Below are 57167 nucleotides of genomic sequence, written 5' to 3' on the forward strand. Positions count from 1 at the left end.
TAATAAAAAGAAGCAAGCCACATCAAATGGTTTACTTTTCAATTGTTTTTAAAGAACTAAAGAAAATGTAATAATACTTAGGATAGTTGGATAGCTATCAGAATTATTGGAGATGCTCATTGAGGGAGCATCTTTTTTTATGCTGTTCTTCAAAATCGAAATCTGGTTCAAATTCATTTTGAAAGAAATCTATTAATACATTCTGTATCTCTATACATTCAGCGATACCCTTGAATATCAATACAGAATTAGTAGTTATTAATAGATAATCTTTCTGTTCGTAATTATCGATCAATAATTTTGCATCATACTGATCAGTTCCAAATTCAGTTTGATTACTGGTTTTTAGACTACCAAGAATCACTTTGCCAGGTCGGTTTTCACAAATAACAACTGGTACATCTTCACTGAAAGGACCCTGTTTACCATTCTTAACACCGGTAATAGTAACTCGATCATTCCAAACACGTTCAATCACACCGTTCATCTTTTTGAATACTGATTTCACCGTTGGATTCTCCTTAAACTATTTAATTGAGCAATGAAATTATCGGTAATTGGATTGACTGATTGAAGTGTGGAATATACTTCTGCAGGTGTCTTGAATGATACAGAAACATCCCCTTCGGATAGTGAAGTGACACCATCATTTCTATCTTCAACGGGAACTAGAAATTCATGAGTATCAATTACCTGCGCACACATAGAAGCAATTGTCATATCAAGTTCTTCAGGTGTCGAATCAATAGGGATATGAATGTAATTACTAACATCACTAACCACTTTATCAACCACAAAATCAATAATGCTTGAATAATCTTTATTACCATTGTCAGGAACCAGAATAGCCAGTTTGGCTATAATATTATCCTTTCTTGGAAAATCAATCATTTAATCATCCCCTATTCATTAGGAATCAAAGCCAACAAATCAGCTTTGGCAGTCTTACCAGTGTGATCAATACTATGAGCATCTAACCATGCTGTAATTTCTGCCACCGTATTTGAACTGGTTGGCTTTGAGTCTTCAGGGGTTACGCTTTTGGGGCTTTATTAGCAACTACAAATTCAATACCCTTTGTCTTAGTCTTCAAAAGAAGTACATCATCATATGAATCTTCATAGTATAAGTAGTTGCCACTATTTTGAGCAGATGGTGCATCAAAACCGGCAAAAGCATATTTTTCAGGTGCAACTTGAACACCATTATAAATTAAGAACATTTCAATTTGCTTGGCATCGTCCTCAAGCTTTGATCCTACTGTGAAATCAAATGCAGTTTGCATTAAATCAGAAGGAACAACATTAATAGTTACATCGTCAAGACTATAAACCGAACGTTTAATGTTTGCTTGATCACTCAAAATAATTGAACGATTGATAGCATCTGCACTCTTCAAAATCTTATTAATTTGAGGAGTGACATACAAAATACGTCCAGATTGTGGAATACGTTGTTCATCAAAGTTAGCCATCATATTATCAAAAGCACCTAGAATGTTCTTTTCATCTAACGTGTCAGTTGAAATGCCACCATCATCTGCAGTTACTTTTTCTTGATACAGTTTACTGAACATGTAGCGATCTTTCTCAGGCAACTTCTCATCAAGGTTAAATTGTTTAGTAACATTTGCTAGAGAAGTAACCATATTGGATTCGTCAACATCAGATGGATCAACCAGTGTTGACCAGTAACGTTCATTCTTTAGTTCATATGAATCCCAGTCATTTGAATAATTAGAAACAATTTCTGTAATCGTTCTACGTTTTCTATCCTTACGACCAGAATCAATTGTTAGACGTGGTAACTTAATATGTTTTGCTCCATCAAATTTAATCAATGAATTAGATGGTGAATTCCACAATGAAGCTGAAAATAGATGACCATCATAAAAAGCTTGTTGAATTGCTTGTTGATATGCATCAGCATAGTTAATTGTCATTATTTATTACTCTCCTTTAAATATATTAGTTAGTGTTTGAACATCATTCTTGTCATTTGAACCATTGCCACCAGCTGGGTTATAGCCTTGCTTTTGACCTTCATCAAATAGATAGCCATCAGACTTCTTGAGTGATTCTAGTTGATCATTAACACCAACCAGCTCACCTTTTTCATTAAGCTTGATATCATCCATATTTAATAAACCTTCAATAGCCTTAGGGTTACGTACCTTTGCAGCTATCAAAGTTTCCGTAAGAGCACTATTCAGTTTATTTTTATTGAGTTGGTCCTGAAGCGATTCGGTATCAGTCTTGTATTTACCTTGCAAGTCACTAAGTTGGCTGGATAAATCATCATTATCCTTAACTTGTTTCGAAAGTTTCTTGATATCTTTATCTCTTTCAGCAATTTGAGCCTTGTATGACTCATTCTCTTGCTTGATAGACTCAACATCACCAAATGACTTCTTTGTATTCTCAATATCAACACCATTTTGTGACATGATCTGATCAATAACTGAATCTTCTAAGTTCAAACCTTTTAAAAATTCTCGTTTCATAATTAAAAATCCTCTCTCGCTAGATTTACGTGGGGCGACCACAATCAAGGCATAAAAAATAAGCATTTTTACGACTTGCTCAGGTCAAAAGGGTATAAAAATAGCACTCAGTATATTTACCAAGTGCTAAGCTCCAGGAATCATTCCCTTAATATCTTTTAATGTATTTTTCACTCGCTCCATCATTGAGTTACTAAATAAATATTCAATCCCTGCTGGAGTAATTTGAACATTATCAGCAAATGAAATACTTGAACCACCGAATGTTTTAACTTGAGTGATTCCGGTAATATATCCACTATCTGTTAAATTCAGTAAAATATAATCCCAATACTTTTGATTATACTGAGACCCTAACTCTTTTAATTCCTGTTCCGAAATGACTTTCCCCTCTTTTAATAAAGAATAAAGTCGTTTCAATAACATATACATAATTACAAAGTAATCATCCTTTGCCATATCATCACCTCATAAAATAGCACTCAACTCAATTGTTGGGTGCTAAAAATCTATATTATTATCTTCTTCATATTTAAGAAAGTCTAGATAATCTTGATAAGATTTCTTGGCTTCTTCAGGAGCATTATCAATCAAAGATAATTTATCAGTATCTTTTGACCAAATGTACCACTCTGGATGATTCACAAAATCTGGAACAAACATTATCTATTCACCTTCCTTAGATATTTCTTCATTACCTGATTCCATCTATTCGATTCATAACCAATCTGTGACTCAGTAAATAACTCAGCAAAGAGTTCATTATTATTTACTATTGAATATTTGGACGGTAACTTAGACGGCGTCACTTTAGTACCATAGTCCTTCTCATATATATTATAAATGCTTTCTATCTGATCAGCAACGTATTCATTCTTACTTAAATTTGAATCGGGATTATCCAATATATATTTATTCCAAAGCTCATTGTGTAAAACGTGACCTAATTCATGAACAACTGGATACGAATCCATTTGACTAGCTTTAACGCTAACGAATTGTCCATCATTTCGTTTCACATAGTTGTTAATAATTTCTTTAGATTTATGAATTGCAGGGTTCAATTTAATTGTTCCATCCAAGTCAGGGGGTGTAACTCCAGCTGCATTAGGATGTTGAACAAATGGAGATTCATCAAAATAGATATTTAGTTTTTGATTACTGAATCTTGATTTCAAGAATTTATTATTCTCAATCACTTCTTCAGCCTTTTGCATGGTACGACGCTTTATATTATTTGGAACTTTCACATCACTTCTAACCTCAGCATTATTAATATACGGTCTTGATTTGAGGTAGTCATTGTTAATATAATCCTTCCATTCATCAAAGGATATATTATTAATAAGTTTCCCTTTACTAGTCTCTGGATCACGTACCCAACGTTCCTTAATATCAGAAAGCCCTTCAATGTGCGGAACGGTTGTACATCGACAATGTGGATGAATCAAAGGATAGTTAATACCTTCCTTTTTTTCAGACATCTTAAATATTTCACCATCTAAATGACTACACACATCGCAAGTATGCGATTCCAAGGTAGCCATATATTGATACTCTTCAATACCTGATTCTTCATAAGCTTTGGCAGTGGCTTGCTCAGCAATATGCCCCATCTCAGTAATAACTAATCGATGTATCTGATGTCTTCTAATGCCTTCAAATCTTTGCTGAAACATCTTGGCGATACGTTGAGGACTGTAACCCATGAACGTTCCACGTAACATTACGTCGACTAACTGATTAGGCAACTCATCACGATAATTTCTCCAAACACGTTTCGAAAAGTCATCCTTATGCCAAGGTTGATTAACAATATATTTAATCTGATCTTCATTGAACCTTGCAAAATCACTACTTAACTTAGCTTGCTGAACCTGAATATTAAAAATAGTCGTCATGTAAGTTTCCTGGAACTGATCAGTCAATTTATTAGATAAACTATCAGTTTCATCACTTGCAAAACGACTACTAATTTCTTTGAGCTGCAACTCTAAATCTTGCAACCTAGCTATTCTACTTTTGAAATATTCTGAATCAAGTTCTTTAGTGTAACCACCTTTGATTGCCTTACGCCTAAATTCCTCAAGGGTCATGGTCCAATTAGTACTACCGACTGTCTTTAATAACCTTTTAGCTGTATCAGAATCAACATCATGATTGTTTGCGTACTTTGAATACCAAACATTAGCTTCTTGTTCTAATTCGTACTCCAAACTGGACAATCTCGATTTTAAATTGCTCTCATAATCAGCGGTATTCTGAAGTTCTTGAGCCTTGATTCTAAGATAACGTTTATCCCAGTAACTGAGCCTAGTCATCTTCATCACCGTTTAGATTATTGAGGTCATCTGGATTAGAATAACCATCCCTATTAACTTCATCATCACGACGATTCTTAATTTCTTCCTGCCAATCATCAACAATTGGATTAGCTTTGGCAATAGATTCATCAGATGAATAGTTTGCCACCTGAGAAATAACCTGAGCATCTTCCAAACTGTTATGAATGGCCGTTCGAGTCCATTTTTGGTTGATTTTTCGGCCTTCATAGTCGGATACATTCAACCATTGCATAATTGCTCTAACCAATTCATTTAAGCTATCTCTGAAGTATGATTCCGTCATTGAGGCCTTGAGTTCCAAGTGACTGTATAACATTTTAATTGCCGTACCAGTGGCATTATTTGTAGCAAAATCAGTTGGATCAATACCTTGAGCTTCAACAAATAAATCAGACTTAGTTATATCAAGTAATGAGTTTCTTGCCTCAGTAGGGATATCAATTGTAAGTTTATCTAATCCTGATTTATCACCGGTACCGACATTATCTAACTTGATTGCTTTGTACTCTTTTATAGTGTCCATCAAGTCACTTATCTCTTCACCACCGTAATTGGTTAGAACAAGAATTACTTGTTGCACATCATCAACATCATTAACAAAACCGTTATAAACATTATCATAAACATCAATCAGGCCTTTGTACTTATACAAATCTGGACGTTCATATTTATTCTTAGGAAATGATATGAATGGAATCCTACCAAAATGATGTTCAAGAACATTGCTGCTTCCCAATTCATCCCCTGTACTAGCATCAAAAATAGGAAAACGGTCATTCATTTGCAATAGATTATCATAGTTAGAAGTTTCTGATTTAAATACCGTTACTGTCTTATCATTCCAATACTCATGCACACTATAATTCCTGCCGGTATCCGGATTGAGTTCATGATATGTTCTACGAACAGCTAACAATTTCTTATCCAAATCATTTGAATAAATCGGTGTAACTTGACCCGGGGGAACAATGCCATATCTAAATTGCTTATGCTCATCAATCCAATAGTGAACCCACGCAACACCAGCATTGGCAGCATCTACAACTAATTGGTTCAATCTAAGATTAAAGTTATCACCCAAAGTAGATTTAATTTTCTCATTCAAAGCATCATCTTCAACATCAATTGCCGGTGGAATAGTAGCAAGATAACCAGCTTCCTGATCAACAAGCAACTGATGATAATTGGAACTAACACGATTATCAGCTTTTCTCAGTGGCTCATCTTTTCCATTATCATTCGTTTTAGACTCTCCATTGTTGCGATTCGTAATGTCATTCTTATTGAAGTAATAATTCAATGACTTTTGAAATCTATTAATAAATTTAATTCTTCGTGGATCAGTCAATTGAAGTAATTTTTTCATTTCTTTGATTTCCAAGGTTTAAATCCTCCTTTCCTAATAGTTGATTCAAGCGAATATCTTGTGGCATCCATCGCATGATCATTACCATCGGGATAACCAGCTTTGAAGTTTCCATTTGAATCTCTTTCTAATTCGTATGTACTAAATTCTCTTGCGGTATTGGGACACTTTTTAGGATCTATGACAATCTCACGTAAATCCTGTAACCATTTATAACCCTGGTCTCGGCTACCTGGTCCCTTGATGGCACCATAGACATTCAATCCCATATCTCTATATTCGGCAATCGTTCCAGGTGATGCTGAATCACCGATGACCTGCTTATTTTCAGGATCTAACTTCTTAATCAGAACAACAGCGTTTCTATTCTTCAATCCAACCTGGTAAATTTCATTAAAAATATATAATCGGTGTCTTGCGACATCAAAAAAGGTCTCGACGTATGCTAATGGATCATGAGCAAAACCGAAATCGAGGCCTCTTTTTATGTTATCGAATAGTTGATATTCTTCCTTAGTAATTTTACGTAACGTAATGTTGTCGAATACCTCAGCACCAGTACCAGTTATTTCACCCAAATATTCATGATTGAATGCTTTGGGATTATCCTTCTTCAATTGCTCCGCATCAGCCAAGAATTCTTTTCCTAGCCATTCTTTAGGAACTGATAAGTAATCCGATGAATGCACCAAAGTGTCATCACGAGCAACCTCTTTAGCCGTAGTTTGATTAACCCAACTATTAAGACTTGCAGGAGGATTGTACGAATAAAAAGTAATGATATTACTACCACCACGATTCAACGATTGATTCATTGAACGTATCTCAGCCCAATTTTTGAACTCATCGGCTTCTTCGTAATGCTTAAATTTAGTAAATCCATGACGGAATTTCTGAGATTTAATCTTCCTTGGCTTGTCCGCACCCTTAAAGCGAATCTGTTGACCTGTAGGTTTATAAGTCAATGTCATTGGACTAACTGATTCTTTCCAGTAATCTTGTACACCCAGTGCATCAATTGCCCAAAGGTATTGATCGTATACAGAATCACGTAAAGTATTTGCAACCTTTCTGAGTACAACTGCATTAGCTTCGGAATCACGCATAATTCCAAGAACGACTTCAATGGATACAAAACTGGATTTGGTTGAACCACGTCCACCTTTCAGCCAATAGTTTGAATGTCTATGGTGTTTGATATCAATGTGGAGTTGTCTGAAAGATGGTGCAATCTTATTCTTGAGTCTCACTTGTTGTACCATCTTCATCATCACCTTCAATATCATCTAAAATTTGTACGCCATTAGTTTCTTCTTGTTGGCTGGTATATATATCAGCATATTTCATTAGGCTATCCAGAGCTTTCTGCTTATCATACATTTCAACGACCGCTTCACCTTTATCAATTCGAATAGACTTGATATTTGAAGTGTCAATTTCGTCGCTGTCATGCAACTTAACTCTGTTCTCAAAATAGAATGCTTGTTTACCAGTATCAGGGTCAATCTTTGGATCAAGCCGATAACTCCCATAGCTATCTTCGTATGGCCCACTCTCATCCCTAATCTTCGTCCAAGCCATGTGCTTAACCGTTTGAAAATCAACTACATCACGTATGTCAGACTTAGACTGCTGACGAAACTCACGAACAATATCATTGATATCGAAATAGAGATCAGTTGATTGTTGTTTCTTCAAGCTATTCAATTGATCTCGTATGCCTTGATTTGCCATAAGCGACCATGAATTTTTCTGAGCTGTTGAATAATTACACTTATAGGCTTTCTGATATGCCCAAGTCGCATTAAATCTTTGCAAATAAAAAAGGCAAAATAGTTTTTGCTTATCATTAAGCTCACTGTTTGCCTCTAACTCATCTATTATTTTGGGTGCAACCTTTTTGGATTTTGTATGCACACTCTTCTTAGTGGATGCACCCCTTTGCCAACCATGTCTGCTCTTCCACGATTTAACTGTATTGATTGATACTTCATACTTACTGGCAATATCCTTGTACTTCATTCCAAGTAAGTAATCCTTCTCTGCCTCTTTCCATTTATCCATTACATATCACCTAACCTCCTTAGCCTATTAAAAAACAAAAAAGTTATAGGCATAAACTAAATACCCATAACTCAACATATTTAATTATATTTTCGTACTACCTTTTTCAATCGGTTCGCTTCCAAAAATCATTGCTATTGATAGCAGAGACGTTTGCAAAGCATAGGCTATAAATACGCCTACTAAAAAAGACCAAATATAATAAACACCAATGATATATTTATTACTATATGCGACAAGAACTTGCATAAATATTGTAATAATTAACGTTAAGAAAGAAACCAATAAAGAAATCACCAAAAGTTTAGGGAGATCCTGTCTGTATTTAGATCCATTTAATTCCTTCATAAAACTTGATTTTAAAACTGAGATAATCATTCCATAAAATGCAGAATAAAATCCAATCACTATTGACAAAAAATTAACCATAGATTCAAGAACATTATTGAAATTCTTTATATTGGAATAATTCAATTTATATCTGACATTTATAAAATACAGTAATGAAAATAAGCCTAATCCAAACAATACTGGGAAAATTTTAAACAAAAGATTTTTTACTTCATGATAAATTTGATTATATCTCGATTTTGTAAACACTATTAACATTATAAAAACTATTACGACAACAAAACAAATCAAAACTTTTTTCATTTTCAATCCTCCCTCGTAATAAAATTATAAATTTTTTCTTACTCTGAGTCTGAAGGCATCCTTGTTTGCTCCATCAACTCTAAAATAAATTAGCTTCATAGTATCTTCAACTGAACTAGGGCTCAAATGCATTTTTTTAGTTTTACCATCTTCATCTTTTACTGAGGAGAATTTATATCTAGTTGATAGCTTTGCTCTCAATAAATCATAGATTTCTATTGGTGCGTCACCAGCTTTTCCTTTAATCATCGCTGATGACAAAATGGTTTTTCCATCACTTATATCTTTAATAAGCTTCTGAGTTTGATTCTTATTCAAAGATTTCTTATCGCTCCCCATAGAAATAACAAGTTCCATATTATTTCCTCCAACGGAATTAAGAACATCACCCATATTGCCTAATATCCTAGTGAATGTCTTTGATAATGCATTCTGGTTTTTGCTTGCATACTTCAATCGGATTTCTCTGACATTATCTGACTTTAAGGCATTTTTAACTTCATCTTTGTTTTTAACTGGTTTAAATATTAACGATAAATCTTCATCATCTTTTTCCAAATCATGAACTTTACGATACTCTTTAACAAGATATACATTTAATCCTGAAATTGATAAACTTCGAAAGTTTCTTTGAAGAAAAACCGTTTTCAGTTCAACATCAAAGAAACCGTTTATATCCTCTGCAATATATTCATTTGAATCCAATTCCAAATCTGTCAATTGCTCCGTATCACGTCCAGTTGTTGCAATTCCCTCATCTCTCAATTTGGTCATATGAAAATATATTATTCTCTCTTTAATTGGAGTATCAGTGAATGGTATAACGTCATGTATATTATCCATTCTAACAATTTCTCCAAAATAATTTATTTCTCTATCCTCTAAGTCCTGATTTTTTATACTATCAAGTAAATCAGAAATATCACAAAATTCTTCATTACCATTTTTATTGGTAAACGCAGAATATGCTTCAAATTTTACTGTTTGTGTTTTAGATACCATTTTAATAACCCCGTATAACAATTTATTATTTAATTAAACATCATAAATAATATAATATCAACTTGACTATTTTACACACAATGAACGCTGATGGATTCGAACCATCGAACCAAAATGGAACAGGGTTACAACCTGTCGCGTTTAACCACTTCGCTAAGCGTTCATTAATAGCTCACCGTTCATGATCAGATGACGGGCTATTAATTGTTTCTATAACTTCTAAACTCGAAACAATGGTTGATGTCTATTGGCTAGCCTAACAACCGTTTTATTTAGCTTTATGCTGAAGGACAACGTGGATACTAGGATTCGAACCTAGTGACTGCTACCGGAAACTTATTATTCGAAAAAGGGGATTATACAAAAGTTGGTATTAACTTACTAAGTAATTAGCAATCATTGAGCCTCTCTCAATCCACAAAAAAAGTGACCCTTTCCAAAGGTCACTCCAAAAATCATAGCTGAGGTGCTATAAGGAACTATCTGACTAATTCCACGATATCATTATAAATCTTTAAATCTGACATTTGGATACGACTTTTTGACATCATTTTGACATGTCATCAATACTGTCGGCTCCAAACATCATGACTGACAACTGTTTGATGGCTTTTCGTTCATCACGCCTAATTGTATTATCATCGACACTATATTTTTTGGATAATGCTGCATAGGTCAACTGTTGTGGAGCTATGTACAATCTATAGATCACATCATATCGTCTGCTACCCTCGTCATGAGCATCCTCACAAATACGTTTGTATTTTGATAAGATTGTATTAACAAAGGTCATTAACTCCTTAGAACGTGCCCTGTACCCTAACAATGAATACAAACTCAGCTCATAATTTGAAAGTTTAACATCATCCTCTAATTTGGGTAATTCAACATTCAAATGATTCTCAAGATACTTGTAATTGATCAACAATACTTTTACATTACGCAATTTCTTTTCCGACTCAAGCAATTTAAATGAGTCGGATTTTTTGACTAAACTACTGGCAAGTTTATCAATTGTTTCATCACTTAATTCTATTGCTCCCATCTATTTACCTCCCTTTCCCAATCCTAAAGTTCTTTTTTCGAATGTAATTCATGAACTGGTAAATTACTTATAACCTTTTCTAATTCCTCACGCGCTTGATCTCGCGTCATTTCTTCCATTTTAATAATCAATCTCCTCGGCTAAATCATAGACATCCCCTAAATTCTTAGGTGGAACTTCACTCAGGTATTGATAACCCAATTGTTCTGCAGCCACTTGTAATGCCCATGCTGATACATCGTCATTCATAGTTAAACCTCCATATAATTATTAAGTTCTTTATTTTCACTTACTCCATTAGTTTTTAAAACGGCAAATCGGCATCACTAACTTCTACTTCGCCAGAATTATTTTGATACGGATCATTGGAACTATTGTTAGATCTATTTGATTGATTGTTACCATACTGATTTTGATTATTTGAATTTCTCGAATTGTTATAGTTATTAGAACCTTGATTGTAATTATTTTGGGTATTCTGATTATTAAATCCATTTCCATTACGGCGTTTATTTTCCGCTTTGGATTCCAACAGTGAAAAGTTATCAACTACCACATCTGTTCTAAAGACGCGTTGACCTTGTTGGTTGTCATAAGAACTTGTCTGAATACGTCCATCGATACCTACGAGTGATCCTTTATTAGTGAAATTAGCAAAATTCTCTGCAGCTTTTCTCCAAATGACACAATTAATAAAATCAGCTTCTCTATCACCATTAGAATTAGTAAATTGTCTATTTACCGCAACAGTAAAACTTGCAACTGCAGCACCATTCGACGTATATCTTAGTTCTAGATCTTTAGTTAATCTTCCAACCAAAACTACTCGGTTAATCATCCTTATCACCTCTAAATTCATCTAAGCTAATTCTCAATGCATCAGCTATTTTAATCATCAATCCGATGGTTGGATTTTTTATCTGGCCATTAATAATAGCCACTATATTTGTTCGAGGAACATCAGCCATTCTTGACAATTCACTTTGATTAATATCCTTGGATTTAAGTATTTCTTTTAAATTATTTTTATACATTTTACACTCCATCTTGTATGGGAACTTTTGTTCTGCACAATATATTGACACAGCTATATTTCTTTTATAAAATATTATTATTGAATTACACATAATTTTATCCCCCCTGGACAAATGAATGTGCTATTCAAAATAATTTTTAAGGAGACAGTTTATGTCTGGAAAAAATCAATGGGTATCACCTGATGTTAATGGATGGAAAGTTAAGGGAGAGGGAAATGTTAAAGCCACAAAGTTATTTGATAACAAATCTGATGCCATAAATTTTGCAAAAGATATTGCTAAAAACCAGCATTCAGAATTGATTAGTCAAAAGAAAAATGGTCAGATCAATTTAAAGAACACTTATGGTAAAGATAACTTTCCGCCTAAGGGTTAATTAACCTTTGGATACATTTTAATAAGGTATCCTTCAGCAGTGGCAACATCAGATGATGAAACCTCTGCTATTTTTTTCCTTCTTTTGTGATTACCTCCAGCTTTTCCCATTCATTTGACTGCAAATAATCATAAATTTCCTTTGATTCATTAAATCTGCTTTCAACTATTATAGAATTTATATTTTTCATTATTATTCTCCAACTCCACTATTCAGAATTCCTAAAGTCTGCTTGTCATCCCTTAAAAAATCACTAGCATCACTACTATTTAAATTAATGGTGGCCAATATCTCTAAAACATCTTTATTACCTCGATAAGCTTGGTTATATTCTTTAATCTCACGCATTAATTCATATGCTTTGGCAGATTCAGTATGATTATGATCAATTAGATTACTAACGGTGGTTACGTCACGTCTAGCCATATCAAATCCATTCGGTTCAAAACCAAGCTCATTTTTATTTACTGCCATAACTTCGCCTATTCTTTTCATATGTTCCTCATATCCTCACTATCGAATCTAATTGCATTACTTGCTTTTTTAGCAATTAAACGACTGTATATTTTAGGGTTATAAATTGATTGCAATTCCTTACTAGAATTATTTGTCGTAACAATATTTACTTTGCTCTTGCGATAGTCTGCCAATCTAAAAAGTAATGATTGGGTATAATTACTGGCTTCATCAGTAACGGACTTCATTGCACTTTCAGAACCAAGATCATCAAGTACTAAAACATCACATACCTTGATACAGTCTTCAACATCCCAAGCTTTTTGTTTCATACTAAAATCCTTGATCCCTACCAATGTCATATTCAATAACATGGAGAAACTTACAAAATAACAAGATAAAGTGGTTTTGGAATTCATGATCTGATTCAAGATACTAACTGCCAGCATCGTTTTACCCGACCCAGCTCTACCAGCAAATGTGAAATTGCCAGTCTCTCCAGATATAATTCTGTCAGCAATTTCTTTAGCTTTATTGAATTCAAGCGATTGTGCATCATCATTAATTTCAAAAGAATCGAAAGATTGATGTAAGTCTTCAACATCACTGATCAATGAGCTATTGAAGAGCCTATTTCTTTTAATTCGATTATTCATAGCTGTAAATTTAATAGCCTCCAACTCTTCTCTTCGACTACGTTCTTTCAGAACTTTGTCAATATCAATTTTATTAACATCAATCCCATGTTTGGCAGCAATTCTTCTCATTGGTCCATCTAAATTTAATGGCTCCACATTTAGCACCTCCTAAAATATCTCCGGATAGGCAGTCCCACCTGCGGAACTAAAACTATTTCGCTTTCGCCGCTTATTAAATTGAACAAACATCTGATCATACTTCATTCTCAATTTATCCGCCGACAGGATTACTCCAGACCAAAAATCATGTTGCTGACACCAATCAATCATCGTTTTGATCTGCTGGTACGATCTGTTGTCACGTTCATGCATCAATCTAATTGTGTTAGCCCATTTTTGAAGATTAGGCTCCTTAAAGTTAGGGTTGTTATCTTTGATTCTCATTGCTAAGTAACTAGCAGCTTTAAAATTTAAATCATCTGGTCCATAAGTCTTTTTAGACTTTGGACTATTACTTTTATTATTAGTATTTTGTTTATTAGTGATTAGTTCATTAGTACTTTGTAGTGTAGGATTATCCGATATCGGTTTAGCCGACGTCGGGTTATCCGTCGACGGGAAATCCGTCTGCGGTGAAATTCGCGTTAGATTAGGTTCATCAAACACTTGCCAATCTTTTTGACCAAATTTACCTCTCTCTGCTCTTGTCTGAAGTCTAACTAGATAACCCAATTTTTCTAACTCTTTGAGCCCTGATCTTACAGAATCTCTTTTGTCTGTACTGTGTTCCATTAACTCCGTTTCATAAAACTTCCAATCATCTGGAAGGCTCAACATATAAGCCAATAAACCTTTTGCCTTTAACGACAAACGTTTATCTTTGAGCCCAGTGTTTCCAATAATAGTAAAATTAGTTTTTCTTTTAGCACGTACAATTGCCATGATTACCCTCCAATCCTCAACTTCTTACGATCTTCATCGTCTAATTTGATTGGCTTAATATGATACTTTTGAAGAAATGACATGATACCCATCTTGTGTTGTTCGATATGATGGACCCTACATAGTGCCATAAAGTGAAATTCAGAATGATTTATTTTTCTTCTGTTTCTACCTGATCCAACAGCTTCAACATGAGCTACATCGGCGTGTCTACCACAGATACAACATTTACGATGTTCTAAACATCTAAGCTGCATTGCATAATCATTTGGCAACATGTCCCAAGTCTTAGTACTGAACGGAACATTATTATCAAAGCAGAAATCAAGCAACCAACTAAGATATGAATTGGCCTGTGTCATTGTGCAATCGGATAAACTAAATTCATCCCTGCCAGTTTCAATCAAGTATTTCCACTTCATAATTCCTGGAGCTTCCTTTTCAACCATGTAACCCGACCAATCACTTATCTCACCAATCAAGGCATAAATCTTAATGCGTTGATCAATTGAAATATGTCGATTATCTGAAATCTCCATTTCAACTAATGGTTGCTTTCCATTGGCTAACTTTGCAACTCGTAAATTGTTAATCTCATCATTCATTTCTAAAGTAATATTATTGCCTTGAATGCTTTTGATTCGTGCAAGGAATTTCATTATTAAATTGCACCGATTTGTTTCAAGGTAGCCTTAGTTGTATCAATTTGTTTGCCCAAGAAAGAGATCATATTATCAGCACTAGAATCAGGAAGATTTTCGAAGTCAACATTTGGAAAGTGAGATTTTAATGCCGTCAATGATTTACCGAAATCCGTTTGATTCAATTCAGACAAAGTAGATAATTGTTCGTTAATTACTTTCTTCTTAGAATCATTAGCAAGCCTTGGTTGCGGTTTTGAAAAGTTACCATATGAATTGCCTTGTTGATTGTTGTATTGATTTTGTGGTTGATATCCTCCGAAGGCATCTTGACCATAGTTATTAAATTGTGATTGTTGGTTATTCCAACCATTGTCGTTTTCAGGATCATCACCAGTTGACATAAGAAATAGTTGCATTAGAAAATTCTTTTGTGCACCTGTTTCAGCCTTATAGATAGCCTTATCACCAGAATCCATGCCGATACCAGGCATACTGCCAATCAACTCTTCTGCGCCGTTTGTCAGTTTAAAATTACCAATCACTGAAACATAATTCATTGTATTTCCCTTATTAGTTTGGCTAGTCCAGGAATTCAGAATTTCATAGTGTGGAATAATCATGATTCCGTGATCAGCCAGCTTATTCTGTAGTTTTGATTTAACCTGTGATTCACTGACATAATCAAAGCCTTGGCTATTATTTTTGCCATCCTTTTCAATCTTATCTAATTCCTTTTGAATTTTAGATAGCTCTTGTACTAACGTTGCTAAGGTCGGTTTTGTCTCAGTCATTGCTATCCCTCCCATACACTAAGTGGCTTGATGATATTGTTGGTAACTTTATCCAAGTTATTAATCTTTTGAATGGCTTGAATAATGTCAGCTTTACTCCCAATCAATTGAACGGTCACAGAGTAACCAGTTGGTGCTGATTGAACGACTTCTCCAGTTTCCGTATCAATAACTGCAGTGCCTACATTTTGCTATGTGGCTTTTTTAATAGCTTTCTCAGATTCAAGTTTTTTCTGTTCTTGAACCTCTTTTTGCTTCTTTTCCTCAATGAACTGATCAATAGCTTTAATCACATCAGTGGCATTGTAATCATCAGATAGTTGGCCAACCCAACCTTCTGATTCAATTCCAACGTATTTACAATGTTCAACAATTAATTGCTTGTTCGTTTCAAATAATTCTTTTTTACGTTTCAAAGTATTGAAACCATCAGCAAGTATCTTGATCAACTTAATATCAGTCATAGTCTTGTTAGTCCAAGATTTTTCAATCTCAATTTCTTCAGGATCAATATCATATTCATGAGCCATATTATTAATAAGCTCTTGAACATGCTTCTGACGATCTTCACGCTGAGAATCTTCAAGCACCTTGATTCCATGACTAATTGGAATTAATGATTGGTCGATAATATCCTTAAACCCTTTTACCTTATCCTCGAACTCAGACAATGGCTCGTTGTAACTAGATTTAATCTCTTTTCGCTTATCATCTAATCCTTTATTCAACGCATTCAATTTAGCTCGTGTTGCTTTAACGCTTTTAAGATTATCTTCTGTGACAATCAGACTTTTATATTTATTGGAGATTCCTTCTAACTCTGATTTCAAACTATCTTCGTTATTAATCGTGATCTCAGTAGGTGTAAATTTCACACTGAAATCTTGAAGTACTATTTCATTAGCCATTAGCTACCTCTTTCGTGATATACTTTTGTTGTTAAATATTTTTGTTTCTAGTCGTCCTCAATTGCCGTTGAGAGCGACTTTTTTTCTGCATTCATAACTCTTGCCGAATGTAAGAGTGCCTTAGTATTAGAATCTGTTTTCAATTCACACATAGCTTGTTGATAGCCATACTGAATACAAACATCTTGAAATCCTTCTAAATAGAACCGTGTTTCCTGGTTCATACCTTCACCTCGTTTTAGGAATAATAATGCTCAAATCTGTTGTAAATATCTGTTTCGGCACGCTGTTTGTCGTTCTCAAGTTCTGCACGGTGCTTTTTTAATCGATCAATAGAATGTTGCAATGGTTCATAATCAATTCCCTGCAGCTTATTTAAATATTGGTCTGCCTTATATGATTCAATTTGTTCATCAGTTCGCCCGATTTCTTTACAAACTCGTGCATGATGATTAAGTGATTCATCAATTGCCACTACGTCCTTGTTAATAATCATGTGGTTCATCTCCTGTTAGTTTGTCATCTGAATATTGGTCGTATGGCTCCATGTCACCAATAGGGCTGTATTCATCGTCTGTTTTAATTCGAATGTTGTTATTCAATGTATTTGTTCCTTTGATATAATTGAAATAAATTGGAGGTTGTATTATGGATAAGGAATGTTATCAAGCTATTTGTTATAATGGTCATCAAAGAACCATTACTCTTGAATACGCTAACTTGAATGATGACCTAGGTTTCTGTGAAAAATGTGGAGAACCTGTTATCTGCAAATGCCCAGAATGTGGTACACCCATTGAGGGGTGGACATACTATGATGGTGTTTTTATGATGCCACAAATGGACGTTCCAAAATATTGCGTCAAATGCGGTAAACCATTTGAATGGACTAACCGTTCTCTATCATCGTTTGATGACTTACTGGATCTAGAAGATCAGTTGAGTGATAATGATAAATCCAAATTTAAAAAATCAATATCATATTTATCTGGCGATGGTGAATTGGCTAAAACAAATGCCTCTATCGCCAAAGTTTATCTTTCAAAAGCAAGTAGTGCAGTCGGACCTTTGCTGTACAATTTTTTAGTTGATTTCTCATCTGAAACAGCAAAGAAAATCTTAGAGGGTTAGACTCTCCGCAATTTGGGCAAAATCTGTATTTTATTTTTATTAGGGATTTACAATTTTTACAATAACCAAATTTCATAAGACACCTCCGGGTGTGTTTTTATTTGCATTCATTCCAAAACTTAATGAATAATCCTGAAACAACTACAGCGATTATGAGTAAAAATAATCCTCTTAGAATTTCCATCTGATTAAACCTTTCAACTTTTGAATATCTTCTTTAGTAAAATCAGTCAGATTCAAGATAATATTCTCAATAGTTCTATATTTCATAAATAGATAGCTGGTCATAGAACTAACAAGTGCTACTAAAATTGTCCAATTCATTAATGCCTCAAATGTCATGTTTTTGTCCCTCCTTCTTAGGAATATTCTTTTTTGAGGAATGATTTGTTATAATTAGTCAGCATTCTATTTTGAAAGGAGCTGATGGCTCTTGGAAGGAATGTTGACTTAAACTGTGTCTCCAATATTCTTATATCCAGTTTTCGTGTTACTTCCGCACGCACCGATGGCTAGCATCGTAAAAATAGGAAAATAACAGTTTCATCGTTATTCAGGATGGTGGATAGAGGATGTTTTAATCGCAGTGCTGGACGACGATACCAGTAAAGGATTAGAAATATACCATCCTATATTTGAAGACTTTAAAAATTTCGCAGCATACTTGGTGGATGGACCTTGTATGCTTTTTTTATTTAAAAATTCTATTCAAATCAACCTCTGGAAATTCTTTTTTAATTTTTTTAATTAATTTGAACCCTGGATTGACAAAATTATTTTCAAGTTTCACATAATGTGAATACGAGATGTTTAATATCTTTGCCATATCTCTTTGATTCATTCCAGATTTATTCCGTAATTCTTTTAAAATCTCCATGAATTCGTACCTGCTTCCACACATTTTTAATTTTTATTTATTAAAAACGAACTCATCAATTTCTTTCTTGCTATAAACCAAAAACCCATTAACGTTATGAGCTTTTAGATCCTTGAAATATTTATCAAAAGTATTATTTGAAACTCCTAGATATTCACAGGTTTCCTTTTTATTAAGAAACTTCTTATCCATACCAGCGTCAAACCTAGCCTTTTGAACGGCATCAGTTACTACTGAATATACTTGTGAACCAAGTTCTTCTTTTTGCTTGTCTGAGAACAATACTTCAAATGCCATAGCTACACCTCAATGTCTAATTGTTCTATTTGAGGAACAATTCCATGTTTCTTCAATTCTTTGTACAAACCAAGTCGTCCTTTTTGAGTCCATTTAGTTTGTAATGCTGATCCTTTACCTGTGGCATTCTTAGCATTCCTATAAGGAACCGTTTTGGATTGTGTCCACCCTTTATCCTGATATTTGGCATACAGGAACCAAGTGCCACTTTGTGGATACTGAATTTTCAATTCATAAAGTAATTTATTAAAAGTTTTTCCACTATATCCATAATCCTTAGCGATGGCTGTAATATTCATTAAAGATGGATTAGATAAAACTTGATCATAATAAGTAGCCTTTGGTTTTAACTCATTCACTTGCTGCTCAGCAATTAATCTTCCATTCCGTTCAGTTTTCAACTGAGTTGCCAACTTAATTAAATAATCTGGATCGGTCAAGGTTTTTTCAATCGCCGAATCTGTCAAATAAGCTCCATGCTTTCTAATAGTGGGTAGAACTTCTTTTGTTACCCAATCCTGGAATTTTTCGGCTGTTGCATTGTTAGCCTTAATAGCTAACTTATAGAATTGTGGTTCAGTAATGAAATCATTCGTGCCCACAAGTGGGCATGATAAATATTTTCTAACTCGATCCCAACGTACAACCGTGTTACCACTAGGTGCTAAGTGACTAATTCCCAGCCCAATTGCTGCTTTTTCAGCATCAAATTCAATGTCACCATTCTCATTCGTTCTTACCGGCAACTTGATATCACCATTACTAAATTCCTGCAGCATACTCATTTCTTCACCTTCTTTTTTAATCATCAAATAAATTATCAAGTCGTTTTTGATAGAGTTTCAAAAACAAACGTTTAATTTGAATATAATCATTCCTAGCCTCATTCCAATCTTCATATGAAAGATTCTTATTGAGAGTTTCTCCCATAATTGCCAGTGTCAATTTTCTTATCAAATCATGAATTCCATTTGAATACGGACCATTGTTTATTAAACGTTTTCTTTCAAAAGAGCCATCATAATTAAAGGTTTGATGTTTTGAAAAAGTTGATCCACCATAACTAGCTAAATTATTTATTCTTGAGAAACCGTACTTTTCATTAATTAATCTGATATCTGAACTGTCTATAGCAGAATTCCTGAACAATAATGTTGCCGTTGAAGGCTTAGCCGTAATTAATGCTTTAGCATTCCCAGACATCAAACTTTGTAGTTCACTTCTAGTTAATGTGATTAATTCTTCTTCCAAAATGGCTTCTCCTATACTCTTTTCGTCTTTTTAAACTTACTATCTATTACCTGTTCTTTCTTAAACGCCACGTACTCCACAGCGTTTTTCCATCTCTCGTTATCAAGAGCAGTTGCTGTTAGTCCTCTACCTTTAATCATCTTATTTACCAGATGAGACATCTGGCTTTTACTTAGGCCAAGGAATAATCCAACTTCAGTCTGATTCAAATGAGCTTGTTTTAGTTCTACTTCCCATTCCCATTTGTCACTCATAAACTCACCTCCTATTTTTTATAAATAGTTGTTAAACCAAGTTGACTTAATACCAATTTAGTACTAATATGATACACATAAATAGGCGTAACAAAACAAGCAGATTCCTATTCCTTAAGCCTGCCAGCTCATTAGGATTTTTGCTTTAATTTCTTGTACGCTGTTTAACAACTTGGTACGTGTATTAATATAGTACTTATTTAGTACTGCGTCAACAAAGCATAGTACTTTTTCGATACTTTTTTTCACGTACACCTAGGAGTATTGATATGACGCTATATGAACGTGTTAAAACCTTAGCCAAAGAACGCGGTTATAATTTAACTGAATTAGCTGAAGCAGCACATATTGGCAAAAAAAGTATATATACATGGAAACCTTCAAAGACGTATCCAAATGGTGTAACACCCAGCCGAGAGGTCTTAGAAAAAATTGGTAAAGTTCTAAATCTAACTGTTGAGGAAATTCTTGATACTGAAAACAATACCGTTCAAGATAAAGCAACAGATAATAGTATTGATCTTGAAAAAGAAATTGCAAAAGGACGCACTGTTCGCTGGGAAGGTCGAGAAATACCACCTGAAGAATGGGAAATGTTTCGTAGAATCATGGAGGGTGGCAAATAGATAATATGGGGAATCAAAAAAAAATGGTAGTTGGCTCATGGATCCAGTTATAACTTACTTATTAAATTTTGCTTATGATCATCATATAGGATACACATTAATTCATAACTACAATTCAGAGTGGCCTTCTTTTGCCTCTCCAGATGACAATATGATTCTTATTAATATGGATTGGCACAGAAAGAATGACATTCCACTAATAATTGCTCATGAAATCGGTCATATGTTGGATGAAGATGCTTGTTACTTATATGATGAATCTACTCCAGCACAAATTAAATCTGAAAATCGTGCAAATATAAGAGCAATTGACTTATTACTCGGTTACTGTAAAGAAAACGATATTGAATTCGACAACTACATTACCTTCTTACAACAATTTAATATTCCACTCAAATATGAAATCGTTGTTAGGGATAAAATGATAGCCTAGATATAAAGTCCAAATCCTGATTGACAAAAAAAGCTGAAATATGTGTTATTGGGGAGGAACTTATTTATGAAAAATCGAGATGAGAACAATAAAGCTAAACCGTTTTATACCAAATGGTGGATTTATGTAATATTAGTAGCAATACTTGTATTAGGAGGATTCGGAATTAAATCATATGTTAACTATCGCCATTGGTCTGCACCATACTACAACCAAACTGGTAGTCATGTTTTACTTTCAGATAAAGTCGATAAATTAAACGATGATCAAAAAGAGGCTTTTTATGGTATGGCTAAATCCGCCATTCAAAGTAAAGATTCAAAAATCAGCTTTGATAATCTTAATGATAAGGGATTATATGTAGAAAAAATGAACAAGAAAAAAACATATCATATAGAATATGTGTGTCAAAGTGATCTTATTTTAAAAATGAATTTCAGAACTAGTATGAATATTACTTTGAATAAAAATTCTCTTAAGGAAGATTCAAGTTTTAACTTCTATGATTATAAATCAGATTTAACTAACTTTACTACTGGTTCCAACTAAACCATTTTAGAAACAGAGGGAAAAACATGCAGTATCTTATATATGCAATTATTTTGGTTTTATTATTTATGTTACTTCAGGCCATCTGGCCTGTACTTCTTGCATTAGCTATCGGGTATGGAATATATCGTTTTATTAGATACAGAATGAAGGAGAAATACTTTCAAAGTCCAGAGTTTTTAGATCATAAGGCTAAAATTGATTCCACAATTAATGATTATAATGAAATAGCTAATTATGTTCAGAGCATACCAAATGATAATCAATTTATTCCAGATAATGCTAAGAGCAAATATTCTGATTTGGCAACTTTTGAAAATACTAGTAGACAAGATTACAAACGGGATAAAAATGAAAAACATTTAAACAGCAATAATGTATATTCAGCTTCACTTCAAGTCGTTAGAAATGCATCTGAGCAGCCTATCAAATATCTTTGTAAATATTTTGACATTCCCGCTAAAGATGAAAGTTTGAATCAGCTTGAGGAAATAGATACTAATATTTCAAGAATGGAAAATACTGTTAATAACTTAAAAGAACGAGAACAAGAAATTCAAAATGGCTTCAATCCACCTAAATTTATTCTTAAATATTATAGAAAAGAATTACTTGATAAAACCGGTATGCAGGTTCCTGAGATTAATATTAACTATGCAACATACACATTCGAGTATGTAAGTGCTGGCGGTAATAGTTCTCAAAAATCCACAATAACCTTTGACAGTAGAACCGTAGAAGCAGTGGAAGAATACATATCTAGCAGAATCAAATATAATAAATCTGCAAAAGCACAAAGATCACTAATGACTAACTCTTTGAGAAATTCAATCAAAGAAAGAGATAACTATACTTGTCAAATGTGTGGTGCATCAATTGCCCAACAAAGTCTCCTTCTACTAGAGGTTGATCACATAATGCCTGTCGCAAAGGGTGGCTTAACAACACCTGACAATTTACAAACACTTTGTTGGAAGTGCAATAGATCCAAATCTGACAAAATCATTGCTTAATTGAAAACTTTATATAAATGAGTCTAATTAGTAGGCTTATTTATTTTTACCAAAATTGAAAGAAGGTGATAAAATTCATAGACCTCTCTTAAACCTGCTTCCACACGCTTAGGAGAAATTATGGCTAAAAAAGATGAAAGAATTAAAAAATATACAAAAAAAGACGGATCAACCGCCTATATGTTTTGAAGTGCTTCATAATTGTTAGACAAGAAATCTAACAGTTATGGAGTACTTTTTTTATATGGTTAAATACGGCTCAAAATTAAAAGCAGAGATTGTTGGTGAATACCTTCAAGGAGAAAACAGCATGCGTCATCTTGCGGAGAAACATAATATATCCAAACGACAAGTTATTTTTTGGATTCAAAAGTACCGTTTAAGCGGTGCAGACGCGCTTAAACAAAAAAGGACTAAAAGAAATTTCACGGCTGAATTCAAAATTGATGTGATAAACTACTACCAAACTCATGATGAAACTTTAGCCGAAGTGTCCGCAAAATTTGATGTTAATTCATGTCAGATAAGCTTTTGGAGGACGGCTTTCAACCAGTATGGTATAGAAGCCTTGAAGTCTCATCCGAAAGGTAGGAAATCTAAGTTGAAACATGATAAAAAGAAGTTACGTAAATTGGTAAATAAGAACGAGGTAGATCGACTTCGTGAAGAGCTAGCAAAGAAAAATCAGGAATTGTACGATACAAAGCCGGAGAATAACATCTTAAAAAAATCAATGACCCTGTTCGGGACCTCAAAGGGCGAAAAAAACGCAAATAGTGGATCAGATCAGGGTCGAACAAGAGTCCCTTCCCCAAAAAAGAACGATATAAAATCGATGAAATCCTTAGGGCTATTGGTCTTAAGAAAGCTGCGTATCATGATGAACGTAAGCGCATCAAAAATCATCTAGATAAGTATAAAGACATCAAAGTAGAAATATTGAAAATTGCATAAAGAGGCAGATTGCGCAGACGTCTAACCTTCGGTTATAGACGTATAGGTGACGAACTAGCCAAGTTGAATATCCATCGCTTAATGGGCGAATTAGGAGTTCAAGTGAGTCTTTATAATCAACATAAGAACGAAGAACGGAAAGTACTCTTCATATAAAGGTACTGTCGGAAAAGTAGTTCCCAATGTTTTAAAACAAAAATTTGATGAAACTGTACCCTTCAAAATTCTACACACTGATGTTACACAAGTCCGCTTAGCAGATACTAAATGGGCTTATATCTCTGCAATAACAGATGAGGCAAGTAAAGAAGTTCTAGCCTTTCAAATGAGTAATAGTCCTAATAGTGAATTGATTATGGATACCCTAAATGAACTCATAGTGATTCTTCCAGAAGAAGCAATGCCAACAATTCATTCTGATCAGGGCTGTTATTACCGAATAGAATATTATATTGATAAACTCTCTGAAAATGATTTTGTACAAAGTATGTCTCGCAAGGGAAATTGTCTAGATAATGCTCCAGTTGAAAATTTCTTCCATCTCTACAGAACAAAATGTCTTAATGGATTTCCGCCTTGCGAAAATATTGAAGAACCTCAAGAAATTTCAAAAGAATACATCAAATGGTCTAATGATCAAAGAGTTTCAAGAAAAACAAAAGGCATGACTCCCCGTGAATACAGGGAGCATGCCTTGGTAGCTTAAAAATTATTTAATTTTATCTAACTTTTGTGTTGCACTTCAGTTCGAGCATCCCTCTTTTTTGTGTCTGTATTTTATCACACTATATAATATAACGTAATGTTTAGAGCAATCAATTAGAGGATATCCTATATTTTAGATCCACTCGTTACAAAGAACATAAAAATGCTATTTATTTATGGTATGAAATGCAATCACATCCCACCTAACTTTCAAATAAAATCTCACCCATTCCAAAATAATCCAACTAAAAACCAAACTAATGAAGTATTGGCATCACAATCTGAGTCCACAAAGCAGAAATAGGCATAATAACTATCATTATCGGTATCATATCAGCGGTAGGAAACATTTTGATCTTGGTGATCCGAAATCCACTAGCTAGCATCAATACCCCACCGGCTGCTTTAAAATCGAGAATCATATTTGGTGTGGTCAATGGTACAACTACATGGGCTAAAAAAAAGATAATCATCAAAATCACAAATTGGGGAACAGCTATCAGTGACACTACGGCTCCTAAACTGGCACCGAAAATAAAGGCACAAAAAAAGTCCAAAATAGATTTAGAAATCAAGATGGTCGCATCCCCACTGATTCCTTCAGTCAAAGTACCGTAAATTCCCGTTCCACTGGCACAAAACAACACAATAATGGTCACCAAGGTCGTATCAAATAACTCTTGATCCATTTTATTGGGCACGCTTAAGAAATGTGAGATCAATCGTTGCATCCACTGTGCTCCGTGTGTAATTGCCTGGCCAAAGTGACAGATTATTCCCAACCCTGTCCCGATAATAACTGCAAAAATAACGGCCGCCAAATTTTTTAAAGGAGCGATTGCGTATATCCCCATTGCAATTGAACAAATACTAAAGGCCATATTCAAACCATCCTTGAATTGATCCGACATTTTTTGTCCACCCAGGGCACCTGCAATTCCTCCAAAAAAAATAGCAAGCACATTTATTACTACACCAATTGGCATCTTTAAAACTCCTAACATAAAAAATAACTTCAGATAATATTTTAATTGCCAAAAAGCGTCAGAACAATTCAGTTTTAGTGTTAAACTATTCAGATTATGAATAGTTAGGGGCAAAGTATGGATACTAGGAAATTAGCTATTTTCAATGATTTAGCCGAAACTCAAAATTACAGTCGAACAGCCGAGCGTATGTTTTTAACTCAATCAACGGTTTCAAAACATATCATGTCGCTTGAAAAAGAATGGAACGTTAAATTATTTATCAGAGTTCATCGGCAAGTCAAACTTACTAGTGCTGGCAAACTGCTTTTACCTAAAGTGAAGAAACTTTTACAACAATCAAATGATTTACAACAGCTGATTGATGACCAAATTTGGCTCACCGAACGGCCGTTAATTATTCAAGGCTTATCATCACTTCCACAATACCAAGCCTTTAAGATGATTGCTAAATTTACTCAGCAATATCCTCGAATCAAATTGAAGTTTAGTGAAAATAATGTTGATCAATTAGAACATGCTCTTGATCAAAAAAATGTTGATATAGTTTTTACTAGAATTTTTAATAATAAATATCCGGACTATAATGTATTGCCAAATGAAACTGACCAAACTGTTGCTTTAATACATCAAGACAATCTTTTATCTCAAGCAAACTCACTTGAAATTGAACAATTGAAAAGTCAAAACATTTTAATCTTCAGTGACAATTTCAGTAAGGTTAATCCACTTTATCAAAAGCTTCAATCATTAATTTTCCAACCGAAAATTACCTACAGAGGCCAAAATATGAATTTAATTTTAGAAATGGTCAATCAAAATCAAGGTATCTCCATCGTTTCAAAAGAGTCTGTTGATCTCACTAATTACCCTCAAATTAAAGTAGTCACACTAAAACCTCAATCCGAGAGTAAATTGGTCTTCATGAAACAAAAAGACAATGATTCGGCGGTCGTATCCTTATTCTGGAAATTCATAACCGAACAAACTAACAATTATTTCCATAAATAAAAAAATTCCACGTTTAAATTACGTGAAATTTTCTAAAGAATCTTTTTTTAAATCACTAACTACACTGATTTTTTACTACTAGCTAATTCGTTTCTTCCTCGTCTAAAGATAAAGTATGAACCTGCTAGAACGGCAATTGCTGCTAAATACATCACATCATACGAACTATACATGATCAAGACTCCACCTAACAGAGGACCCATCGCTCTAGCAAATGTAGCTGCCATATTGATGATACTTTGATAGCGTCCGGCCTCTTCATTGGGGGTCGATTCACCAATCAGAGCGGGAATGCCTGGATAAACTAACATTTCACCCAACGTCAGGACCACCATCCCGATTGCAAAGGCAAAATATTTGGTAGCACCGATGATTGACACAAAAGCAATAATAAAAAATGCGACTCCCACAGGTACTTGAATTTTTTTAAACCAGGCTTTATTTTCAGCCAAATGATTTATCAATGGTAGGAAGATCACAATTACGATTGCATTGATCGTCCACAACAAACTATACATACTGACAGGAATACCTAAATGGGTCAAGTGAGCGGAAATATTACTACTCCATTGTGAATATGATATCCAAGTCGTTCCTAAAAATATTGCAATCAAAGCCGTCCCCGGTTTTAATTTTGTTTTTACGGGATGGCTTTTTTTAGTTCTTCGACTGGGAACCACATTGCGATTGCCATAAGTAAAGACTGATAAGACAAAAAATAGTCCTAGAAAAACAAAATTAGCAATAAAAACCCAAGTCATTTGGATGCCCGCAATATAACCACTCAAAGCTGTGCCAATTCCATTGCCTAAATTAGTCCCCACGTAGATGGCATTGAATAATTTATATTTATCAACTTCATCAATCTGTGCCCCAAAGGAATTGATCACCGTATAGGCACTTCCCACTCCAAAGCCTAAAATTGGCAAAAGGATTGGATAGGCAGGCCAACCATGATTGAAGATTAATCCAATCAAGGCCAACAAACCTATTAAGGTACTGACAATAACCGTTTTATGTCCACCAATACGATCGAAAAGTTTTCCACCGGCATAATTACCTAAAAAGGTCAGAATCGAATTGAAAAACAGGACCGTCCCCGCCACAGCTAAGGATTTGTGCAAATAATCATGGATAAAAATCGTATTGATCGGCCAAATAAAGCTTGCTCCAACCGATTCCAAAAAAGCTCCAAAAATTAAAACTTGTGCATTAACTTTTTTCATGATCATTCCCCCCATTTCAAAAAAAGACCGCCAGCTCACGCCGTCGATCAAAATAATCTGTGAAAAGTCTATCATTTTAAAAATCTTTGTCAATTGAGGCTTTATTTAACTACGGTCAAATCATGCAAAGTTTTATTATCAGGTGATTTTAATTGCAGCCAACTGTTGGTGCCAGCAAAATACAAAAACGTACCAACTTCATTCACACTTCTCAAGGTTACATCTTCGATTAAACGTGAATTTTCGATGGCAGCTGCATGTTCGTCACGCAACCGCAATCCAAATTTACCCGCAAAACCAATCACACCTGCTTTCGTCAAAGGTGCATTTTCTACTAATGTTGCACCTTTTTTGATTACAAACTCATTTCGCTTCTTCCAATAAACTATTGCTTGACTGCCTTTGTAATCAATTGAAAATGGCTGATCAACCAATTTAGGGTCGAACTTGTGACGTGGTTTTGCTGCCGTTCTCTTGGTCTGCTTTGCTAGTTGTAACCCAAAGGCTTGCAGTAAAGGTAAAATAGTACGCCAATATTTTTGAAACTTTTTCATTGAGGCTGGTGAGACTGACATTGAATAGCCAACATTCATTTCATATCCTGCTTTATCCATCTCCAAAGTCAAGAAATAAAAGAATTCTGCCGGAACAATTGTTTCTGGAACTATCAATTCCAAATAAATATTCTTTCCCGCCGCATCATTTTCGATACTGCCAAAACTCAACCCTACCACACGTTGCCGATTCAAAATAATAAAAATAGATTCAGATTCTATTTGCTTAGGTTCATTAGCATGATATCTAACGATTCCATTACCAGCTAATTTTAAAGTAATAGTTTCTTTTGAAAAGTCCCCCGTCAAATTTGTATTCATTATTTTGCCTTTCAAAATATATTTATTGATTAGATTCTAACATATCTTTTTCGTGGTTACGGAATTAAAAGTAACCAAGTATTTCATTTTTATAAATATTATAATATTTATATACAAAATATCTAATTTAATCAATTATATATATTTTTTTATACAGTTTTATGGCATTAAGCCAACATTATATAAAAATATTTTCGTAAAATGGAATATTTGAGTTATATATCCAATTTATAATAATGGTAGATTGTGATAAGTGTATCGGAGAGGAAAAATTATGAACAAATTTAAAAAATTTGGAGTTTTTATTATCAGTTTTCTGGTAGTTCTCTTCAGCTGGTTGTCCTTATCAGGATCAATAATTAAAGCTGAAACGAACTACAGTAATTACTTTCAAGATGGAATTAGTAACTGGAAACGCATGGGTTCAGCTGCAACTTTACCAACTTCACAAACTGGTAGTATTCTGGTCAAAAAAGGAGCAACGTCTGCCAGCGATATTACGCTAGATTATACTTTTGGTGGGGCTCAAAACAATTCTGGTAAAGTTGTTAAAGGTATGGACAGTAACTTTTTAAAACCAACCGAAGGTTTAACTTCAGCATCTCAAAATATGGTTTATTCCAAAATGAATATCTTTATGAATAATGCTGGTAATTACTATGGCGCAGTATTCCAAGGAAAAAGTAGCGACCAAACTGAAATGCTTCGCCAGGCATCTAGTTCATCTCCAGACTTTCTAATTACACCTGCAAACTATACTGGTAAAATTTCATCGCGTGAGTTCGCACTATTAGGTTACTCAGCCAATAATAACGGAAATATCGGGTTAACCAATAAGCAATACTACGTCGGCACGGACGATAATGGCAATCCTGCTTATAAGATTGTTGGTGAATTTACACGTGAGGCCGAATCCAGTAGTGGAAATCAAGCATATCATATGTATGCTGAAATTTTATTGCGTCCATCACCTTCTAACGCAGCTTTTGTACAACGTGAACTTTATCTATACAATCCCGGTCAAACAACTCAAACGTTTCAGACTTGGTTCGGAGAAGATACTGCTTTAGGATCAGCTGCTGGTTCAAATGATTTAATCGTTCCACATGCAATTGGTGGCGGAATCGGTCTCTATATTGGTAATAATCCTGGTAAGTTAATGGTCACTAACGTGACAAATGATGGCTTTACTGATTTTACAGGCCATACCTTTAATAACACGGATTGGTCATCTGGATTTACAAACGGTGTTGGTCAAGCTAGTGCCGCTGCTGATGCCGCGTTAACTACTACCCTAACTGATACGGCTTATACTCTAAAATGGCCTTCAACCAGTTTGGCCGCTGGTAAACAAGCCCACTTTTCATCAACAATGGGACTTACATACGTTCCTTACGCATTAGTTATTCCCAAAAAAGAATACACTAACCAGACAGCTGCTGATCGCAAAGATACTACAAACCGTATTGGCGATAAATTAAATTTCTCATTGAAACTAACTAACTATGGTCAAGACGGTTCGCTTCCAACTAGTTGGCTTTACACTAAAATGGAAGATACGATCCCTAATGGATTGGATCTTGATACAAAATCAATCAAGGTTGACGGTGTAGATGCGACGAGTGCTTCAACTTACGATCCGACAACTCGACTCTTAACTGTTGATATGAAGAAAGTTTCTGTCGGTGCAAATAAGACTTCAACAATAACTTACAACGCTACAATTGATAACAGTGCCAATACTTTATCCTCAATCACAAATACTGCCTACTTCTATGGTCGTGATGCTAATGCTGGTACAACGACTGATACTAAATATAATGCACAAGTAACTATCCCGATCACCAAGACTAATTTTTACCCCACACTAACCAAACTCGTCAAAAACGAATCAGACGGTACTAACGCCCAGTATGCTTCTAGTGCCGACGCCAAATATGGTGATATTCTTGACTATCAAGTTAAATATAACTTAGGTGCTGGCAGTGATTCGATGAAAGATGGCGCTACTTTGAGTGATGACTTACCAAGTGGTCTTCAATTAGTACCAGGGAGTGTCAATTACAGTGCTGACAATGGATCTGACCATTTAACTAATGGTGACAGTCTAAGAAGCTTCAACTTAGGGGCAATGAGTGCTAACCAAACGGCCACCTTAACTTTCAAAGCTAAAGTCAATGCTTCAGTAGCCGGTGTCATCACTAATACTGCTACCGCGACTGGAATTAAAACTAACTCGCTCTCGATTGGCGATTTAACTTCTCAAGCCAATGTCTCTGTTTCAAACGTCAATGCCTTTTTAAGCGTTCCTGACATTGATTTTGGTCAAACTAATATGTATGGCAGTGAAAAGGTCTTAAAAAATGTCGCTACTAACGGCGGCTTACAAATAATGCATCCCTCAACCAATGATTTTTCAGTCAATGTTTCTTATGACAATAACAATGATGATACTAAAATGAAATCTGGTAGCGATACCTTAACTGATGACGGTTCGGGCTTACTATTTATCAGACAAAGAACCTCTTCGCCTGATGATCCCGGTTCGTTCACTCCTATCTCTGCTAGCGGTACTCCTATTCAAACTGCTTTGTTCAAGGGTGGTTCGGATCAACCAACTGGCCTATAAGGATATGTCGGTGTCGGCGATTGGAAGATCAAACTTGCTGCTAATACGAAAGTAGGATCTTATAAAGGTACCTTGACCTGGACGATGGTTGATTCACCAAATTAAAGAATTAATTTTTCTTAAAAAAATATCTACTATAAAAATAATCTGGTACTATAAGGGAGTAGGAATCAGTTGTTTTTATAAAAAGAGCCGCTCACATATGTGAACGGCTCTTTGTTTGTCTTAAATACTTTTAGCTAAAACCCAATCTTTAACATCTCCATGACTCAAGTTAACCTTTTTAACCGAGCGCACGGAAAAATTATTTTTCTTATAGAACTTAACGTTCTTTTGGGTATTTGTTTCCAAAATAATATTACGGTATCCGATCTTCTTAACATAAGGGCTAATGTGATTATTCAACATTTTGCTACCAATCCCTTGACCTCGCAAGGACTTATCAACAGCCAAATATTCAACGATACACTTCTTTTTACCCTTAACCTTGTCAAAAATGTCTTCAAACTTAAAGATATCGAATGCATTGAAACCATTGAATCCACTCTTAAGGATTTCAGGCAATATCTTCAGACCATCTATTGAAAGATAGTCCCACATACTGATCTGTCGACCTTGATTAAATTCAATTAGAGCAACTGCTCTAGGCGTTCCCTTTCCGTCAGCTCCAACATAAACCAAACCTTTTTTCATGAATACATTAACTTCGAGTGCAAAATATTTTCTAATTAAGCGATCGAACTTTGCACTAGAACGAAACTCCTGCTGGAACATGTTCTTAGTTGTTATGTACTCTTTAAATGAATCTGTAAGTAAATTTATTATCTGGGGTTTATCGCTATTTAACCCACTTCGAAAATCCAAAAATATGACCTCCTTTTAACAGCCATAACTACATAATAAGATCAAACATACAAATTGTCCATCATTAAGCAATTTTATATGCCAAAAGTTCAATTATTTAATATTTTTTCATTTTTGTTTTTATTACGAAATATTAGACAATTGAAAAAATCCATAGTATGCTAATCTGTAATGTAAGATTTTCAGTTCACCGGTATCTAGGCCTAGCTTAGGATATCGGTTTTCTTATGATTAACTACTATCAGTCGATGGTAGTTTTTTTGAACTTTAAAACGACTAGTGGGGAGGAAAAGTATGGGAAAAAACAAAAAATCTATTTATATTTTAGTATTCAGCAACTTTTTAATTTGTTTGGGAATTGGCTTGGTTATCCCTGTCACCCCATTCATCAAAAACGAATATCATTTCACGACTTCGCAAATGGGAGTTATGACTTCTCTCTTTGCCTTTGCACAATTTATTGCCTCGCCAATCGTTGGTAAAATGTCTGACAAACTTGGCCGTAAACCAGTAATCGTTTTTGGATTATTTACCTATATGATTTCCGAATTTATCTTTGCGGTAGCAACTAGCCTACCTATCTTTAATCTTTCGAGAATTATCGGTGGCCTGTCAGCTGCTATGGTTATTCCAACTTCAATGGCCTTAGGTTCTGATCTAACTACTTTAAAAGAACGTGCTAAAGTCATCGGTTGGCTTTCTGCTGCTTTTAGTGGTGGCTTGATCTTAGGACCTGGACTGGGTGGTATCCTAGCCGGTATCAGCTATAAGACTCCCTTTTGGGTAGCCGGTGTCCTTAGCTTAACCAGTGCCATTTTTACTCAATTCTTCTTGAAGGAAAACAAAGAAGTGCTCTTACGAGAGGAACAAGATGCGGAGGCCAAAGCTAAAGAAAAGGGTTCAATCAGAGCCATTTTAACTCTACCAATGGTAATGCTTTTTGGAATGATTTTAGTCTCATCATTTGGACTACAAGGATTTGAAAGTATCTATAGTATCTACGTTAACCAAGTTTTCAACTTTGGCTTGGGGACGATTGCCTTAGTATTGACTTTGAATGGAATTATTTCACTAATTCTACAAGTGGCCGCCTTTAATTGGATCATCAGTAAAATTGGTGAAATGCGTCTAATCAGTATTGCCTTTTTACTGAGTGCAATTTGTGTTTTCTGGATCACGCAAGCACATTCCCATATCGAAGTTATCGTAGCAACCTTAATTATCTTTTCATCGTTTGACTTATTGCGACCTGCAATCACTACTTTATTAACCAAATCAAGCCGCTCTAATCAAGGTTTGATCAATGGTATGAACATGTCTTTGACAAGTGTTGGTAACGTAATTGGACCATTGATGTCAGGGGCATTGATGGATTGGAATACCCATTATCCATACTTAGTTGTGACGGTAATCTTGGCGCTCTCTTATCTTTTAACCTTTATTGTTAGAAAATATCCGATTGTAGCAGAAGAATAGTAATTAAGAACTTTGGGTAAAAATCATTAAGTCATATAAAAGCTCTTCAAAACCATACTTTATTAAACCACCATGAATTTTACTAATTTATATAAAGGTGCTGATTTTTTTATTTATCCGTTTAAAATAAATAATGAAACTGTTTTATATCGTATGTTCTAAGTTGGAGGCATTTGATTGAAATTCTCTAAATTGAAAAATACTAAAAATCTCACAAATAGTGAAAAAGAAGTTCTCGAATTTCTTTTAAATAATAATAACGAAGTCTTAAACTTAGGCGTTCGAGGTGTCGCCAAGGCTAATTTCACTTCCACCTCAACTGTAATGCGTTTGGCTCAAAAGTTAGGTTATTCTGGTTTTATTGAAATGCATTATAAAATAGCTGAATATTTAATCAAGAATGACAATTCTGATGAGATTATTTCTGATATTGGCGATAAGATTATAGACACACCTCATGAACTGCTAGAAGAATTTGCACAAATGATTCATTCACAGGAAAAAAATTTCATATATATTTATGCCACAGGTTTTTCAACTATAGTTGCAGAATATATCTATAAGAAGCTATTGATACTTGGGAAGAAGTGTTTAATTTCGTCCGGTGCTGATTCTATCGGTGTTTTTGAAAATAATTTGAACAATATTGATTTTTTAGTTGTTATTTCGAAGTCTGGAGAAACTCAACAAGTCATCGACAAAATCAAAATGGCAAATGATGAAGGAATTAAAGTTGTCAGCTTCACGGGCAACAATGATAATACCATCAACTACCTTTCATCTCTTCCGATCATTTGCAAGGATAATTTTCCTGCAGATGACTATAATCAATTCTCAAATGCATTTTTCCCAAATGTTTTGTATGTTTTTGAGAAAGTAATCGGCTTATCAGAAAAATTTTAACATCAAAAAAGCTCCTAATTCAAGGATAGAAATATATTTCCTTTCCTTATAAATTAGGGGCTTTTTGAACATCTAGACATATAGTTTTGTTACTAATTTAAATACATATTCATTTAATCAAAACTAGAGAAATGCACTTATACTGGCTCTTCTTCACCAACTTCTGATATTAAACCATATTTCCTATTTGGGCGTTTTAACTCTGGCCAAAATTCCTTATTTGCTTCAATCAAATCATCAAGTAATTCCTTTGCAACTTGAGCACTAGGAACCGTTTTTGATAGGGAGAGTGCCTGCCATAATTTCTGATAGTCATGTTCTATCCATGCTCGAACAGCTAATTTTTCAACTGTTACTTGTTCATACATCATCCCTCTTTGAAACATTGGAATTTTACCCTGTGCTAAAGGTTCTGGACCATCATTGCCAACAATACAAGGTACTTCTACCATAGCATCGTCGTCAAAATTAGAGATTGCTCCATTATTCTGTACAATTAAAAGCATTCTCTCATGTGTGTTATATGCAATGGCTCTCGCCAAATCAACAATGAAAGAGGCATGACTATCAATATTGAATTCACCAACTGAGGATGTACCAGCATCAATAATTCTTTGTGCAGCTGAAAAAACGTTTTTCTCTCTTCCGTCCATAACCTCATTAGCCCTCGTATAGTTAGGGTCAGACTCATCAACCACATAATCTGGATACAAATAATACTTAAGATACGTATTTGGCAAAAATCTAGGGTCAACAGCAAGTAAGTCTTTAGCTTTTTTATGAGTTGCTTGCCAACTAGCATCCATATGTTGAGTATCTACCTCGACTTTTGTTAAATAGCCATGATTAGCCACATAATCCCTGATCTCTGGTAAATACTCATGACCATTATGATCTTTAACACTAGTCCACCATCCAAAATGATTCAGGCCGAAGTATTTCACTTCTAAATCTTCTGGAGTAAGACCAACAATTTGAGACATTCTTCTCAACGTACCAACTGGCATATCACAAATATTCAGTATCTTAGAATTTGGTCTTAGTACACGACACGCTTCAGCTACAATTGCTGCTGGATTGGAATAGTTTAACATCCAGGCATTTGGTGAATATTTCTCCATATAATCAATTAATTCAATAATATCTCCTATACTTCTCATACCATAAGCAATACCACCAGGGCCACATGTTTCTTGTCCCACAACTCCATGAGCTAATGGAATTTTTTCATCCAATTCTCTCATTCTATATTTACCGGATCTGATATGTGCAAATACAAAATCAACATCAGTAAAAGCCTCTTCAGGTTTAATTGTGAATTTAAAATCAATTTCAGGTGCTTTTTCATTTAGAACTATTTCTAACGCTTTTCCTAAGGTTGCTTGTCTTTCTTCGTCATTATCATATAATGTTAGTTTTCTAATTGGAAATCTATCCATATTATCAAGCAACATCATTACAATTCCGGGAGTAAATGTGCTTCCTCCACCTGCAATTAAAATTGAATGTTTTTTCATGTTATCTTCTCCTATTCCAATTCTGTATTTAAGTCAGTCAAACCCAGTTCTGCATCGACTGCCTTTCTAACCGCAGTTACTGTCAATCCATAAACAACCTGTACATTATTTCCTTTAACAATGAGTCCACTCGCCCCAGTTTCATTTTTTAGAACATTTTCGTTAACTAAAGTAGGGTCCTTTAGAACCGTCCTTAGTCTTGTATAACAATTCGTAACACTTTCAATATTATCTTCGCCACCTAAAGCATTTACAATTAAAGTGGCAGGAATACCATTACTTTCACCAGACTTAGTACTATTCCCATTATCATTATGTTGCTTCTTTTCCTTCAAATCTTTTTTAGAATATAATTTAACGTCACTGATATCTTCTTCTCGACCAACAGTTTTTAGATTTAATAGTGTTATTAATGTCTTAAAAAGAAAATAGTAAATAAAGAAGAAAGCTATCCCGACAACAATGTACATTGGCCAATGTGTTTTACCCACTCCTAGCGGAACATTATACAATAAGAAATCCAAAAAACCATTTGGTCCAATTGCACGCACATTCAAGATATTAAGAACAACCATACTTAATCCAGCCAGACCAGCATGTACAACAAACAAAAGTGGAGCTAAAAACATAAATGAAAATTCAATTGGTTCTGTCACTCCAGCCAAAAATGAAGTTACAACAGCTGGTATTAGAATTGCTTTAACACGCATTTTATTTTCAGGCTTTGCTGTCTGATACATGGCCAAACAGGCACCAATTAAACCAAACATCTTTGAAATACCTCTTGCGTCCCAAATAACTGATCTCGATAATAAATGAATCGACGGATCCGCCATTTCTGCATAATAAATATTTCTTGCTCCTTCATATACGTGTCCCGCAATAGTTTCAGTACCACCAAGGCTTGTATAAAGAAATGGTGTATATACTAAGTGATGTAATCCTGTAGGAATCAATAATCTTTCTAAAGATCCATATAGAAAAATACCAAAATTACCAGACTGTTTAATAAAACCACCCATACTTGAAATGCCAAGTTGAATAAATGGCCAAATATAAGTAAGCATTATTGCCAAGATTACTGTTACAGGAATAATCACAATAAATACGAATCGAGAACCACCGTAAATTTGAAATGCACTCTTAAATTCAGTATCTATAAAACGATTGTGTATCATTCCAACTATTACACCTAGGATAATTCCCAGGAACACACCCATATCAAGAATTTGAACTCCCAATACCATTGTTTGGCCTGTTCCTTGTAAGTCTGATGCTTTACTTAACAAATGGTTAAGTTCCATAAATTTATTCATTGCGTTAATAAAAACTAAAAACGCTAGTAAAGCTGTAAATCCCGCTTCGGCCTTTTTCTTTTTTGCAAGGCCAACTGCTAGTCCCACACAAAAAATAACGCCTAAATTAGTTAAAATAGAAACCAATGATCCAGACAAGATCATTCCAAAACCTTTTGTAATAGGATTATTCAAGAATGGAACTGCTTCAAGCAATTTAACATTAGTAAAAATATTCCCGATTGCAATTAATATACCTGCAATTGGAAGGATAAGAACAGGAATAAACATCGCTTTTGAAAAACGTTGTAGTCCATTCATAACTTTTTCTTTCATACTGTATTTACATCTCCTTCTAATTGATTTGCATTTACAGTATAGATTAAATATTCTTGTTTGTAAGCGTTTTACCTAAGATGGAAACATGTTACTGTGTTTAGTTACTGGTTATCAGTTTTAAAGTTTAATGTGACTCAAAAATTCTACTACATATAATAATTGGAGGGCATATAAAGTAATCAAGCCTTTTTATTTATCTTCTGATGATTCTTAATTTAATCTAACTTCATTTTATAATCTACATACCGACTCTTTAAAACAAAAAATCAAATCATTAAGCATATTAAAGATTTTTCAATGACTGTTTGCCATCAACAAATTTTTTTGCTAGAATAACTAGAAATCAATTAACACCGCCGGGTGTCACTAAAAAAGTATTCTTATTAATTCCATTAGGCCAATGAAGGAATTAACGAGAATACTTATTTTTTTGGAGGAAACTATTATGAATTGGATCTATTTGATTACCGCTGGACTTTTTGAAGTTGTTTGGGCAACGACAATGAAATTGAGCCATGGCTTTACAAAACTAAACTACACGATCTTAACCGTTGTCGGCTTGGCACTAAGCATGGGACTATTAGCTTTAGCGGTTAAAAAAATGCCGATGAGCTTGGCCTATCCAATTTGGACCGGGGTCGGCGCAGTTGGCTCTATCATCGTTGGTGTCGTCCTCTTTGGCGACAAATTATCACCACTGACTTGGGGCTTTGTGGCCCTATTATTGATCAGTATTATCGGTATTAAATTTACTTCTGGTAGCTAATTTTCTCGACGATACACTAAAGCTGTATAGTATCCACCGATAATTATTAACAAAATCGGCACGATCCAAATGGTTCTCAGAAATAACCACTTCTGTAAAAGTGCGGAAATGATGGCCCCAAACGAAAAGCCTAAAACTAATTCAAAATAAATTTTGGACGTGGTGATGTCTCCTTGACGATGGTGATAGAAATATTCAATAAAATTAATAATTGCCTTTTTCAAGTTACCCGTTGAGAAGACATTGTTATACCCCAAGCCCTCAATTTGATCGAAGGATATATTTTGCATCGCCATCACAAATGCTAATGGTGGTACGACGTAGAGATTAGAAACTGTTTTCGGCAAAAAACCGACGACAATACATATGATAAACTCAGCAACTAAACTAGTTAAACGCCAATAATGACTACGATTATTTTTGTGTTTCAGAAATTCGACTACTATAATTCCTAAGCAAAAGAATAGCATCGTCATGATCTTAGTAACAATTCCTGGTAAATTTTGACGAGCAATATCGACACTGAGAAAGACAATGTTACCCGTCTGCCCCGCTGCCAAAACATGCCCCCTTTGGACAAATGTGTAAGCATCGATAAAGCCACCAACAAAAGTTAAACCGATGGCTATTTCTCGTAACTGGAACAATTTATGACTTTTGAAGCGCTTCATTAGAAAACCTCTTTAACTAATATCTAAGGTCAATCTTATCAAAGTTAAAATAACTTGGTATAAAATTTTCGTCAATAATTAATGACATCGGTTACATTTTAGCTTATGCTTGAGTGGAAGCCGAAAGGATGCGATATTATGTTGACACCAGAAAAATTACACCAAGAAATAAAAGCCAATACCGATGTGAGTTTGGAAATTATTCGTAAGAATCCTTGGTTGATTCCAGCTTCAATCGCCTTGACAACTGTTCCTTTAACGATTTCTGTTTATGGATTTTGGAAGAATCGTCAATTAAGTAAACAACTAAAAATTGAACGTGAAAAAACTAAACAAATAGCTTTGAACAAAGCTCCAGCCAAGAACCATCGTTCATTTAAGCTTCATTAAAAAAATTGTGTTACCCATTAACTTGCGGTAACACTTTTTTTACGAGTAAAATATGATTGAATACATTCAGAGGGGATATCATGAAAAAGAGAAAAATCGCATCATTGCTGCTACTATTAACCATATTAGGCTTGCCACTTTCAACTGCTACTGCTCAAGCTGCTGCCGCTCCGAAAGCTAAAAATCTGACATCGATCACTCAAAGTGTCAATCATGCCTCGCCAAATAATCCTTTAATTTTTTCACACCGGGGTAGTCCCTACAATAATCCTGATCATTCATACAGCGGCTATAATCAAGCTATCAAAGATGGTTCTCAATATATTGAACAAGACGTTTGGCTCAGTAAAGATAATAAACTCTACGTTTCACACGATGACAATCTAAAGAAATCTACTGATCATAATGTCACGATTTCAACGTCAAATTCAAATAAAATCAACAAAGTAAAACTCCACAATGGCGAAAGAATCCATCAGTTAAAAGATGTTTTCAAACGTTATGGCAAAAAGGTTCATTATATAATAGAAACAAAAAAGAATGCGGGTGACAATACGGCAACTGAAAAGGCCCTCATCAAAGAGTTAAAGCAATATAAAATGACTAATAACGTCATTATGCAAGACGAAAGTTTACCCGGTATCGAAGCTGTGCATAAGTCATTAAAAAACGTTCCCACACTCTGGCTATTAGATTCCGTTACCGAACGCCAATATCGTGAACAGATCGAAAACGCTCCCCGTTATATCAAATTCATCTCGATCAAACTAGACCAGTGGACACCAAAACTAATTAAAGTTGCTCACAAGAATGGTTTTAAGACTAATGGTTGGGTCTTGAATACTTACAATGACAATTATGATGCCTTAAATACTTTGAAGCTGGACAGTATCTTCACGAACAACACTAAAGAAACAGCTCATCTGATCGATAAGTGGAAATAAGTATGATTCCTGAACGTGAAGTATTTTCAAAAAATGTCTGCTATACCCCACTAGTTTTTGGACGCGTCAATAAAAAATTACAGATGCAGCTCTCAAACGCTGATATTGAGCAACTAGTTCAAAGAATAATTACTGATACCACAACAACCATTACTAAAGTTGGAAAAAATTATTATCTTCAAAATCAACAGATTGAATTGGTTATTAATTCATTCAATTATCGCCTAATCACGGCTAACAAAAAAACACCTCATTAGGTGTTTTTTTCGTTATATCCTAATTAATATCAAAAATTTCTAGCGTTTACTCTTTGAATGGACTTTTTTAACAACAAATAATTTAGCGGTTTTGAAATTATAATATTGTTTTGAAAATGCCAATAACTGTCCGGTATTGAGATAGGTTTCATCCTGTACAACTAAACTTGGCGAGCCAATCGGTAACTTCATAAAATCACTAGCTGTCTTAGGTAAGGGTTCACTCATAATCAGCTGGTCAATAAAACCAATTTGGGTCGATTTTTGCTCTTCAAAGTAATGAAACAGTGAACCGAACAACGCACTTTGGGGAATTTCTTCAATCACCGACTGGAGATAGTATGAATGCTCCATGACATATGGATCGCCATCTAAAGAGCGAAAACGAGTCACATCAATCAACATTTCATCTTTATCGAAATTGACGGTCTCTGGTATAAATTCAGCCTCCGAAGCAGGAATAATCTTTTCTGTGGCCTTATCTGTCGTCAAACTGCGTCCGACTCGGTCCGCTTCATCACTCAAACCACCATTATGCTCCAAGGCCATTGATTCATTAGTCTGCTGTTGACGGACAAAGGTACCAACGCCGTGAACTTGATAAATATATCCCATTGTATTCAATTGCTGTAAGGCACTTCGTAATGTATAACGGGTTACTTGATAATAATCCATCAAAACCGGTTCGGAAGGAAGTTTGCGTTGCTCATCCATCAATTTACCTGCTTGAATGGCCGAAATAATTTTTTGAACTAAAACATTAATATTCATTTTGGCTGTCATTTTAAAACATCCTTTCCGACAAAAAACGCACCTCTCATCTTATAATCTGATGATAGTGTACGTCTTGTCAATACATATAACGTTAACTCATTAGCTCAAATCATTACCATTAGTTTCAATTACTTTATGGAACCAATCAAATGAATCTTTCTTTTTACGCGCTAATGAACCAACTCCGGCATCGTTTTTATCAACATAAATCATTCCATAACGTTTATCCATTTGGCCAGTACCGGCGGAAACCAGATCAATGAATCCCCAAGGAGTATATCCCATCAGATCAACACCATCCAACTCAACCGCAAGTTTCATTTGTTCAATATGTTTTCTCAAATAATCGATACGATAATCATCATGGATTTTACCATCATCTGAAATTTTATCAAAAGCTCCCAAACCATTTTCGACAATAAACAATGGTAAATCATATCGTTCACTGAACCAATTTAACGCATATCTTAACCCAACCGGGTCAATTTCCCAACCCCAATCAGACCGAATCAGTGCTGAATTCTTAACTTCATGATTCTTTTTAGGAGTCATGAAATCATCGGGCTCGTTAACATCAGCTTTAATAACGTGTGAAGCATAGTAGGAGAATCCTATATAATCAACCGTTCCGGCCTTAATTACATCTAAGTCGGCCAAAGTGATATCCAAGTTAAAATTCTTTCTTTCAAAATAATTTGTTAACCACTTTGGATATCTTCCCTTACATTGAACATCCCCAAACCAGTAGTTAGCTTGCATCGCTCTTTGAGCTTTCATGACGTCTTTCGGGTCAGTAGTTGCTGGGTATGTTGGTCCCATAGCTAACATACATCCAATCTTAAAATCAGGATTGATCTGATGACCAATTTGAACTGCCATTGCACTAGCAACTACTTCATAATGACCTGCTTGATACATAACTTTTTCAGCATCTTCACCTGGTTTAACCAAAATACCTGAATTGGTGAATAGTCCCCATTCATTTAAACCAGTTTGATTATTAATCTCATTGAAAGTCATCCAGTACTTAACCTTATTACGATATCGTTTGAAAACAACTGTCGCAAATCTTACAAACAAATCAATCAAACGTCGATCACGCCAGCCACCATATTCAGTGACCAAATGATAAGGCATTTCGAAGTGTGACAAGGTGATCACTGGCTCAATATTATATTTATGCAATTCATCAAATAAATCATCATAAAATTTTAATCCAGCTTCATTCGGCTGTTCTTCATCACCATTCGGAAAAATTCTCGTCCAAGCAATGCTGGTTCGGAAACACTTTAATCCTAATTCAGCAAACATTTTGACGTCATCTTTATAATGATCATAAAAATCAATTGCCTCATGATTGGGATAATTCTTACCAGGAATAATACCATCAGTGATTTCCCGATCAGTCTTATTATCACCAGCGGTCATCACGTCAGCAATACTGATTCCTTTACCGTCTTTATCCCAGCCACCTTCAAATTGATGGGCGGCTACAGCACCGCCCCATAAAAATCCATCTTTAAATCCTGTAGTCATTATTTTCTCCTTTTATTGAGTCTAGTATGCAACTGCTTCATTACTTGGTTAGTAACCAATAATATCCTCTCATTATTGGTAATTTATTATTGTGTTTCCAATATTTTTTGACTTGTTTAACCATTACCGCACCGGCTCCAATTACTAAAATTCCTGGCATTAACCAATATAAATTAATAAAAAAATTGTTGTAAGATAACGAAAAACCAAATATCGATTGAAATGCATACTCGCTAAACTTAGTTTTTTCTGTCTTTTCTTTTGATGTTTTTTAAGCTTGCATATTTTTCTCTCTTCTTAGACTCATTCGAATGAGTCTATAGTACCAAACTAAAGATTTTTTGTAAACGTTTTCCAAAAAAGACATCAAATTACTCAAGTGCTAAAAAAGTTATACCCTATCTAACCACTAATTAACATTCAAAATGATGTCTATTTTTTATTCATTTTTTGAATAGTGAAAAATCGTTATAAAATATTGTTCAATTGATTATTCAACTAACAAACTTATTGAAAAGCCTTTCATAAATATATAAAATATTTTTATATCAAAGAGGAGGAACTATTATGAAAGAAAATTTTGATTTTTTAATGCCTAGTGTTAACTTCTTCGGTGCTGGTGTTATTAAGAAGATTGGCGAGCGTGCCAAAATGTTAAATATGAATAACCCCTTGATCGTGACTGATAAGTTTTTGGAAAGCGTCGCTAATGGACCTGTTGCACAAGCCACTGACTCGTTGACTGCTGCTGGCGTTAAATTCACAATCTACCACGGTGTTGAACCAAATCCTAAAGTTCATAATATTCAAGAAGCTAAAAAAATTTATTTAGATAATAACTGTGACGGTATCATCACGATTGGTGGTGGTTCAGCTCATGATACTGGTAAAGGAACTGGTATTATTTTGACAAACGGCGATGATATTACAAAACTCGCTGGTATCGAAACATTAGACAATGCCCTTCCTCCATTGATTGCTGTTAACACAACCGCTGGTACTGGTTCAGAACTTACTAGACACTGTGTTATCACAAATACGCAAACACATCTCAAATTCGTCGTTGTTTCTTGGAGAAATATTCCCCTTGTATCGTTCAATGATCCAATGTTGATGTTAGATGTTCCAAAAGGCCTAACTGCTGCAACTGGTATGGATACATTCGTTCAACTGATCGAACCATACGTTTCAACTCACCGTAACGAAATTACTGATGCCCAATGTCTTCAAGGTATCAAGCTAGTTGAAGAGAGCTTACGCGAAGCTTATGCTAATGGACATGATGTTGAAGCCCGCACTAAGATGGTAGAAGCCGAAATGCTTGGTGGTATGGCCTTTAACAACGCCGATCTTGGTTATGTTCATGCTATGGCTCATCAACTTGGCGGTCAATACGATGCCCCTCACGGTGTATGTTGCGCTATCTTGCTTCCAATCGTTGAAGAATACAATATCATCTCTAATCCAGAGAGATTTGCCCAGTTGGCTGTGGCTATGGGTGAAGACATTTCTGGTCTGTCAACTCGTGATGCCGCTAAATTGGCTATCAAAGCTATGAGACAGTTAGCCGATGACGTTGGTATCCCTCGTTCAATTAAAGCAATCGGAGCCAAACCTGAGGACTTTGAATTGATGGCTGAAAATGCTTTGAAGGATGGCAATGCCTTCTCTAACCCTCGCAAAGGTAACAAACAAGAGCTTGTAGAACTGTTCCAAAAATCATATGACGCTGAATAATCATCTGCTTTAAATTACAACACAATAAAGTAGCAAAAAAATAGGTAACTGGTCCAATTTGAGGACGAGTTACCTATTTTTTAATTGATATCTAAAACTTTTTGAGTCGTAATTTTAGGTAATCTAATAAAAATGATTAAACCAATCAAGAACAGTAAACTAATTGAGGCAGCTCCTATTGTTGATTTACCAGTCAATTGAGTGACAATTGCCACAATAAATGGTCCCATTACAGCTGAAAATTTGCCTAAAATATTTAAAAAGCCATAAAATTCACTGCCTGACTCCTTGGGGATAATTTTTCCAAAATACGAGCGGCTCAAAGCTTGTAAGCCACCTTGACTAGTACCGACTAATAAGGCCAGCACCCAGAAGTCAAAACTTGTTTTTAAGTTCAAAGCATACAAACAGATGATGAAGTAAACTACGATCCCCAAGAGAATTCCTTTACGAGTTGAGGTTTTGTCAGCTAACCATCCAAACAAAATCGAAAAAGGAAAGGCAACCAACTGAACGACTAACATTACGATCATCAATTCGTTCGTCTGGACACCAATATCCATCCCGATAGCGGTAGCCATCGTAAAAATCGTATCGACACCATCAATATAAAAGAAATAAGCCACTAGAAACCAAGCAACTTGCTTATATCGCTTGATATGGCGGACAGTTTGAATCACACGCTTGAAACTATCTTTCAATGGTGCCGCATTATCAGTTACAAAGTATCGCTGTTGAACGTTCTTTTGTAAAGGTAGATAAAAGATGATCCACCAAACTGCGGCGATCACAAAACTCCAACGAGCAATACCTGCGCCATCTAATCGGCCGAATCCATTCGTTAACTGCAAAATTAAGAAGAACAAAAAGGCAATTACCCCGCCTAGATATCCATAGGCATAACCATGGGTTGAGATTCGATTCATCTCTTGGTCATCTGCCACGTCGATCAAAAAACTATCATAATATAAGTTACTGGCCGAATAACCAATTGCGGAAAAAATATAAACTACTAGTAATAGTTGCCACTGCTGAGTTGGTACAGCTGCCAGGCCAAAGGTCATAATAATGCCTAGCCAGCAAAAAATATTCAACATTTTCTTTTTGAAATTAGGATAGTCAGCCAAAGCTCCTAAAAACGGTGCCAATAATGAGACCAATAAAGTACTAAAACTATTGGCATAGCCCCAAATTGCTGTCGATCCAGCTGCCGAAACATGTTGCGTCTGTGCGATGGATTTAAAGTAGACTGGCAAAACTGCCGTGGTCACAATAATCCCATACGCCGAATTAGCCCAATCATAAAAAATCCAACTCCATTGCTCTTTATTGATTCTCACGTAAACAACCCCTTGTTTGTAATGATATCTCAGAGCCTTCTCCCCATTATTCTTAGTATAGACCAGTTCAGCAGGGCTTTTTATGGCGAACTTCGAATAAAAGATAATAAAAAAATAAATAGTACTTATAAACATAATTCGATTACAAGTACTATTAGTTTTTATGTATTATTTACTTTCGATTCCTTTTCCGACATAAACATCTTGTAAGACTTGTTTCAATTCAGAAATCAAAGGTTCCTTAGGATTAGTGAATGAGAATTGATCGCCAAAAGTTGCTTCAGCTAAAGTATCAAGCTTACTATTAAAGTCTTTTTGATCAATAAAGTTATCTTTAAGACTTAGTTTGATCCCGACTGCATGGGCCAAATCAACAATTTTCTTGACTAGAGCGTCCTTTAATTCTCGCTCATCTTTACCTGTCAATCCAATATATCTAGCAATGGCAGCGTAATCTGAGTCAGCTCTAAAGCTTTCATAAGCAGGCCACATTGTCATCTTAGTTGGTTGTTCAAAATTGTAATTGATCACTTGTGGCAAGGCAATGATTGAAGCTAGGCCGTGCTTGATCCCGTATTCATTCGTTAGGACATCAGTAATTGAATGTGCAACACCTGCAAAGGCATTACCATATGATAAGCCAGCTAAGGTTGAAGCATTGTGCATTTCAGCTTGAGCATCCTTGTCGCCACTGATAGCTTTTTCTAAGTTGTCAAAAACTAATTTGACTGCTTGAAGTGCTGATGGTCGAGTATAATCTGAGGCCATATTAGCTACGTATGATTCAACGGCATTGGTCAATACGTCCATCCCTGATTCAGCCATGATATCTTGAGGCATCGTCTCGACAAATTGAGAATCAATGATCGCTACATCAGGAGTCAAAGCATAGTCAGCAATTGGATATTTAGTTCCGGTCTTTGTATCGATAATTGAACTAAATGGTGTCACTTGATCACCAGTGCCAAAGGTTGTTGGAATAGCAACAAATTGTGCTTTTTCAGGCTTAGGGAACTTATAAGTCCGTTTTCTAATATCAATGAAGCCTTGTTTTGCACCGAAGAGATCAACATCTGGATGCTCATAGAACAACCACATATCTTTGGCAGTTGCCATGGTCGTGCTTCCACCTAAAGCAATGATCGTATCAGGCTTGAACAAATTCATTTGGGTAACGCCACGTTTTACGACATCCGTTGTCACAATATTATCAACGTCTGAGAACATTGAATATTCAACGTTAACTTTGCTGCGCTTCAACTCGTCAGTAATCGTATCCACATAACCTAGTTGAACCATCACAGGGTCACAGACGATAAAGGCACGTTGCATTCCTTCAAGATCCTCTAAGTAACGGACAGAAGTCTTTTCATAATAAACTCTTGGTTGTTTGATCCATTGCATATTATTTCTCCGTTTTGCTATTGTCTTAATGTTAAGCAAATCAAATGAAGATACGTTATGAGAAATAGAATTCTTACCCCATGAACCAGTACCAAGTGTCAATGAAGGGATCATTTCGTTATAAAGATTACCGATACCACCGATGGTAGCAGGAGTATTAACTAGTACACGACTAGCTTTCATCTTAATACCAAATTCAGTTGCTAAATCTTCATCCATCGTATGAATTCCAACGGTGTGACCTAAGCCACCGAAGTGCAAAAGCTCATCGGCTTTTTGGAATCCCTCTTTGTGACCTGCAACCTTATAAACAGACAAAACTGGTGAAAGCTTTTCTGCAGAAAGTGGCTCATCAGGACCCACCTTGCTTAATTCTACTCCGAGTACTTTCGTATCAGCTGGAACCTTGATACCAGCAAGTTTGGCAATATTCAACGCTGATTGACCAGCGATAGGACCTTTGACTCCACCTTCGGGTCTAAACATTGCTTCAGCCAATTTCTTGTAATCAGCTTTCTTGAGGAAGAACACTTTATTCTTCTCAAATAATGATTTAACTTCAGCATAAATATCTGCATCAACAATAGCACTGTTTTCCGAAGCACAAACCATTCCGTTATCAAAAGTCTTCGAAATCATAATATCATTAACCGCACGCTTGATATTAGCGGTCTTTTCAATATATGCAGGGCCATTACCAGGACCAACACCTAAAGCAGGCTTCCCAGTTGAATAAGCAGCCTTAACCATACCAGGACCACCGGTGGCCAAGACACTAGCGACTCCGTCGTTATTCATCAAGTATGAAGTTGCTTCGATACTTGGTTTTTCGATCCATTGGATCACTCCTTCAGGAGCACCAGCATCAATAGCGGCTTTTAACATGACCTTTGCGGCCGCAACAGAACATTTTTGAGCTTGGGGGTGGAAACCAAAGATGATGGGATTACGTGTTTTCAAAGCAATCAATGACTTGAACATTGCTGTTGAAGTTGGATTGGTTACAGGCGTAACGCCAGCTAAAACACCCAATGGTTCAGCGACTTTGATCAAACGGTGTTCTTTATCATTTTCAATGATACCAACCGTCTTATCACGCTTAATTGAATGCCAGATCTCTTCTGTCGCATACATATTCTTAATAACTTTATCTTCAACTAGCCCACGGCCTGTTTCTTCATAAGCCAACTTGGCTAATTCAAAGCTGGCATTTAATCCAGCAATCGCCATTTGATGAACGATATGATCAACTTGTTCTTGAGTAAAACTATCCATAACTTTTAAAGCTTTTTGAGCTTTAGAAACCATGGCATCGATCACAGGTTTTACAGCTTCTTTTTCATCAACTTTTGTATCTTTGGAACCTTTCAACATCTGATTACCTCCAAGATTGAAACTATATTTGTTAACTAATTCACGTTTTATCTTATCACTGTGTAATCTTTGTTCAAGCGTTTTATTTCAAATAATCAATGAAAACGTATCCACGTTGATATATCAACACCCAATCAGCTATTTTGATTGGAATACATTTTTCACATCAAAAAAATCAGCCATTTTATTGTGAATGTTTCTTCACAAAGTGGCTGATTTCAAGCATTGTTCTTTCACAAAAAAGCGGAACTGAAAGTTGATTCAGCTCCGCTTGTGAAATATTTTTTTATCTAAACATGGTCTTAGTTGCACGAGCCATGACTTTTGGATCTTTTTCATAATGATGCATTGGTGTCATTTCTGAAAGCGGAATGTTGAGCAATGTGTAGACAGCTCTTTGAGCAGCACGGAATGAATACTGTTCAGTAAAGACCATATCGAATGGTTGTTCACAGAACTGACTGATGAAGGCCAAATTCTTACTGTGTTCTGGAACGACATCAGGACGATCGCCGACAGCTCTTTGATTGAACAAAGCACTGGCATATGGCATGTGAACTGGAATTACATTGACAATGCTGTCCATGATTTCTTCTTTATGGTTAGCAATGTTATCTTTACTTGGATCAACCGCTGCCAATTGACCAAGGAATTCTTCCAGCATTTCTTTACCAGTCATTTCAATGATTGGCTTTTGAACATAGTCACCATTTCTTCTTGGATACATGAAGTAGCCCCAGAAGACTGATTCGTTAGGTTTTTGAGCCTTAAAGTGTGGTTGATGGTGTACCACGATCGACATCAATGGTGTACTGTGAATCCAAGTATTCAAGGCATTACCTGGTTCTTGTTGAGTAATCCGAGCAATTTCGTTAACTAAATAATGATTATTCGTTGTAACGGTGAAACTCATCCACTCACTTTGAGTCCGGTCATTGAAGAACTTGTCTGGATTACCAAGTGAATAGAACTTCTCGGCTGCTTTCTTCCAAAGCATTGCACTAGGTGCGTACTCCATATTCTCTTTCACTGGGGTATTGAAATCACCGATTGATGAACTGTCAGTAATTGAACCATTAGTATCAAAGACTAGGTCATTTTCGGCAATGTCAATATGTCCCTCTTTGTTGTCGTTATCAACTTCTTCATACTTGATACCAGTAACGATAATGTCATCTTGGAGTGGTGTGTCCTTGAATTCCAAATCAGTAACTTTACGGTTATTGATAAAGGTTACGCCACGATCTTCCAAGTACTTGCGCATTGGCAAAATAATACTTTCATATTGGTTATAAGGTGTTCTTGTGACACCTTCCAAAGTATTGATACGGCTGAATTCCAAAATCATTCGATTCATGTAACGACGTAATTCCATAGCTGAACTAGCACGTTTGAAGGCAAAAGTTGTTTGCCACATGTACCAGAAATTAGTTGTGAAGAAGTGTGGTGTACTTTCGAACCATTCAGCAATACTGATGTTGTTCAAAGTCTCTTCGTCTTTTTCTGGCGTCAACATCAATTTACTTAACAAATAACGTTCTTTGTTCGTAAATTGCATATGTCTGTAGTTGTCTTTGTTAGGTTTATTACGAGGTCCGTCATCATCCATCAAACGTCCCACATCATGTGTTGGATGTGCATGATCAAAATTCAAAATATCGTCTGTTACTGTTTGTCCTGGATGATCCAAGGATGGTACCGAACGTAAAAGATCCCAAAGGTTCTCATATGTCTCTTCATTCAACATACGTCCACCTTTAGCCAAAAATCCTTTACTATTGCTCAAAGCTTCGTTGCTGTACTCTGTTTCATAGTCTTTAACAGGTGCACCATCGTTAGCTCCGTGTGTTTCTAGTCCCATCATCGTAATTTGATTTCCGGTAAAGCCACCATCACGAATTAAATAAATACCGGCCGCTAGATTACCAATACCAGTACCAATCATGTAGGCTTTTCTTGTCATAATAATTTACCTCCATTCAAATTCTTCTATCTGCTTTCTCGTCTATACACCCTAAATATAGCAGTTATATCAAAAAAGTAAAGGCTTTCATAAACGTTTTACTTAAAAATTTCAATCTAGTTTTTGGGAAAAAAAAAGGAATCAAAACAAATTAAATTTGTTTCGATTCCTTGATGATTAATTACTCAATTTAGTTAGTCGAACGACATCGCGAACAATCATTAACTCTTCATCAGTTGGAACAACCATCACCGTGACGGTTGAATCATCTGTACTGATTACACGTGTTCCAGTGCCATTTTCATTTTTATCTTTATCAATTTTTATACCCATATAGTTAAAACTATTGGCTATATCAGCGCGGATTTCGGCGTTGTTCGTTCCCGTACCAGCGGTGAAAATTAAGACATCTGTCCCACCAAGCAATGCAATGTAGGAACCAATGTATTTAACGATACGATTGATATAAATCTTAATTGCCAAATCCGAGCGATCATTTTCAGACCTTGTAGCTAGTAGATCTCTCATATCTGGAGAAACACCAGAAATTCCCAATAAGCCAGATTTAGTGTTAAGAATCTTTATCATTTCATCAGGATCAGTAATCTTCTTCTTTTGCATTAAGTAAGCGACTAATGATGGATCAATATCACCTGAACGGGTGCTCATTGTAATACCTGCTAGTGGAGTGAAGCCCATCGACGTGTCGACAGACTTGCCGTCAGCGATTGCATCAATCGAAGCTCCACTTCCTAAATGACAAGAAATGATCTTTAAATCATTAACTGGCTTTTGTAAATAATCAGCAGCGGCTTGGGAAACATAACGGTGACTTGTACCGTGTGCCCCAAATTTACGGACGCCGTACTTTTCGTAATATTCGTAAGGGATACTGTACAAATAATTAACTGGGTCCATAGTTTGATGGAACGATGTGTCAAAGACAGCCACTTGAGGCACATCAGGCAAGATTTTTTCAAATGCTTCAATTCCGGCTGCTTGTCCTGGATTATGGAGTGGCGCAAATTCAGACAGATTCTTGATCTGTTGAACAACTCGAGGTGTGACGACTGCAGAGTCTTTGAAAATACTGCCACCAGCAACAACTCGGTGGCCGACACCAGTAATTTCATCGTAACTATTGATTATTTTCAAATCAATTAATTTTTCAAGCATTTTATTGACTGCAGTTGTGTGATTGGCAATATCGCCCATTTCACTGATCTTTTTGCCATTAAACTCGACCTCAAAAACCGAGTCAGACAGACCCAAACGATCAACCATACCTTTAGCAATAACTTTTTCCTCAGGCACTGTATATAGTTTCCACTTCAGAGTAGAGCTACCAGAATTAACGGCCATGATTTTTGACATAAATCTCACCTAACCTTCAAAATTTTTCGCCCAGTCTTGTAACTGGTCTTTAAATCCCTCAAATAATTTTGGATTGTTGGCATCTGGTATTGTTCCCATCAAAACATTTCCGACTTGCTTAGCACCAGCACCGTGCTTTTGTAAAACCACGATTGCCTTTTGAGCCTCTTTGGAAGCAAAAAGCGTTGCAGGTAAATCAAGTACCGCTTGCAAGTAAACACTTGAAACCATCCATTCAGAAAGTTTCTTTGCTTGATCAGTTTGGAAAATTTGTGAAGGTACAATGAATATCCCGATTCCGCCATCGTTTAAATTATTCATCGTTTGTTCAATTAATAAATGGTGTGCATAAGAGTGACCTTTATCAGCCTTAGTTTGAAACTTAGCTGCGTTTTCGTCAATAGGGTAATAACCAACTGGTAAGTCAGCAATGGCCATATCAATATCCGTAATATCCCAATCAGCAACGCTATCTTGATGATAAGCATCTAAGTTGAGATTCATTACTTCACTAAACGACTTAGCTAAACCGACCAACGCATCATCATTATCTAAGGCCGCAGCATTGATCTTAAATTTATCAAGCATTTTTAACTGCTCGATAAATTCAATCAATAAATTACCTGTTCCGACTGTTGGGTCCACAATATTGACACTATTTTTCTTTTGAACAGTCAAGATCTCATAAGCAATGAGACTAGCAATCAATCCAATAGCATCAGGCGTCATTAGTTTATTTACTTCAGTATTGTCATCTTTTTGAGACTTAATGATTGCGACGGTGATAGCTTGTTTCAATTGAGCTGGCGTTAAACTCAATGCCTTTAATTCCTGATAAAGCTGTTCTAATTTGGCAACGGTCTCCTTATCGGGAACATCGTTTTCCACATAGACTTTTCCATCAGAAATATTAGTCAATGTTTCGGCAAGCGAATCAATGTTGCTAACTCGCAACGACTTTTTCAATAATCCATTGGCCTCGTTTAGCTTATCGAAATATGATTGCATATCTTTATCTGACATAGTTAACCTCTTTGCTTAATAATAAAATTTTAACGTTGGAACCGATTTTATTCAAGGATTCCTGAAATTCATATCAGTTTATTTTATTACTTTTATTAAATTCTTTGTTGATTTGTTGTTGATAATATTTATCTAACTGCCGGTAATCATCGATCTGTTGGCTAACGTACACCGTGCTATAACCGACAACCATAATTGAAACCGCTAGTACTAATATACTATTTAGCAGGACGGTTCCGCTATTTTTTTGATTGCCGAAAATTATTTTACGAATCATTAGTTAAACACATTTGGGAAATTTTACCGGCTTTATTCACTGTTGTAATAATAACTAAATTTTGATTTTTTTCAATCCTAATTTTCTTTAAATTAGTAATAATTGGCTCGTACCCGCCTTTTTCGGTCGTAATTATTAATTGTTGAAAGTTAAATACTTTGATAATTCTTTTCGGCATATTCGTTTGTTTATCTACCAACTCAATTTTGTCTTCACTTATTTCGCCAGCTTTGTAGTTTGATAACATCTGTTGCAACTTATCCTCGGTAATGTGCCAACGCAGTTGTTCCCTGTACGACGTTTGTTGAACCATCTGTAAGATCTTCAATGACTGCTGTAAGATACCTACAGTTAAAATCGTCACCATTAAAGCAATGATGGCTTCATACAAAACAAAGCCCCTGTGCTTACTTTTTAATTGAGTAGACATGATTATTCACTTTCACTTGATATAAGTTATTTTGCTGGTGGTAATAGTACTTTCGTCCCGCAACAATTAACGGGTCAGGAATATTATTCCTTTTTAAATGGAGCCAGATAACTTTATCTGCCGTGACTCTCTCTTCCCAGTGGTTTAAAAGCTTTAATTGCTCAGTGACGCAATAAGTCAGCGTAAAAATTATGATCAGTGAGATGAAAAAGGCTGTCAAAGACTCCAGCAATAAAAGCCCCTTACGTTTTAGATTCAAATATTTCACCCCATCCCATCTGCACTTTATAAATATACTTGTGATGAGTCAAACTCGATTCAAAAGTCCATGTGATTGGTCCTGATTGTCCAGAACTGTATACTTGATAGTTATTTTTTCCAATCAAGGTCAAAGTTTTCGGCAAAGTTCTTTCGTTATGACGTTCGAAACGGTTGTCACTAGCCGTGGTGTCAAAAATAATCCTGTTGTGATCAATGATGATTTTGGTAGCATGTTTTTTTAAGTAGCCTTGATTGTAAGCTGATTTGAGTGAGTTTTTGAACCATGCTAATGCGACTTGTTCTTCACATCTCGCTTGATAATCTTTCAAGTTATAGACAGCTAGACTAGTCAACGTGCAAAATATTCCTAAAGAAATGATGACTTCGAGTAAAGTGAAACCTGAATGTTTCAGACTTTTCATCAATTTTTCTCAGCCGCTGTTTCAGGAATTTTTAAGCTTTCAGCCTTTTCATATTGTTTATCAGAAATGTAGCCATCATCTTTTAATTGTTTTAAAGTTGGCACCGTTCCAGCATTATTACCCGCGTACATTTCTCGCTGGGTCTTAATCATGCTAACAAAAGCCTCATTGGATCGTTCGTCAGCCTTATTTTTTTCAGTCATTAGATTAGGAATCATAATTAACAGCAATAAAGAGATAATGAACAATACAATAACCATTTCGATCAATGTAAAAGCTTTATGAATTTTTTTCATTAAGACATTCCCCTCATCATTCCGTAAATTGGCAATAAAATCATCAAATAGGTGGCAATCACTACGATCGCAATCACACCAAATAAAACTGGTTGTATCATATTCAATATTTTCTTAAGTCCTTGGCTAGTTTCCTCAAACTTCAATTCTGCCAATAGTAATAAGTCGTCAGCCAATTGGGTGCCACTTTCACCAGCCTCTAATAAAACTCTCAATTGTTTGGGCAATAATATCTCCTCTTCAATCAAGTTCAAGAGTCCTTGACCATTCATGACATTATCGATGAAGCGGCTTGCTAAAAAGGCTTGAATCGAATCTTTTTGAAAGCGGTTATTAGATTCACAAATTTCATATAAATTCATCCCACTGGCCAATTGCATACCCAATCCTTGCAAAATAATAAACTGAAAAAAGTTCAGATAAATTTTGCCAACGAAAGGTAATTTCACAAGGATCTGGGCTCGCTGATATTCTGCTTTTTGATGCATTTTCCAACTAAAAATCACAAAGGCTATTCCTGTAAACAAAATAATGCCGAGCAGTAGTCCCAAAAATAAATCGATATTTTTTCCACCGCCAGCAACTTGTAATTGAGGAATTATAAATAACTTCATCCCCACTAGCATAGTTAGTAAAAAGGCTAGTATGAAACAAGGATAAATGAGTAATTCTTTCAACTTATTTTTCTGCTTGGTCTGCGTCTGCATCAACTGACCAGTCTGTTCAATCGCTAAGGCAATATTCCCATGCTCTTGTGCAATGATCAACTGATTGTAAATTACTGAAGGCAACTGTAAATGCTGCAAAGCTTGTGAAAGCATTTTTCCCGAATGCAGATCATTATTGATCCGTTCGAGGACTTTATTTTCCAAATCTAGTAAGCGCAAACAATTAATTGATTGACTTAGTGAAAAACCATTTCGAAGTAGTTTGCTAATTATCAGCAAATATTCAGCTTGTTGTGTTCTTTTGATTTTCTTAGCCGTAGAGAAATTATTGATAAGTTTCTTCATTTATTTGACCCATTTGATAAGAATTTTGTATCAAAGCTTTCCAGTTATCATCTTTCATATCATTGTCGATAAATGATTGTATCTGAGTGCTATTCATCGTATCGATAAATAACTTCAATTCATAATCAGTCGGTACTAATCTTTGATATGAAATACAGTTCACCGAATTAAGGATTTCCGTATCATTCACGCCAAATTGCCGCAATCTCTGCACAACGGAATACTTCGACTTACCATGAATAGTAGTCATGACTGTATAGCCACAAATGGCCGCCTGAATCGCTTGTTTAGCAGTCTGACTATCACGTATCTCACCAATGATCAAAACCTCCGGACGATGTCTTAAACTAGTTTTGATCAGTTCTTCATAAGTCATGCCAGCTTCATTATTAACTTGCAGCTGCAAAAAATTATCTTCAACGATTTCAATGGGATCTTCAATACACATTACCTTCTTAGTAAAACTAAGTTGTCGACCTAAAGCATACATTAAAGAAGTTTTTCCTGAACCCATCGGACCGGCAAAAATCATCATGCCCTTGCGTTGTGCCAGCGGCAGCAGTCCGGCAATAATATTTTCATCAATGGCGGAAGTCAACTCCGGGGGATAGATCAGTCGAACCACCATGGACTCACGATTCTTAAAATCACCTACTGAAGAAATCCGAATAAAAATACTGCGATTTTGAAAATTAAAATTAAACGCTCCCTTCTGCGCCCGTCGTCTTTCGGAAACATCCAAGCCCGAATTGAATTTCAAATAATTCATGATTGCTAAAGTTTCATCGATCGTTAAATCAGCTACGGTATAGTTTTGAATCGAATTGCGTGCCTCTAAATGATAAGAATTATTACGTGGAAAAAAATAAATATCAGAAATTTTATTAGTACAAGCTTCAGTTAATAAATTGTTAACCATTGTTTCTGCGGTCA

67 protein-coding genes and 1 tRNA gene (1 of these 68 running past the window's edge) are annotated in these 57167 nt (G+C 35.3%); 17 read left to right on the plus strand and 51 right to left on the minus strand.

The genetic code is table 11. The features are described 5' to 3' along the window. Positions 1-103 precede the first annotated feature (103 nt). From ACG72T_RS10285 to ACG72T_RS10365, 17 genes are all read right to left on the minus strand, one after another. Positions 104-508 carry a hypothetical protein gene (locus ACG72T_RS10285; RefSeq protein ID WP_395266130.1) on the minus strand — a complete coding sequence of 135 codons (405 nt, stop codon included), beginning with the start codon at positions 506-508 and terminating at the stop codon, positions 104-106. Next, positions 505-891 (minus strand): hypothetical protein, encoded by a 387-nt coding sequence (locus ACG72T_RS10290; RefSeq protein WP_395266131.1) that lies wholly within the window; start codon positions 889-891, stop codon positions 505-507. The genes ACG72T_RS10285 and ACG72T_RS10290 overlap by 4 nt, the downstream gene beginning before the upstream one ends. 142 nt (positions 892-1033) lie before the next feature. Continuing rightward, positions 1034-1942: a capsid protein gene (locus tag ACG72T_RS10295; protein ID WP_395266132.1), complete on the minus strand. Its 909-nt coding sequence runs from the start codon at positions 1940-1942 to the stop codon at positions 1034-1036. 6 nt (positions 1943-1948) lie between these two features. Beyond that, positions 1949-2503, minus strand: coding sequence for a phage scaffolding protein (locus tag ACG72T_RS10300; protein ID WP_395266133.1), 555 nt, complete (start codon positions 2501-2503; stop codon positions 1949-1951). A gap of 126 nt (positions 2504-2629) precedes the next feature. Next, the gene (locus ACG72T_RS10305) at positions 2630-2962 is read right to left on the minus strand and encodes a YjcQ family protein (RefSeq protein ID WP_395266134.1); all 333 of its coding nucleotides are present in this window, start codon (positions 2960-2962) and stop codon (positions 2630-2632) included. Positions 2963-3004: 42 nt separating this feature from the next. Beyond that, the gene (locus ACG72T_RS10310; RefSeq protein ID WP_395266135.1) at positions 3005-3166 is read right to left on the minus strand and encodes a hypothetical protein; all 162 of its coding nucleotides are present in this window, start codon (positions 3164-3166) and stop codon (positions 3005-3007) included. Continuing rightward, positions 3166-4824: a minor capsid protein gene (locus ACG72T_RS10315; protein ID WP_395266136.1), complete on the minus strand. Its 1659-nt coding sequence runs from the start codon at positions 4822-4824 to the stop codon at positions 3166-3168. The genes ACG72T_RS10310 and ACG72T_RS10315 overlap by 1 nt, the downstream gene beginning before the upstream one ends. Further along, the gene (locus ACG72T_RS10320) at positions 4817-6229 is read right to left on the minus strand and encodes a phage portal protein (RefSeq protein ID WP_395266137.1); all 1413 of its coding nucleotides are present in this window, start codon (positions 6227-6229) and stop codon (positions 4817-4819) included. The genes ACG72T_RS10315 and ACG72T_RS10320 overlap by 8 nt, the downstream gene beginning before the upstream one ends. Then, entirely contained in the window at positions 6211-7476 is a 1266-nt protein-coding gene (locus tag ACG72T_RS10325; protein ID WP_395266138.1) for a PBSX family phage terminase large subunit, read from the minus strand. The genes ACG72T_RS10320 and ACG72T_RS10325 overlap by 19 nt, the downstream gene beginning before the upstream one ends. Continuing rightward, entirely contained in the window at positions 7448-8278 is an 831-nt protein-coding gene (locus ACG72T_RS10330) for a terminase small subunit (protein WP_395266139.1), read from the minus strand. The genes ACG72T_RS10325 and ACG72T_RS10330 overlap by 29 nt, the downstream gene beginning before the upstream one ends. An 84-nt stretch (positions 8279-8362) precedes the next feature. After that, positions 8363-8932, minus strand: coding sequence for a hypothetical protein (locus ACG72T_RS10335; protein ID WP_395266140.1), 570 nt, complete (start codon positions 8930-8932; stop codon positions 8363-8365). A gap of 24 nt (positions 8933-8956) precedes the next feature. Next, the gene (locus tag ACG72T_RS10340) at positions 8957-9934 is read right to left on the minus strand and encodes a DUF6731 family protein (RefSeq protein WP_395266141.1); all 978 of its coding nucleotides are present in this window, start codon (positions 9932-9934) and stop codon (positions 8957-8959) included. Positions 9935-10015: 81 nt separating this feature from the next. Next, positions 10016-10097 (minus strand) — tRNA-Tyr (locus ACG72T_RS10345). A gap of 384 nt (positions 10098-10481) precedes the next feature. Beyond that, the gene (locus ACG72T_RS10350) at positions 10482-10979 is read right to left on the minus strand and encodes a hypothetical protein (RefSeq protein WP_395266142.1); all 498 of its coding nucleotides are present in this window, start codon (positions 10977-10979) and stop codon (positions 10482-10484) included. A 120-nt stretch (positions 10980-11099) separates the two neighbouring features. After that, positions 11100-11228 (minus strand): hypothetical protein, encoded by a 129-nt coding sequence (locus ACG72T_RS10355; protein ID WP_395266143.1) that lies wholly within the window; start codon positions 11226-11228, stop codon positions 11100-11102. 55 nt (positions 11229-11283) lie between these two features. After that, positions 11284-11817, minus strand: a complete 534-nt coding sequence (ssb, locus tag ACG72T_RS10360) for a single-stranded DNA-binding protein (protein ID WP_395266144.1) — start codon at positions 11815-11817, stop codon at positions 11284-11286. After that, a complete protein-coding gene (locus ACG72T_RS10365) occupies positions 11810-12106 on the minus strand; it encodes a helix-turn-helix domain-containing protein (RefSeq protein ID WP_395266145.1) in 297 nt (98 codons plus the stop codon). Before ACG72T_RS10365 ends, ssb begins: the two co-directional genes overlap by 8 nt. Before the next feature lie 61 nt (positions 12107-12167). On the opposite strand from ACG72T_RS10365, the gene ACG72T_RS10370 reads away from it, so the two are divergent. Next, the gene (locus ACG72T_RS10370; protein ID WP_395266146.1) at positions 12168-12392 is read left to right on the plus strand and encodes a DUF2188 domain-containing protein; all 225 of its coding nucleotides are present in this window, start codon (positions 12168-12170) and stop codon (positions 12390-12392) included. A gap of 67 nt (positions 12393-12459) precedes the next feature. Here the strand turns inward: ACG72T_RS10370 and ACG72T_RS10375 are convergent, their stop codons facing one another. The 9 genes from ACG72T_RS10375 to ACG72T_RS10415 all read right to left on the minus strand — a co-directional run bounded on the left by ACG72T_RS10375 (position 12460) and on the right by ACG72T_RS10415 (position 17267). Continuing rightward, complete coding sequence (locus ACG72T_RS10375) at positions 12460-12582, minus strand: hypothetical protein (RefSeq protein ID WP_395266147.1); 123 nt, start codon at positions 12580-12582, stop codon at positions 12460-12462. 2 nt (positions 12583-12584) lie between these two features. After that, positions 12585-12887: a hypothetical protein gene (locus ACG72T_RS10380; RefSeq protein WP_395266149.1), complete on the minus strand. Its 303-nt coding sequence runs from the start codon at positions 12885-12887 to the stop codon at positions 12585-12587. Then, the gene (locus tag ACG72T_RS10385; RefSeq protein ID WP_395266150.1) at positions 12884-13642 is read right to left on the minus strand and encodes an ATP-binding protein; all 759 of its coding nucleotides are present in this window, start codon (positions 13640-13642) and stop codon (positions 12884-12886) included. Before ACG72T_RS10385 ends, ACG72T_RS10380 begins: the two co-directional genes overlap by 4 nt. Before the next feature lie 12 nt (positions 13643-13654). Beyond that, the gene (locus tag ACG72T_RS10390) at positions 13655-14428 is read right to left on the minus strand and encodes a helix-turn-helix domain-containing protein (protein ID WP_395266151.1); all 774 of its coding nucleotides are present in this window, start codon (positions 14426-14428) and stop codon (positions 13655-13657) included. Positions 14429-14430: 2 nt separating this feature from the next. After that, on the minus strand, positions 14431-15087 hold the full coding sequence (locus ACG72T_RS10395; protein ID WP_395266152.1) for a putative HNHc nuclease: 657 nt from the start codon (positions 15085-15087) through the stop codon (positions 14431-14433). Positions 15088-15089: 2 nt separating this feature from the next. Beyond that, a complete protein-coding gene (locus ACG72T_RS10400) occupies positions 15090-15863 on the minus strand; it encodes an ERF family protein (RefSeq protein ID WP_395266153.1) in 774 nt (257 codons plus the stop codon). 191 nt (positions 15864-16054) lie between these two features. Next, entirely contained in the window at positions 16055-16771 is a 717-nt protein-coding gene (locus ACG72T_RS10405; protein ID WP_395266154.1) for a DUF1351 domain-containing protein, read from the minus strand. A 47-nt stretch (positions 16772-16818) separates the two neighbouring features. Beyond that, on the minus strand, positions 16819-16995 hold the full coding sequence (locus tag ACG72T_RS10410; RefSeq protein ID WP_395266155.1) for a hypothetical protein: 177 nt from the start codon (positions 16993-16995) through the stop codon (positions 16819-16821). Positions 16996-17009: 14 nt separating this feature from the next. Then, positions 17010-17267, minus strand: a complete 258-nt coding sequence (locus ACG72T_RS10415) for a hypothetical protein (protein ID WP_395266156.1) — start codon at positions 17265-17267, stop codon at positions 17010-17012. Between the two features lie 152 nt (positions 17268-17419). On the opposite strand from ACG72T_RS10415, the gene ACG72T_RS10420 reads away from it, so the two are divergent. Next, positions 17420-17902, plus strand: coding sequence for a DUF2321 domain-containing protein (locus ACG72T_RS10420; RefSeq protein WP_395266157.1), 483 nt, complete (start codon positions 17420-17422; stop codon positions 17900-17902). A 171-nt stretch (positions 17903-18073) separates the two neighbouring features. Here ACG72T_RS10420 and ACG72T_RS10425 read toward each other — a convergent pair whose 3' ends face one another. The 6 genes from ACG72T_RS10425 to ACG72T_RS10450 all read right to left on the minus strand — a co-directional run bounded on the left by ACG72T_RS10425 (position 18074) and on the right by ACG72T_RS10450 (position 20581). Next, positions 18074-18244: a hypothetical protein gene (locus ACG72T_RS10425; protein WP_395266158.1), complete on the minus strand. Its 171-nt coding sequence runs from the start codon at positions 18242-18244 to the stop codon at positions 18074-18076. Positions 18245-18593: 349 nt separating this feature from the next. Then, on the minus strand, positions 18594-18779 hold the full coding sequence (locus tag ACG72T_RS10430; RefSeq protein WP_395266159.1) for a helix-turn-helix domain-containing protein: 186 nt from the start codon (positions 18777-18779) through the stop codon (positions 18594-18596). A 33-nt stretch (positions 18780-18812) separates the two neighbouring features. Continuing rightward, positions 18813-19076, minus strand: a complete 264-nt coding sequence (locus ACG72T_RS10435; protein ID WP_395266160.1) for a helix-turn-helix domain-containing protein — start codon at positions 19074-19076, stop codon at positions 18813-18815. Between the two features lie 2 nt (positions 19077-19078). Then, on the minus strand, positions 19079-19861 hold the full coding sequence (locus tag ACG72T_RS10440; RefSeq protein ID WP_395266161.1) for a phage antirepressor: 783 nt from the start codon (positions 19859-19861) through the stop codon (positions 19079-19081). Between the two features lie 16 nt (positions 19862-19877). After that, positions 19878-20327, minus strand: a complete 450-nt coding sequence (locus tag ACG72T_RS10445) for a hypothetical protein (protein ID WP_395266162.1) — start codon at positions 20325-20327, stop codon at positions 19878-19880. A gap of 11 nt (positions 20328-20338) precedes the next feature. Then, on the minus strand, positions 20339-20581 hold the full coding sequence (locus ACG72T_RS10450; protein WP_395266163.1) for a hypothetical protein: 243 nt from the start codon (positions 20579-20581) through the stop codon (positions 20339-20341). Between the two features lie 269 nt (positions 20582-20850). Between ACG72T_RS10450 and ACG72T_RS10455 the strand changes: the two genes are divergently transcribed. From ACG72T_RS10455 to ACG72T_RS10480, 6 genes are all read left to right on the plus strand, one after another. Beyond that, positions 20851-21207: a helix-turn-helix domain-containing protein gene (locus ACG72T_RS10455; protein WP_395266164.1), complete on the plus strand. Its 357-nt coding sequence runs from the start codon at positions 20851-20853 to the stop codon at positions 21205-21207. Between the two features lie 37 nt (positions 21208-21244). Further along, positions 21245-21640, plus strand: a complete 396-nt coding sequence (locus ACG72T_RS10460) for an ImmA/IrrE family metallo-endopeptidase (RefSeq protein WP_395266165.1) — start codon at positions 21245-21247, stop codon at positions 21638-21640. 66 nt (positions 21641-21706) lie between these two features. Continuing rightward, positions 21707-22189 (plus strand): hypothetical protein, encoded by a 483-nt coding sequence (locus tag ACG72T_RS10465; RefSeq protein ID WP_395266166.1) that lies wholly within the window; start codon positions 21707-21709, stop codon positions 22187-22189. A 26-nt stretch (positions 22190-22215) separates the two neighbouring features. Continuing rightward, positions 22216-23202 carry an HNH endonuclease gene (locus ACG72T_RS10470; protein ID WP_395266167.1) on the plus strand — a complete coding sequence of 329 codons (987 nt, stop codon included), beginning with the start codon at positions 22216-22218 and terminating at the stop codon, positions 23200-23202. 244 nt (positions 23203-23446) lie between these two features. Further along, positions 23447-24112: a transposase gene (locus tag ACG72T_RS10475; protein ID WP_395266168.1), complete on the plus strand. Its 666-nt coding sequence runs from the start codon at positions 23447-23449 to the stop codon at positions 24110-24112. Between the two features lie 165 nt (positions 24113-24277). Then, a complete protein-coding gene (locus tag ACG72T_RS10480; protein WP_395266224.1) occupies positions 24278-24862 on the plus strand; it encodes an IS3 family transposase in 585 nt (194 codons plus the stop codon). A gap of 256 nt (positions 24863-25118) precedes the next feature. Here ACG72T_RS10480 and ACG72T_RS10485 read toward each other — a convergent pair whose 3' ends face one another. Next, a complete protein-coding gene (locus ACG72T_RS10485) occupies positions 25119-25847 on the minus strand; it encodes a DUF554 domain-containing protein (RefSeq protein ID WP_395266169.1) in 729 nt (242 codons plus the stop codon). 117 nt (positions 25848-25964) lie between these two features. Between ACG72T_RS10485 and ACG72T_RS10490 the strand changes: the two genes are divergently transcribed. Further along, complete coding sequence (locus ACG72T_RS10490; RefSeq protein WP_395266170.1) at positions 25965-26858, plus strand: LysR family transcriptional regulator; 894 nt, start codon at positions 25965-25967, stop codon at positions 26856-26858. Between the two features lie 59 nt (positions 26859-26917). Here the strand turns inward: ACG72T_RS10490 and ACG72T_RS10495 are convergent, their stop codons facing one another. Both ACG72T_RS10495 and ACG72T_RS10500 read right to left on the minus strand, forming a co-directional pair. Next, positions 26918-28084 carry an MFS transporter gene (locus ACG72T_RS10495; RefSeq protein WP_395266171.1) on the minus strand — a complete coding sequence of 389 codons (1167 nt, stop codon included), beginning with the start codon at positions 28082-28084 and terminating at the stop codon, positions 26918-26920. A gap of 101 nt (positions 28085-28185) precedes the next feature. Then, positions 28186-28959, minus strand: a complete 774-nt coding sequence (locus tag ACG72T_RS10500; RefSeq protein WP_395266172.1) for a hypothetical protein — start codon at positions 28957-28959, stop codon at positions 28186-28188. A 274-nt stretch (positions 28960-29233) separates the two neighbouring features. Here ACG72T_RS10500 and ACG72T_RS10505 point away from each other — a divergent pair, with 274 nt between their 5' ends. Beyond that, complete coding sequence (locus tag ACG72T_RS10505; protein WP_395266173.1) at positions 29234-31588, plus strand: isopeptide-forming domain-containing fimbrial protein; 2355 nt, start codon at positions 29234-29236, stop codon at positions 31586-31588. Positions 31589-31813: 225 nt separating this feature from the next. Here the strand turns inward: ACG72T_RS10505 and ACG72T_RS10510 are convergent, their stop codons facing one another. Next, complete coding sequence (locus tag ACG72T_RS10510; RefSeq protein ID WP_395266174.1) at positions 31814-32452, minus strand: GNAT family N-acetyltransferase; 639 nt, start codon at positions 32450-32452, stop codon at positions 31814-31816. Between the two features lie 294 nt (positions 32453-32746). Here ACG72T_RS10510 and ACG72T_RS10515 point away from each other — a divergent pair, with 294 nt between their 5' ends. Further along, positions 32747-33928: an MFS transporter gene (locus ACG72T_RS10515; RefSeq protein ID WP_395266176.1), complete on the plus strand. Its 1182-nt coding sequence runs from the start codon at positions 32747-32749 to the stop codon at positions 33926-33928. A gap of 177 nt (positions 33929-34105) precedes the next feature. Further along, positions 34106-34831 carry a MurR/RpiR family transcriptional regulator gene (locus ACG72T_RS10520; protein ID WP_395266177.1) on the plus strand — a complete coding sequence of 242 codons (726 nt, stop codon included), beginning with the start codon at positions 34106-34108 and terminating at the stop codon, positions 34829-34831. A 137-nt stretch (positions 34832-34968) separates the two neighbouring features. On the opposite strand, the gene ACG72T_RS10525 is transcribed toward ACG72T_RS10520, so the two are convergent. Both ACG72T_RS10525 and ACG72T_RS10530 read right to left on the minus strand, forming a co-directional pair. Continuing rightward, the gene (locus ACG72T_RS10525; RefSeq protein WP_395266178.1) at positions 34969-36348 is read right to left on the minus strand and encodes a 6-phospho-alpha-glucosidase; all 1380 of its coding nucleotides are present in this window, start codon (positions 36346-36348) and stop codon (positions 34969-34971) included. A gap of 11 nt (positions 36349-36359) precedes the next feature. Continuing rightward, a complete protein-coding gene (locus ACG72T_RS10530) occupies positions 36360-37979 on the minus strand; it encodes a PTS transporter subunit EIIC (RefSeq protein ID WP_395266179.1) in 1620 nt (539 codons plus the stop codon). A gap of 448 nt (positions 37980-38427) precedes the next feature. Here ACG72T_RS10530 and ACG72T_RS10535 point away from each other — a divergent pair, with 448 nt between their 5' ends. Then, positions 38428-38748, plus strand: coding sequence for a DMT family transporter (locus tag ACG72T_RS10535; protein ID WP_395266180.1), 321 nt, complete (start codon positions 38428-38430; stop codon positions 38746-38748). Here ACG72T_RS10535 and ACG72T_RS10540 read toward each other — a convergent pair. Further along, positions 38745-39419, minus strand: coding sequence for a YoaK family protein (locus tag ACG72T_RS10540; protein ID WP_395266181.1), 675 nt, complete (start codon positions 39417-39419; stop codon positions 38745-38747). The two genes, ACG72T_RS10535 and ACG72T_RS10540, sit on opposite strands and share 4 nt — an antisense overlap. 138 nt (positions 39420-39557) lie before the next feature. Between ACG72T_RS10540 and ACG72T_RS10545 the strand changes: the two genes are divergently transcribed. The 3 genes from ACG72T_RS10545 to ACG72T_RS10555 all read left to right on the plus strand — a co-directional run bounded on the left by ACG72T_RS10545 (position 39558) and on the right by ACG72T_RS10555 (position 41010). Continuing rightward, positions 39558-39809: a transposase gene (locus ACG72T_RS10545; RefSeq protein ID WP_395266182.1), complete on the plus strand. Its 252-nt coding sequence runs from the start codon at positions 39558-39560 to the stop codon at positions 39807-39809. Between the two features lie 80 nt (positions 39810-39889). Further along, a complete protein-coding gene (locus ACG72T_RS10550; RefSeq protein ID WP_395266183.1) occupies positions 39890-40753 on the plus strand; it encodes a glycerophosphodiester phosphodiesterase in 864 nt (287 codons plus the stop codon). A 2-nt stretch (positions 40754-40755) separates the two neighbouring features. Then, positions 40756-41010: a DUF3781 domain-containing protein gene (locus ACG72T_RS10555; RefSeq protein ID WP_395266184.1), complete on the plus strand. Its 255-nt coding sequence runs from the start codon at positions 40756-40758 to the stop codon at positions 41008-41010. A gap of 39 nt (positions 41011-41049) precedes the next feature. On the opposite strand, the gene ACG72T_RS10560 is transcribed toward ACG72T_RS10555, so the two are convergent. Further along, positions 41050-41793 carry a GntR family transcriptional regulator gene (locus ACG72T_RS10560; RefSeq protein WP_395266185.1) on the minus strand — a complete coding sequence of 248 codons (744 nt, stop codon included), beginning with the start codon at positions 41791-41793 and terminating at the stop codon, positions 41050-41052. A gap of 90 nt (positions 41794-41883) precedes the next feature. Beyond that, complete coding sequence (locus tag ACG72T_RS10565; RefSeq protein ID WP_395266186.1) at positions 41884-43320, minus strand: 6-phospho-beta-glucosidase; 1437 nt, start codon at positions 43318-43320, stop codon at positions 41884-41886. A gap of 567 nt (positions 43321-43887) precedes the next feature. Here ACG72T_RS10565 and ACG72T_RS10570 point away from each other — a divergent pair. After that, positions 43888-45057: an iron-containing alcohol dehydrogenase gene (locus ACG72T_RS10570; RefSeq protein WP_395266187.1), complete on the plus strand. Its 1170-nt coding sequence runs from the start codon at positions 43888-43890 to the stop codon at positions 45055-45057. An 80-nt stretch (positions 45058-45137) separates the two neighbouring features. Here the strand turns inward: ACG72T_RS10570 and ACG72T_RS10575 are convergent, their stop codons facing one another. From ACG72T_RS10575 to comGA, 10 genes are all read right to left on the minus strand, one after another. Next, on the minus strand, positions 45138-46397 hold the full coding sequence (locus tag ACG72T_RS10575; RefSeq protein ID WP_395266189.1) for an MFS transporter: 1260 nt from the start codon (positions 46395-46397) through the stop codon (positions 45138-45140). Positions 46398-46565: 168 nt separating this feature from the next. Then, positions 46566-49175, minus strand: a complete 2610-nt coding sequence (adhE, locus tag ACG72T_RS10580; protein WP_395266190.1) for a bifunctional acetaldehyde-CoA/alcohol dehydrogenase — start codon at positions 49173-49175, stop codon at positions 46566-46568. Between the two features lie 286 nt (positions 49176-49461). Beyond that, positions 49462-51138, minus strand: a complete 1677-nt coding sequence (locus ACG72T_RS10585; RefSeq protein WP_395266192.1) for an oleate hydratase — start codon at positions 51136-51138, stop codon at positions 49462-49464. A 177-nt stretch (positions 51139-51315) separates the two neighbouring features. Continuing rightward, positions 51316-52512: an acetate/propionate family kinase gene (locus ACG72T_RS10590; RefSeq protein ID WP_395266193.1), complete on the minus strand. Its 1197-nt coding sequence runs from the start codon at positions 52510-52512 to the stop codon at positions 51316-51318. A gap of 9 nt (positions 52513-52521) precedes the next feature. Further along, a complete protein-coding gene (locus ACG72T_RS10595) occupies positions 52522-53535 on the minus strand; it encodes a class I SAM-dependent methyltransferase (RefSeq protein ID WP_395266194.1) in 1014 nt (337 codons plus the stop codon). Positions 53536-53801: 266 nt separating this feature from the next. Beyond that, entirely contained in the window at positions 53802-54242 is a 441-nt protein-coding gene (locus ACG72T_RS10600; protein WP_395266195.1) for a competence type IV pilus minor pilin ComGF, read from the minus strand. Positions 54243-54484: 242 nt separating this feature from the next. Next, complete coding sequence (locus ACG72T_RS10605) at positions 54485-54925, minus strand: prepilin-type N-terminal cleavage/methylation domain-containing protein (RefSeq protein WP_395266196.1); 441 nt, start codon at positions 54923-54925, stop codon at positions 54485-54487. Continuing rightward, entirely contained in the window at positions 54925-55221 is a 297-nt protein-coding gene (comGC, locus tag ACG72T_RS10610; protein ID WP_395266197.1) for a competence type IV pilus major pilin ComGC, read from the minus strand. The genes ACG72T_RS10605 and comGC overlap by 1 nt, the downstream gene beginning before the upstream one ends. Further along, on the minus strand, positions 55221-56234 hold the full coding sequence (locus tag ACG72T_RS10615; RefSeq protein WP_395266198.1) for a type II secretion system F family protein: 1014 nt from the start codon (positions 56232-56234) through the stop codon (positions 55221-55223). Before ACG72T_RS10615 ends, comGC begins: the two co-directional genes overlap by 1 nt. Further along, positions 56215-57167 carry the 3' portion of a competence type IV pilus ATPase ComGA gene (comGA, locus tag ACG72T_RS10620; RefSeq protein WP_395266199.1) on the minus strand. It continues 1 nt past the right edge of the window, so only the last 953 of its 954 coding nucleotides appear in the window; only part of the start codon is in view: it crosses the right edge, with 2 bases visible at positions 57166-57167; its stop codon occupies positions 56215-56217. The genes ACG72T_RS10615 and comGA overlap by 20 nt, the downstream gene beginning before the upstream one ends.

It is taken from the genome of Companilactobacillus sp. FL22-1 (genome assembly GCF_043951805.1).
Classification (GTDB): Bacteria; Bacillota; Bacilli; order Lactobacillales; family Lactobacillaceae; genus Companilactobacillus.

Coding starts and splice junctions, on each gene's coding strand:
- ACG72T_RS10605 (WP_395266196.1), bottom strand. CDS start 54,925: ATGAAAAGTCTGAAACATTCAGGTTTCACTTTACTCGAAGTCATCATT.
- ACG72T_RS10315 (WP_395266136.1), bottom strand. CDS start 4,824: ATGACTAGGCTCAGTTACTGGGATAAACGTTATCTTAGAATCAAGGCT.
- ACG72T_RS10615 (WP_395266198.1), bottom strand. CDS start 56,234: ATGAAGAAACTTATCAATAATTTCTCTACGGCTAAGAAAATCAAAAGA.
- ACG72T_RS10570 (WP_395266187.1), top strand. CDS start 43,888: ATGAAAGAAAATTTTGATTTTTTAATGCCTAGTGTTAACTTCTTCGGT.
- ACG72T_RS10505 (WP_395266173.1), top strand. CDS start 29,234: ATGAACAAATTTAAAAAATTTGGAGTTTTTATTATCAGTTTTCTGGTA.
- ACG72T_RS10535 (WP_395266180.1), top strand. CDS start 38,428: ATGAATTGGATCTATTTGATTACCGCTGGACTTTTTGAAGTTGTTTGG.
- ACG72T_RS10395 (WP_395266152.1), bottom strand. CDS start 15,087: ATGAAATTCCTTGCACGAATCAAAAGCATTCAAGGCAATAATATTACT.
- ACG72T_RS10530 (WP_395266179.1), bottom strand. CDS start 37,979: ATGAAAGAAAAAGTTATGAATGGACTACAACGTTTTTCAAAAGCGATG.
- ACG72T_RS10550 (WP_395266183.1), top strand. CDS start 39,890: ATGAAAAAGAGAAAAATCGCATCATTGCTGCTACTATTAACCATATTA.
- ACG72T_RS10430 (WP_395266159.1), bottom strand. CDS start 18,779: ATGGAGATTTTAAAAGAATTACGGAATAAATCTGGAATGAATCAAAGA.
- ssb (WP_395266144.1), bottom strand. CDS start 11,817: ATGATTAACCGAGTAGTTTTGGTTGGAAGATTAACTAAAGATCTAGAA.
- ACG72T_RS10515 (WP_395266176.1), top strand. CDS start 32,747: ATGGGAAAAAACAAAAAATCTATTTATATTTTAGTATTCAGCAACTTT.
- ACG72T_RS10485 (WP_395266169.1), bottom strand. CDS start 25,847: ATGCCAATTGGTGTAGTAATAAATGTGCTTGCTATTTTTTTTGGAGGA.
- ACG72T_RS10495 (WP_395266171.1), bottom strand. CDS start 28,084: ATGAAAAAAGTTAATGCACAAGTTTTAATTTTTGGAGCTTTTTTGGAA.
- ACG72T_RS10375 (WP_395266147.1), bottom strand. CDS start 12,582: ATGAAAAATATAAATTCTATAATAGTTGAAAGCAGATTTAATGAATCA.
- ACG72T_RS10450 (WP_395266163.1), bottom strand. CDS start 20,581: ATGAGTGACAAATGGGAATGGGAAGTAGAACTAAAACAAGCTCATTTG.
- ACG72T_RS10300 (WP_395266133.1), bottom strand. CDS start 2,503: ATGAAACGAGAATTTTTAAAAGGTTTGAACTTAGAAGATTCAGTTATT.
- ACG72T_RS10415 (WP_395266156.1), bottom strand. CDS start 17,267: ATGATTATTAACAAGGACGTAGTGGCAATTGATGAATCACTTAATCAT.
- ACG72T_RS10600 (WP_395266195.1), bottom strand. CDS start 54,242: ATGTCTACTCAATTAAAAAGTAAGCACAGGGGCTTTGTTTTGTATGAA.
- ACG72T_RS10370 (WP_395266146.1), top strand. CDS start 12,168: ATGTCTGGAAAAAATCAATGGGTATCACCTGATGTTAATGGATGGAAA.
- ACG72T_RS10545 (WP_395266182.1), top strand. CDS start 39,558: ATGTTGACACCAGAAAAATTACACCAAGAAATAAAAGCCAATACCGAT.
- ACG72T_RS10305 (WP_395266134.1), bottom strand. CDS start 2,962: ATGGCAAAGGATGATTACTTTGTAATTATGTATATGTTATTGAAACGA.
- comGC (WP_395266197.1), bottom strand. CDS start 55,221: ATGAAAAAAATTCATAAAGCTTTTACATTGATCGAAATGGTTATTGTA.
- ACG72T_RS10330 (WP_395266139.1), bottom strand. CDS start 8,278: ATGGATAAATGGAAAGAGGCAGAGAAGGATTACTTACTTGGAATGAAG.
- ACG72T_RS10420 (WP_395266157.1), top strand. CDS start 17,420: ATGGATAAGGAATGTTATCAAGCTATTTGTTATAATGGTCATCAAAGA.
- ACG72T_RS10565 (WP_395266186.1), bottom strand. CDS start 43,320: ATGACTACAGGATTTAAAGATGGATTTTTATGGGGCGGTGCTGTAGCC.
- ACG72T_RS10470 (WP_395266167.1), top strand. CDS start 22,216: ATGCAGTATCTTATATATGCAATTATTTTGGTTTTATTATTTATGTTA.
- ACG72T_RS10405 (WP_395266154.1), bottom strand. CDS start 16,771: ATGGCTAATGAAATAGTACTTCAAGATTTCAGTGTGAAATTTACACCT.
- ACG72T_RS10350 (WP_395266142.1), bottom strand. CDS start 10,979: ATGGGAGCAATAGAATTAAGTGATGAAACAATTGATAAACTTGCCAGT.
- ACG72T_RS10440 (WP_395266161.1), bottom strand. CDS start 19,861: ATGAGTATGCTGCAGGAATTTAGTAATGGTGATATCAAGTTGCCGGTA.
- ACG72T_RS10525 (WP_395266178.1), bottom strand. CDS start 36,348: ATGAAAAAACATTCAATTTTAATTGCAGGTGGAGGAAGCACATTTACT.
- ACG72T_RS10335 (WP_395266140.1), bottom strand. CDS start 8,932: ATGAAAAAAGTTTTGATTTGTTTTGTTGTCGTAATAGTTTTTATAATG.
- ACG72T_RS10400 (WP_395266153.1), bottom strand. CDS start 15,863: ATGACTGAGACAAAACCGACCTTAGCAACGTTAGTACAAGAGCTATCT.
- ACG72T_RS10380 (WP_395266149.1), bottom strand. CDS start 12,887: ATGAAAAGAATAGGCGAAGTTATGGCAGTAAATAAAAATGAGCTTGGT.
- ACG72T_RS10555 (WP_395266184.1), top strand. CDS start 40,756: ATGATTCCTGAACGTGAAGTATTTTCAAAAAATGTCTGCTATACCCCA.
- ACG72T_RS10590 (WP_395266193.1), bottom strand. CDS start 52,512: ATGTCAAAAATCATGGCCGTTAATTCTGGTAGCTCTACTCTGAAGTGG.
- ACG72T_RS10585 (WP_395266192.1), bottom strand. CDS start 51,138: ATGACAAGAAAAGCCTACATGATTGGTACTGGTATTGGTAATCTAGCG.
- ACG72T_RS10490 (WP_395266170.1), top strand. CDS start 25,965: ATGGATACTAGGAAATTAGCTATTTTCAATGATTTAGCCGAAACTCAA.
- ACG72T_RS10365 (WP_395266145.1), bottom strand. CDS start 12,106: ATGTGTAATTCAATAATAATATTTTATAAAAGAAATATAGCTGTGTCA.
- ACG72T_RS10465 (WP_395266166.1), top strand. CDS start 21,707: ATGAAAAATCGAGATGAGAACAATAAAGCTAAACCGTTTTATACCAAA.
- ACG72T_RS10500 (WP_395266172.1), bottom strand. CDS start 28,959: ATGAATACAAATTTGACGGGGGACTTTTCAAAAGAAACTATTACTTTA.
- ACG72T_RS10540 (WP_395266181.1), bottom strand. CDS start 39,419: ATGAAGCGCTTCAAAAGTCATAAATTGTTCCAGTTACGAGAAATAGCC.
- ACG72T_RS10295 (WP_395266132.1), bottom strand. CDS start 1,942: ATGACAATTAACTATGCTGATGCATATCAACAAGCAATTCAACAAGCT.
- ACG72T_RS10310 (WP_395266135.1), bottom strand. CDS start 3,166: ATGTTTGTTCCAGATTTTGTGAATCATCCAGAGTGGTACATTTGGTCA.
- ACG72T_RS10410 (WP_395266155.1), bottom strand. CDS start 16,995: ATGAACCAGGAAACACGGTTCTATTTAGAAGGATTTCAAGATGTTTGT.
- ACG72T_RS10460 (WP_395266165.1), top strand. CDS start 21,245: ATGGATCCAGTTATAACTTACTTATTAAATTTTGCTTATGATCATCAT.
- adhE (WP_395266190.1), bottom strand. CDS start 49,175: ATGTTGAAAGGTTCCAAAGATACAAAAGTTGATGAAAAAGAAGCTGTA.
- ACG72T_RS10455 (WP_395266164.1), top strand. CDS start 20,851: ATGACGCTATATGAACGTGTTAAAACCTTAGCCAAAGAACGCGGTTAT.
- ACG72T_RS10560 (WP_395266185.1), bottom strand. CDS start 41,793: ATGACAGCCAAAATGAATATTAATGTTTTAGTTCAAAAAATTATTTCG.
- ACG72T_RS10435 (WP_395266160.1), bottom strand. CDS start 19,076: ATGGCATTTGAAGTATTGTTCTCAGACAAGCAAAAAGAAGAACTTGGT.
- ACG72T_RS10425 (WP_395266158.1), bottom strand. CDS start 18,244: ATGACATTTGAGGCATTAATGAATTGGACAATTTTAGTAGCACTTGTT.
- ACG72T_RS10325 (WP_395266138.1), bottom strand. CDS start 7,476: ATGGTACAACAAGTGAGACTCAAGAATAAGATTGCACCATCTTTCAGA.
- ACG72T_RS10290 (WP_395266131.1), bottom strand. CDS start 891: ATGATTGATTTTCCAAGAAAGGATAATATTATAGCCAAACTGGCTATT.
- ACG72T_RS10340 (WP_395266141.1), bottom strand. CDS start 9,934: ATGGTATCTAAAACACAAACAGTAAAATTTGAAGCATATTCTGCGTTT.
- ACG72T_RS10595 (WP_395266194.1), bottom strand. CDS start 53,535: ATGTCAGATAAAGATATGCAATCATATTTCGATAAGCTAAACGAGGCC.
- ACG72T_RS10390 (WP_395266151.1), bottom strand. CDS start 14,428: ATGGCAATTGTACGTGCTAAAAGAAAAACTAATTTTACTATTATTGGA.
- ACG72T_RS10355 (WP_395266143.1), bottom strand. CDS start 11,228: ATGAATGACGATGTATCAGCATGGGCATTACAAGTGGCTGCAGAACAA.
- ACG72T_RS10475 (WP_395266168.1), top strand. CDS start 23,447: ATGGTTAAATACGGCTCAAAATTAAAAGCAGAGATTGTTGGTGAATAC.